This is a genomic window from Acuticoccus sp. MNP-M23 (genome assembly GCF_031195445.1).
Taxonomy (GTDB): Bacteria; Pseudomonadota; Alphaproteobacteria; order Rhizobiales; family Amorphaceae; genus Acuticoccus.
This window is the reverse complement of sequence record NZ_CP133480.1, coordinates 3930899-3987848: the sequence shown is the minus strand read 5'-3', so window position 1 is coordinate 3987848 and position 56950 is coordinate 3930899. Positions and strand designations below refer to the sequence as shown.

The following is a 56950-nucleotide window of genomic DNA, read 5'->3' as shown; positions in this document are numbered from 1 at the left end:
ATATAGGTCCTTGCCGTGGCCGAACGGGTGCTCCGGGCTTGCCGGCCGCTTGGCCTGCCGGAGGCCGAACAGCAGGAGCCCCTGGTTGCCGGTGTCGACGAGGGAGTGGATCGCCTCGGCGAACATGGCCGAAGATCCCGTAATGGCGCTGGCGACGAATTTGGTCACGGCAATGGCCGCATTGGCCCCGAGCGCCGCGTAGATAATCGTCTTGTTGCCTTTTGCTGCCATGTTTTAAAAACCTTTATCGCCGGTGCGGGCCTGATTGCGTTATTTGAGAACGGCTTGGGTGGTTGAGGCGTTCCGTCACAGAGCGGTATCAACCATGCAAGACTCTTGCTGCGGGTCGCATGCCCGATCTTACACGGCCGCATCCCGCAACGGGTTTCCGCGGATGGAGAATGTCATGAAGTTTATACTCCGCATCGTGCGGCCCATCGCGACCGGATTGCTGGCCGTCCTGCCGATCATCATCACCTTCGCGCTGATTGGCTGGATCGCATCCTACATCGCCGCCTATCTGGGGCCGGGGTCCAGTTTCGGCCGCGGGGTCGCAAAGCTCGGCGCTTTCGTGGTTGACGACAATCTGGCCTACGCCATCGGCGTCGCGCTGGTGTGTGCCGCCCTCTACATGATCGGGCTTCTCGTCCAGTCACGCCTGCGCCGGCTGTGGAGCCAGTTCTTCGAGGAAACGCTGGGCCGCGTTCCGCTGGTCGGCACCATCTACAAGACGCTCGTGCGCTTCGTTCAGCTTCTGGAGCGGCGCGACGACGTGGACGTCCAGTCCATGAGCCCGGTGTGGTGCTTCTTTTCCGATGAGCGGCGCACTGCCATCCTCGGTCTGATGCCAACCTCCGAAACCATCACCATCGAGGGATCGCTCTATCATGTGGTGATGGTACCCACCGCGCCGGTGCCCTTTGGCGGCGGCCTCTTCTTTCTGCCGGCCGAATGGGTGCGGGCGGCCGATTTCGGTGTCGAGGGGCTCACCAACATCTATGTTTCCATGGGCGTGACAGCGCCGGACTACATGGGCAAGATCCGCAAGGCGCAAAGCGAGACGCCCACCATGGTCACGCGCAGCGGCGAGGCGAAGACGCCGCCCGACAGCGCCGCGGACGCCATTGCCCCGGTGCCCAAGGGAAAGGTCGGTCCCGCATCGCTGCCGCCTGAAACGCCGACGAACTCCCCCCGGCCGCCCAAGGCACCGCCGAAGTCGTGATGCGGCTGCGCCCGGCGCGGACCGGGCGCAAATTGCTTGCAGTCGGATAATCGCAAAATACCGCTTCCGCGTCAGGCCGCCGACCCGCTAAGCTGCTGCCAAACAACGATAACGATCCGCCGGGAGGGTCGTGCGTCAGTGCAGCGGTGTCACGCCGTGGACACGCACGGGGTGCAAGAGCGCCGCGGGCTCCGGCCAACGGCGCCCCTGGGCCGTGACCGCCCTCCTTGGTGAATCGCCCCAACATGGTGCGCCTGCCAGAAGTGCGCATCCCAAGGAGAGCCCGATGAGCTTGGTCCAGCTCAACAACATCACCAAGCAGTTCGGCGCGATCCACGCGCTGCAGGGCGTCGATCTTACCATCGAGGCTGGCGAGGCAGTCGGCCTGATGGGCGACAACGGCGCCGGCAAGTCGACGCTGATGAAGATCATCGCCGGTAATTTCCCGCCCACCAGCGGCACCATCCGCATCAACGACCGCGACGTGAAAATGGCCCGCCCCATCGATGCGCGCGACCATGGTATCGAGATCGTCTACCAGGACCTTGCCCTGTGCGATAATCTCACGGCCGCCGGCAACGTGTTTCTGGGCCGTGAGATCAAGCGCGGCATCTGGCCGTTCCGCGTCCTCGACCACAAGGCGATGGTGGACAGGTCCGCCGACCTTTTCGAGGAGCTGAAGTCGGAGACCCGGCCGCGCGACCTCGTCAAGCAGATGTCGGGCGGTCAGCGGCAGGCGGTGGCCATTGCCAGAACGCGCCTGTCCGATCCAAAGCTGGTGCTGATGGACGAGCCCACCGCCGCCATCTCGGTGCGGCAGGTCGCCGAAGTGCTCGGCCTCATCCGCCGCCTGAAAGAGACCAACCACGCCGTGGTTCTGGTCTCCCACCGCATGCCGGATGTGTTCGGCGTCTGCGACCGTGTGGCGGTGCTGCGCCGTGGCCGAAAGGTGGCCGACAAGCCCATTGGCCAGTCGAGCCCCGAAGAGGTCACGGGCCTCATCACCGGCGCCATTGAACACGCCTGACCCGGCCTTCCCCCGCTGGAGGGGTCAAAGCCATTTTCAAACGCTGAAACCACAGGACGGCCCATGCCGCAATTTGCCAATTATCCGAGCCTCAAGGGCAAGACCGTGTTCATCACCGGCGGCGCCGGTGGCATCGGCGCCGAAACCGTCGCCGCATTCGCCGCCCAGGGCGCCAGAGTCGGCTTCATCGACATGGATCGCCCCGGCTCCGAGGCGCTGACAACGCGCCTCGAAGGTGACGTCACCTTCGAGATCTGCGATCTGCGCGACATCGACGCCGTGAAGGCCGCCTTTGCGGCACTGGCCGAGCGCCTCGGCCCCGCAACCGTCCTCGTCAACAATGCGGCAAGGGACGACCGGCACGACTGGAAGGACGTGACCGCAGAATATTGGGACGACCGGATTGCGACCAACCTGCGCCACATGTTCTTCGCCATCCAGGCCGTGGCGCCGGGGATGATCGAGGCCGGTGGCGGCTCCATCATCAACCTCGGGTCCAACTCGTGGTGGGAGGCAGGCGGCGGCTTTCCCGTCTACGCCACCGCAAAGGCGGCGGTCCACGGCCTCACCCGCACCATGGCGCGAGACCTTGGCGACCATCGCATCCGCGTCAACACCGTGGTACCCGGCTGGATCATGACCGACCGGCAAAAAGAGCTGTGGGCAACCCCCGAGGCGCTGGAGAAGCACCGCAACCGCCAGTGCCTGCCCGACCTCGTCGAGCCGGTCTATGTCGCGCGGATGGTGGTGTTCCTGGCGTCCGACGACGCTGCCATGTGCAGCGCCAACAACTACATGGTCGAAGCCGGCTCGATCTGAACCGCCGCTCGATCACGACAAGAGGAAAGACGATGAAAAAAACCCGCGTCGGCAAGACCAGCGTCGAAGTGACGGACCTGGCGTTCGGCACCTCCGGCCTCGGCTCCATGCCCGATACTTACGGCTATTCCGTGGATGAGGAGCGCGCCTACGCCACCGTCCATGCGATCTTCGACGGGGCGGCGAACGTCCTCGACACCTCGCGCAACTACGGCGCCGGCCGCAGCGAGGAGCGCGTCGGCCATGTGATCCGCGAGCGCGGCGGTATTCCGGACGGGTTCGTCATCTCCACCAAGATCGACCGGGACATGTCGGACAACCGGCTCGACGCGGCGCGCGTGCGCAAATCCTTCGAGGAGAGCCTGAAGACGCTGGGCGTGGAGCGGATCCAGATCCTCCATTTGCACGACCCCGAATATTGCCGCAGCCTCGACGAGATCACCGAGAAGGGCGGCGCGCTGGATGAGCTGTTCAAGCTGAAGGAAGAGGGGCTCGTCGACGCCGTCGGTCTCGCCATGGGCAACCTCGACATCATGTTCCCGATGCTGAAGAGCCGCCCGTTCGACTGCCTGATCAGCCACAACCGCTTCACCCTCATCAACCGCGCCGCGCAGGAGATGTTCGACTACGCGGCCGCCGAAGGCATGACCGTCCTCAACGCAGCGCCCTTCTCCGGCGGCGTGCTTGCCAAGGGCAGCCAGGACGTGAAGAAGATCGCCTACACCGACGTTGACGACGAAGCCCTCGCCCCGGTCCGCAAGATCGAAGCGATCTGCGCCGAAGCGGGCGTGCCCATGGGCGCCGCTGCGCTGCAATTTTCCATGCGCGACCCGCGGGTCGGCTCCACCATCATCGGCGTGACCAAGCCGGAACGCGTGGCGCAGACGCAGGCTTGGGCGGAACAGTCCATCCCCGCCGATGCGTGGGACAAGCTCCTTGCCCTGCCCTTTACCGTGGACGACCCCGAAGCCAACCGGGACTACAAGCCCGGCTGATCGGCCTCAATGGTGGCCCGGGGCATCAGCGCCGGGCCATCGTTCAGCACCGCTGCGCCAAAGCGCGCCTCGAACGTACGGCGCAGCGCCTGGTCCACCTCCGCCATCGTGACCACCCGGCCAAGGTCCACAAGGCTCGTCACCCCGTGCTCGCGAATGCCGCAGGGGACGATGCCGGTAAAATGGGACAGGTCCGGCTCCACGTTGAGCGAGATGCCGTGCAGCGTCACCCAGCGTTTCACGCGCACGCCAATGGCGGCAATCTTGTCCTCGCGGCCGCCGCCCCGGCGCACCCAGACGCCGACGCGCCCCTCGCGCCGCTCCCCGTCCACGCCGAACGCGGCCAGCGTGTCGATCAGCCATCCTTCAAGGTTCTGAACGTAGGCGCGCACATCGCGCCCGCGGGCGCGCAGGTCCAGCATGGCGTAGGCCACGCGCTGGCCGGGGCCATGGTAGGTGTACTGCCCGCCCCGCCCCGTCCGGAACACCGGGAAGCGATCTGGCGCCACAAGGTCGGCGCCATTGGCGCTGGTGCCTGCGGTGTAACAGGGCGGATGCTCCACAAGCCACACCGCCTCCCCGGCTGTCCCGTCGGCAATGGCGCCGGCCCGCGCATCCATCGCGGCCACCGCGGCCGGGTACGGCACCAGAGTGTCACTGATCTGCCACGAGGCTGGGGACAACTTCATTTGTTTCATCTGATCGGCTTAAACCGGCGACGCGCCGCTTGAAAGGCCTGCAAGAGGCTGCTACTCAGCCGCCATCCGACGCGGTCGTGGCGGAATTGGTAGACGCGCAGCGTTGAGGTCGCTGTGGGGCAACCCGTGGAAGTTCGAGTCTTCTCGACCGCACCATCGGCTCTTACGATGGTATTCGGATCCTCCGAAAAAAATTGAGAGCCCGGTTCAGCGCACATTTCGTGCAACCGGTTCGCTGCGAGCAGGCACCTCAGCCATTCATGCTCCAGCCTCTCGGCCGCATGGTGGCTCGGCTGCCCATGGCGGCACATCGCCAAACCGCTCCATCACAAAATCGGTGAACAACCGCACCTTGGCGGAAAGATGCCGCGCCGGCGGGGAAACCACGGCCAGCGTCAGCGTCGGCGCGGTCCAGCCGGGCAGGATCTCCACAAGCCGCCCGTCGGCCAGCGCCGGACCAACGATGAAGGTGGGCAGCTGGGCAATGCCCCGGCTGGCCAGCGCCGCGTCGCGCAGCACCTCGCCGTTGTTGGAGATCATCATCCGGTTCGGTGCCACGCGCACGGCCCCGTCCGGCCCGTCGAGGCGCCACGGCCGCCCCTCACCCGCAATCACATAGTCGAGGCAAGGCAAGGTGCGCAGCGCCATCGGCCCGGCGGCCAGCGCCGGATCGGCGGCAAGGTCCGGCGATGCGCAGAGGACGAGACGGGACTGGCACACCCGGAAGTCCACAAGGTTGACGTCCTCGCGCGGCGCACCAATGCGCACCGCAAGGTCATACCCGTCGCCGATGAGGTCGATTGCACGGTCGCTGAGGTCCAGCCTGATACGCAAGGCCGGATGCCGTGCCATGAATTCGGCCACCAGGGGACCGATGTGCGCCGTACCGAAGGTGACGGGAGCGCTGATTGCCAGTTCACCGCCGACCTCGGTGTCCTCCGCGCGCACGGCCCGCTCCGCCTCGTCCAGCGCCTCCAGAATTCGCACGGCCCTCGTGTGGAACGCTGCACCGGTGGACGTCGGGTTCACCTTTCGTGTGGAGCGGGTCAGCAACTGTGCGCCGAGCTGGTCCTCCAGCCCCATCACCAGCCGGTTGACGCCGGAGCGCGACAGGCCCAGTGCCCGCGCCGCTGCCGCGAAGCCGCCCTCGTCCACCACCGCAACGAACGCCCGCAATGCCGCAATCCGGTCCATCGTCCGATTGTCCTCATTTCAGCAACAGTGTGGTGCCGGCGGCGACGGTTGTCGATCATCCCGCACCGCAATATCTGAGACCCTCAAGAGCGATCACCTGCGGCTCCACCGCGCCGCTATGGCCTGACCGGACAGGAGGACGTCCCATGAGCTTCACCAGATGCCCGGACCCTGTGCCCGGCTACAGCGCATCGGTCGATGCGGTCGAGACCGTCATCGTCCCCCGTGCGGTGGACCTTGGCGAGATGACAGTGCGGCGCGCGCTCCCCTCGGTGAAGCGGCAGATGGTCGGCCCGTTCATCTTCTTCGACCAGATGGGGCCGGCAGAATTTCTGACCGATCAGGGGATCGACGTGCGCCCCCACCCGCACATCAACCTTGCCACCGTCACGTATCTTCTGGAGGGGCAGATCCTCCACCGCGACAGCCTCGGCTCGAACCAGACCATCGAACCTGGCGACGTGAACTGGATGCGCGCGGGCAAGGGCATCGTCCATTCCGAGCGCACCGCACCGGAGCTGCGCCAGACCGGGCAGCGCCTCTTCGGCCTGCAAACCTGGGTGGCCCTGCCCGAACGCATGGAGGAAAGCGACCCCGCCTTTCTCCACCACACCGCTGCCGAACTCCCGTATGCGCAGGACGGCGCGCTTTCCATGCGGCTGGTCGCAGGGTCCACCCACGGTCTGACTTCGCCGCTGAACACCGCATCCGAAACGCTTTATGCCGATGTGGCGCTCAGCGCCGGCGGCCGGTTCGACATCCAGCCCACCCACGAAGAGCGGGCGCTTTACGTGGTCAGCGGCACCATCGAGATCGGCAATGACACCCACGAGGCGGGCACGCTTCTGGTGCTGCGCACCGGCGCGCCGGTCTGGCTTCGTGCCACCGCCGACGCACGGCTGATGCTGTTCGGCGGCGAGCCGATGGAAGGGCCGCGCTATATCTGGTGGAATTTCGTCTCGTCCCGCCGTGAGCGGATCGAGCAGGCCAAGGAAGAATGGCGCGCCGGGCGTTTCGACACGGTGCCAGGCGACGAGCACGAGTTCATTCCACTTCCCGAACAGATCGGCAAGCCGCGCCGCGCCACGGGCGGCCGCGACTTTGCCGATGGAGCAAATTGATGATCAAGATCCCAGGCATTCACCATGTGACGGCCATCTGCGGCCCGCCGCAAACCAACGTCGATTTTTACGTCGGCACCCTGTCGCAGCGGCTGGTGAAAAAGACCGTCAACTTCGACGATCCGGGCACCTACCACCTTTATTATGGCGACCGCGACGGCAACCCCGGCACCATTCTCACCTTCTTCCCCTTCGCCAATGCAGGCCCCGGCCGTGCCGGAACGGGGCTGGCCGAGGCGGTGTCCTACGGCCTTGGCAAGAGCGCATTCGATGCCACCCGCGAACGGCTGTCCCACACCGGCACCCACTTCGTCGGCCCGGCGGAGCGGTTCGGCGAGGCAGTGATGGTGCTCCACGATCCCGACGGGTTGCCGGTGGAGCTGGTGTGCACCACGCCCGCGATGGAAGGCGCGTTCCACGGCATAACGCTGCGCCTTGCTGATCCAGCCCCCACCATGCGCCTTCTGACCGACCATTTCGGCTACCGTCATGTGGGCGAGGAAAACACCGACGGGCTGGTCCGCCACCGCTTGCAGGCGGACGGCGACGGGCCCGGCGCGGTGATCGACATCCGGCACGAGCCGGGCGGCGAGCGCGGCATTCAGGGCGCCGGCAGCATCCACCACGTGGCGTTTCGCGCCCGCACGAAAGAGGAGCAGCTTGCCTGGCGCGAGCAGCTTTCCAGCGCCGGGTTCCAGGTGACGCCGGTGATCGACCGGCAATATTTCGACGCCATCTATTTTACCGAACCCGGCGGCGTCCTGTTCGAGATTGCCACCGATCCCCCCGGCTTTGCGGTGGACGAAAGCGCAGACAGCCTTGGCGAAGCGCTGAAGCTGCCGCCGCGCTATGAAGAATACCGAGAGCGGATCGAACAGGTGCTCCCGCCGCTGAAAGTGCCGGCATGACTGCAAAGTTGGCGGCGGACCCGCACCGGGGTGGCGCGCTGCTCCGCCTCGGCGCCAGCCGGACCCGCGCGCGGTGTGCGGCGATCCTGCTGCACGGGCGCGGCGGCGACGGTGTCGGCATGGCCGAGTTTCTTGACGGCCTCGGTTTTTCGGATGTTGCCCTGTTTGCGCCGGAAGCCGCCGGTCGCTCTTGGTGGCCCACCAGCTTCCTGGCTCCGGCAGCCACCATGGAGCCCTTCGTCCAATCAGCCATAGGCGCCGTGGACCGGGCCGTCTGGCTTGCGGGCGATGAAGGGTTCGCCCCGGCGCAGACCTTCGTGATCGGCTTCAGCCAGGGCGGCTGCCTTGCGCTGGAACACGCCGCCCGCACGGCAACACCGTTTGCCGGCGTGTTCGGTCTGTCGGCCGCGCTGGTCGGCACCGGCGACGCCGGCGGCCCGCCGCGCGAAGACCTCTACGGCTTTGCCGCCAAGGATTTCGGCTACGCGTCCGATCTTGCCGGGCACAAGGTCCACATCGGCTGCCATGAGCGCGACCCGCACATTCCCATCGCCCGCGTGATGGAAAGTGCGGCGGTGTTCCGCCAGCTTGGCGCCGCCGTCAGCCTTGCCACCGCGCCGGGGGCAAACCACGGGCCGACTGAGGGCGATGTCGATGCGCTGCGCAATGCGCTGGCGGAGGCTGCGGCTCAGTAGTTCGGTTTCAACCGGTCCGGCCGGTCGAGGCCGATGCCGGTGAGGCTGCCGAACAGGGTGTGCAGCGTGCGGACGGTCTCGACGGGCAGCGGCGGAGCGTTGATGGAGCGCACATTGGCCTTCAGGTGATCGACACTGCCGGTGCCGAACAGGACCACATCGGCGCCCTCGGCGTGGCGGGCAAAGCGGTAGGCAGCATCCGTCAGGCTTTCGGCGCCGCCCTCGCCCAGCAAGAACTCCAGCGGCTCGGTCTGTTCGGCAAGCTCTGCCGGAATGGTGCCGGCCGCCGCCAGCTCCCGCAGCGTGTCCCGCAGCTGGTCCGGCCGCGAGAAGATGTTGCGCACCGCAAACATGATCAGTGTGCCGATGCCTTTCTCTTGCGTCACCGGAAAGATCGTCTGCCGCGGCCGCTGGTTCATCATGTGGTAGGCGACCATCAGCACCTCCCACACATCGTCCTTCAAGGCGACGGGCAGCATGGTCTGCCCGTTGTCGCGCGGCGGCGTTTCGGTGATGCCGAGGTGCTTGAACAACCCGGCGTCGCGTGCCTTCAGCAGTGCGGGCACGATTTCTTCGCGCACATAGGGGTAATCGTCCGGCTTTACGGCGTGCACGTGGAAGATCTCCACATGGTCGGTCCGAAGCCGCGCCAGCGAGGCGTGGAGGCTTTCCACCATTTCATCGCCCGTGCGAAGCGTCCCGCCGACAATGTAAAGTGCCTTGGTGGAGATGACCGCACGGTCCCGGCCGGCATCCTCGATGGCCTCGCCCACAATCTCCTCGGTGGCGTAGGCCTCCGCGGTGTCGATGAAGTTGATGCCGGCGTCCAGCGCTTCGCGCACGATGCGCACGCAATCCGCCCGCGGCAGGTCGCGACCAAGGCCGATGCGGCTGTTGCCACCGCAGCCAAGCCCCGCCACGGAGACGGTGAGCCCGGTGCGGCCAAGGGTTGTGGTTTCCATGGGTGGTTCCTCCGGCGGCTTCGAAACGCCGCTGTCCTGTCGATCCCGGCCGGGTGTCGTTCTGGCCGCAGCGTCCGCCAAAGAAGGCGCAGCGTGCCCCAAAAGCAACCCGGCTGCGTCCAGACCCCCGATCCGGCCACAAGCGCGCCCCGCTTCTGCGTCGAAGCTGGCCTTGGCGCCCGCGATCCACGCCAACCTCGCAAAAATTCGGTGCCGGGCGGACGAGCGACGGGTTTTGGGTGGCGCTCAGTGGCCGGGCACATCCACCCAGGCGCCATCGCGCGCGGAGGCGTGGACGCATTCCACCAGCGTCTGCACCCTGTGGCCGGCGGCAAACCCGAATGGCTCGGCACACTTGCCGGCAATCGCATCGAGGTAGCCTGCCACCTCAATGGCCTTCAGCTCGTTGAAGCCAAGCTGATGGCCGGGCGCCGGGCAGAATGCGCCGTAGGGGGCGTGCTCGGGGCCAGCCTCGATGCGGCGGAACCCGCGCCGGCCCGCCGCATCGGCCGTGCTGTAGAAATGCAGCTCATTGAACCGCTCCTGCGAGAAGCACAGCGCCCCCCGGGTGCCGTACACCTCGAAATCATGTTGCATCTTGCGGCCGGTGGCGATCCAGTTTGCCTCGATCGAACCGCTTGCGCCGCTGGCAAAGCGCAGGAACGCGCGGCCCACATCGTCGACCTTCACCGGCCGTTCTGCGCCCGATGCATCCTTGCGGGTGCCGATCACGGTAACACAGTCGCCCATCAGCCGGGTGATGGGGCCGAGAAGCGCCTCGGCGGTGGCCAGCGCATGGCTGCCAATGTCGGCAAAGGCGCCGCCGCCTGCAGGATCGTGGCGGAAGGTGAACGGGCCGGCGGGGTCGGCCATATAGTCTTCGGCATGGACCCCGCGGTAGGTGGTGATGGTGCCAAGCTCGCCATCGGCAATCATCTGGCGCGCGAGATTAACCAGCGGGTTGCAAAGGTAGTTGAAGCCGACCTGCGTGACGACGCCCCTTGCGGCGGCCGCCTCCGCCATTTCCCGCGCTTCTGCGGCAAGCGGTGCCAGCGGCTTCTCGCAGTAGACGTGTTTGCCGGCGGCAATTGCGGCCAGCGCCATCTCCCGGTGCAGCGCGTTGGGGGCCGTGATGTCCACCAAGTCGATCTCCGGGTCCGAGACCATCGCGCGCCAGTCGGTGGTGGCGTGCCGGAAACCGAGCTGCGCGGCGGCAGCGCGTGCGGCCGCCTCGCTCACATCGGCCACCGTGTGCAGCTCGATCCGGTAAGGCAGCGCAAACGCCTTGGCGGCCGCAGCAAAGCCGAATACATGCGCCCGGCCCATGAAGCCGGTGCCAATGAGGCCGATGCGCAGCGGGGGCCGTTCAGCCATCAGCCCCGCCAGTGGCGCGGCGGCCCCTCCAAACGTGGGCGCGCATCAATAGCCTCCGGTGCCGCCGCCAGTCACGCCATCGGCGCGGCCGGACGCTGCAAGGCTGCGAAACGTCTTGATGTTGGCGGCGGCGCCCGCTGCCAACAGCCGCACATCGCTTGAAACCGTCAGCATGTTGAAGCCCCACCCTGCGGCGCGGGCTGCATATTCGGCCGTGCCGCAATGGAGCGCTGCGGCAATGCCCGCCTTGCGGGCTGCCGCCACAATCGCCTTGAGAGCGTCCACCATCTCGTCTTCCTCCCGGTCGAAGCCGGGTGGGAGGCGGCCCTTCGTGAGGCCGAGCGTAAGGTCCGCGGGGCCGACATAAAGCCCGTCCAGCCCCGGCGTTGCGGCAATGGCGTCGACGTTTGCCATCCCGTCCGCGGTCTCGATCATGGCAAAGGCGAGAACGCCCGCATTGGCCTCGCCATAGTAGCCGGCGCCAGCTGCAAAGTTGACACGTGTCGGCCCGAACGAGCGCTGCCCCAGCGGCGGATAGCGCATGTAGCTGACAAACTCGGCAGCCTCGGCAGCACTGTTCACCATGGGGCAGATGATCCCGTAGGCCCCCGCATCCAGCATCTTCATGATGATGCCCGGTTCCAGCCACGGCACGCGCGCCATGGGGACGGTGCCGGACGCGCGCATCGCCTGAAGCATCGGCAGGGCATCGGAGTAGTCCAGCGCGCCATGCTGCACGTCCACCGACACGCTGTCGTAGCCCTGCGCCGCCATGATCTCGGCGGTGAACGGGCTGCCGATGGAGCACCAGCCATTGATGGTCGCTTCACCCGCCGCCCACTTTGCCTTCAACACATCGGTAATCATTGAAAATCCTAAAACGCGACTTGCGCGAGCTTGGTGTCGAGATAGTCGGCAGTCCCCTCGGCGCAGCCCTCGCGGCCCATGCCGGAGAAGCTGGTGCCGCCGAACGGCGCTTCGGACGCCGCCAGTGCAGCGGCTTTCGGCACCGCGCCGATGATTTCTTCGGTGGCGGGGCTCTTCACCGTCATGGTTGCGCCATCGCTGGCACCACACCGTGCGCCATCCATCAGGAGCCCGAAATTCTCGTCCATCACGACACCTCGCTGACGCGGACGAAGCGGCCTTCGGCAGCCGACTTGTAGGCCGCTTCCGCCAGAACCAGAGCCTTGCGCCCGTCCTCAAAGCCCGGCGACGGGGCAATGCCCTGTTCGACGGCATTGACAAACGCGCCGATTTCCGCGTCGAACGCCTCACGGTACCGCTCGATGAAGAAGTTGAGGTACGGGGCCGCCCGCTCGGTATGGGGTTCGGCGTAGTGGTGCATCTCGTGGGGCTTGCGGTTGCCGGACACCACCATGCCCGTGGTGCCCATAAGCTCCACCCGCTGGTCGTAACCATAGACCGCCGTGCGAGAGGTGTTGATATGGCACTGCTTGCCGCTGGCAGTGCGCATCACCACCATCGACGTGTCGAAGTCTTCAAGCTCGTCCATCAGCGCGGGGTCGATCAGCCGGCCGCCGATGGCAAAAACCTCCTCCGGCTCCTCCCCCAGCATGAAGCGGGCAAGGTCGAAGTCGTGAATCACCATGTCGCGGAAGAGGCCGCCCGCGCTCTCGTAATAGGAGCGCGGCGGCATCCCCGGATCGCGCGACGTGATGATAACCTGATGAAGGTCTCCGATGGCGCCGTCCCGGGCTGCCTGCCACGCGGCCCGGTGGCCGGGGTCGAACCGCCGGTTGAAGCCGAGCTGGATGAAGGCGTTCGTGCCCTTCAGGCGCTCGGCGCACGCATTCACCCGTGCCAGCGACAGGTCGATCGGCTTTTCGCACAGCACAGCCTTGCCCGCCCGGACCGCCGCTTCGATGTAGTCGGCATGGGTTTCGGTGACGGTGGCAATCAGCACCGCATCCACGTCGGGCGACGCGAAAACGGCGTCCGCATCCTCGAAAGCGGTCACGCCGTGGGCGCTGGCAACCTCGTTTGCGGAGGGGCGGTGAACATCGGTGACGCCCGCCAGAACGGTGCGCGGATGGCCGGCAATGTTGGCCGCATGCATTCGGCCGATCCGGCCGCACCCGAGCACTGCAAGGCGTAGCATTCATTCCCTCCAATATGTTTTTTGCAACGTTTGTTGCGAGCATCTTGCGCTGTCAATCCACATTCCGCAAGAAAGGGGAAACAGAACATTCGGGGAGGAAGCGATGACGAAGAGGGCCGTCCGCCTGACCATGGCGCAAGCGCTTGTGCGCTATCTCACCTGCCAGTTCACCGAGATCGACGGCGAGGAAGTGCCCTTGTTTGCCGGCGTGTTCGGCATTTTCGGGCACGGTAACGTCACCTGTTTTTCCGAGGCGCTGGAGGCGGTGCAGGACAGGCTGCCGACGTGGCGGGGGCAGAACGAACAGTCGATGGCGCTGGCGGCCATCGGCTTTGCGAAGGCCAAACGCCGGCGGCAGATCATGGTCGCCGCGTCGTCCATCGGCCCCGGCGCCACCAACATGGTGACGGCGGCAGGGGTCGCCCATTCCAACCGCCTGCCGGTGCTGCTTCTCTCCGGTGACACGTTCGCCCACCGCCTTCCGGACCCCGTGCTCCAGCAGGTGGAGCACTTCGGAAATCCCACGGTGACGGTGAACGATGCCTTCAAGGCCGTAACCCGCTACTGGGACCGGATCACCCACCCCGAACAGATCATCTCCTCCCTCCCCCAGGCCGTCGCCACCATGCTGGACCCGGCCGACTGCGGTCCCGCCTTCATCGCCTTGTGCCAGGATACGCAGGAGGTGGCGTTCGATTACCCCGAAGCCTTCTTCGAAAAGCGGATGTGGCGCATCCCCCGCCCCCGCGCCGACCGGGACAGCCTTGCCGACGCCGCCGCGCTTCTGAAGGGCGCGCAACGGCCGCTGATCATTTCGGGTGGCGGCGTGCGCTATTCCGGCGCCGAGGCGGAGCTTGCGGCGTTTGCGGCAAAGCACGCCATTCCGGTGGTCGAGACCATCGCCGGCAAGGGCGCGCTGACCCATGACAATCCGGTCCATGCCGGCCCCATCGGCATCATCGGCTCCACCAGCGCCAATACGCTGGCGGCCGAGGCAGACGTGGTGGTCGCCATCGGCACCAGGCTTCAGGACTTCACCACCGGCTCATGGACGGCATTCGATGCGGATGCAAAGTTCATTGCCATCAACGCCGCCAGATTTGATGCGACCAAGCACCAGGCCCTTTCGGTCGTGGGTGACGCGCGCGAGACGCTGGCGGAACTGACCGGCGCGCTGGGCGATTGGTCCGCCAACCGCCTCGCGCGGGCGCAGGACCTGTTCGGGGCGTGGAATGCGCTGCTGGACGAGCATCAGGCCCCCACCAACCAGCCCGTTCCCACCTATGCGCAGGTGGTTGCGGTGGCCAACAATGCCGCCGGCCCCGACGACACGCTGATTGCCGCAGCCGGCGGCCTCCCCGGCGAGGTGGCGAAAGGCTGGCGGGTGAAGAACCCCAACACGTTCGACTGCGAGTTCGGATTTTCCTGCATGGGCTACGAAATTGCCGCCGGTTGGGGCAACGCCATGGCCCGCCCCGGCACAACGCCCATCGTGATGATCGGCGACGGCAGCTACCTGATGATGAATTCCGACATCTATTCGTCTGTCCTGTCGGGCCACAAGATGATCGTCATCGTCTGCGACAATGGCGGCTTCGCGGTCATCAACCGCCTGCAGAACGCCAAGGGCGTGCCGAGCTTCAACAACCTCATCGCAGATTGCCGCGTGGAAGCGCCCTTTTCGGTGGATTTTGCCCGGCACGCCCAATCCATGGGCGCACTCGCCCGCCACTGCGAAAGCCTCGGCGACCTGCAATCTGCCATGGAGTGGGCCAAGGGGACCGACCGGACCACTGTCATCACCATCAACACCGATGCCTACGCCTGGGTGCCCGGCGATGCGGACTGGGACGTGGGCGTGCCCGAAGTGTCGGACCGCAGCGCCGTGAACGAAGCGCGCGAGGCGCAGCTTGCAATCCGCGCCCGCCAGCGCGTGGGGGTCTGAATGGCGCTCAAGGCCAGGCTCGGCATCGCGCCCATCGCCTGGTGGAACGACGACCTTGCCGAACTCTCCGACGACGTTTCGCTGGAAGAGTGCCTGGCGCAGGCCGCGAAGGCGGGCTTCACCGGCATGGAAACCGGGCGGCGGTTCCCGATGGATGCCGCCGTTCTCTCCCCCATCCTTGCCCGCCACGGCATTTCGGTGTGCGGCGGCTGGTTCTCCGGCCAGCTGCTGAACGGCGAAATTGCAGCGGAAAAGGACCGCATTGCGGCGCAGATGGCATTCTTCAAGGCAGCCGGCGCCCCGTGCATCGTCTACGGCGAAACCGCCCGCTCGATCCAGGGCGACCGCGCGGCACCGCTTTTAACCAAGCCAAAGCTGACGGAGGCGGACATGGCCGCCTATGCGCGCAAGATGACTGCGTTCGGCGAATGGTGCGCCGGGGAAGGCATGCCGCTCGTCTACCACCACCACATGGCGGCCGTGGTGGAGACCGAGCCGGAGCTGGACCTCTTCATGAAGCACTCCGGCGACGCCATTCCCCTCCTCTTTGACGCCGGACACATGGCGTTCGCCGGCGGCGACGTCCTCCGCGTCATCGACAATCACCACGCCCGCATTGCCCACGTCCACACCAAGGACGTGCGCGACGGCGTCATCGCCGCGCTCGACCGCACGAAGGACAGCTTTCTGGATGCCGTGGTGAAAGGCGCATTCACCGTCCCCGGCGACGGCTCGCTCGATTTCGAGACAATCGTGAAGCGGCTCCACGGCCACGGCTACCAAGGCTGGTTCGTGGTGGAGGCGGAGCAGGACCCGAAGGTCAGCCCGCCGCTCGAAATGGCCATCACAGGCCACAGGGAACTTGTCCGCGTGATGAACGCGGCCGGCTATGAAGTGGAGGCTTGAGCCAGAATGAACACTCTTGAAGGCAAGATCTGCGTTGTGACGGGATCGACGCAGGGGCTGGGCGCCGCCATTGCCCGCCGCTTTGCGGCAAGCGGGGCCGCCGGTCTCCTCACCCTTGGCCGCAGCGAGGCCAACGGCAATAAGGTGGCCGAGGCAATCAAGGCGGACACCGGCGTCCCCTGCCACTTCGTCCGTGCCGACCTTGGCGAGGTGGACGACTGCCGCAAGGTGATGGCCGAGGCCGACCGCGTCTACGGCCGGGTCGACGTGCTCGTGAATGCCGGCGCCATCACCGAACGTGGCACCATCCTTTCCACCTCGCCCGAGCTGTTCGACCGGATGTTCGCCATCAACGTGCGCGGCCCGTATTTTCTGATGCAGGAGGCGATCCGCATGATGATCCGCGATGGCGTGGAAGGCGCCATCGTCAACATCGGCTCAACATCGGCGCTGGCGGGGCAGCCCTTCATCAGCGCCTACTGCGCCTCGAAGGCGGCGCTGGCCACGGTGACGCGCAACACCGCGTTTGCGGTGGCGGCCAACCGCATAAGGGTCAACCAGCTCAATATCGGCTGGATGTCGTCCGACAATGAACGCGCTTTGAAGCTGTCGGAAACCGGCGATGCGGACTGGGAGGAAAAGGCCGCCGCCACCTTGCCGTTCGGCCGCCTCCTCGACCCCGACGAGGTGGCGAAGGCCGTCACCTTCATGGCCTCTGACGATGCGGGCATGATGACGGGGACGGTCGCCAACTTCGACCAGTCCGTCTGGGGCGCATACCCGGACGGTCCGCCAGTGCCGGACGGCCCGATGACGCTCTGACCGTCCGGCCGGCCCGGCGCAATGGCACGGCTGCCGGGCTTCGGGCCCGTCAAGGGCGCCACAGGCGGGCGAAGCCGTCACCCTTGACGGGACCGAAGCCCGGCCAAGGCTTGACGCGGGGTTCAGACAAGGCAGACGCAAAGCGGCTGGTTTGCCTGAACCCCTGCCGGTCGGCGAGACGGAGGGAGCGCGAGGGAGGAAATCCCTCGCCTCACAAGTGACAGAATCGGCGCAACGCGCCGTCCGCCCCTCAGGTTTCCCGCGTTACTGTCGGGATCCGCGGTGTTCGCGCGCCATCCTGCAGGCGGGCGGCGAGCGCAATGGTCAGCGCCTGTGCCAGACACATGGGCGCCGCCAGGGAGCGCGAGAAGGTGTACTCATGCTCCGGCACCGCGAAAAGAACGCTTGCGCTCCTGGCAATCGGCGACAGGGATGAATCGGAAATCGCCAGAACAGGCACGCTGCGGGCGGCCGCCTCATCTACCACGTTGACCACTTCGTTGGCATAAAAGCGGAACGACACTGCGACGAGCAGGTCATCTGGCCCCATCGCACGCGCCATGTGGGTGGCAAGCCCGCCCGAGGGGTCCAGCAGCACACAGCGTTTTCCGAGCATGGTCAGGATGTAGCGCATCAGATGCACCACCGGCTCGGAGCGGAGCTGGCCGATGAGATAGATGTTGTCCGCCGCCTCCAGAAGGTCGACGGCTGCAATCAACCTGTCGGGCTCAATTCCGGTGAGGAGGTCTTCCAGCGAGGCGATGTCCCGCACGATGAGGTCGTGCAGGAGGCCATGCTCGGTGCGGCCGCTGAGGGCGCCAAGCTCGCCGGCAAGCGCCGTCTTGCGCGCCTCGAAGCCCGGTGCCGCCGTCGACAGCCGCCGCTGGAACAGCACCTGCAGTTCCTTGAAACCGTTGTACCCGAGCGATTGGGCAAAGCGCACGAAGCTGGACGCGTGGAGCTGCAGCTTCTGGGCGATCGCGTTGACGGAGTTCACCGCAACATCGTTGGGGTTCTGCGTGAGGTAAAGGGCGATCTTCTGGTAGGCCCGGCTCATGGCGTCATAGCGCTCATGGATGACGCGGATCAGCGCCTCATAATCTGCCGGCGGCCCCGTCTCGCCCATGGGAAACCCTCAATGCAACTCATTTTGCAGAATGCCTCCATTCTGCAACGATTGCCAGCAAGGTCCCCGGCCGGCGCCGGCGGACTTTTCCACCGGAGCCGGGGGCGGGTCAGAAGACGAGCCGCTTTTCGGTCGTCGGGATCATCCGCACCGTGTCCTTCGACGGATGCGAGGGTCGGGGCGCCGTCTCGATCGTGACAGGGCGACCCGTGCGGGCCGATTCCTCGACTGCACGGAGGGCCCGCACGTCCGCAAGACCCTCCTCACCGTCCGACTCGGGACGGGTGCCGGACTGGATGCAGTCGGAGAAATACGCAGTCTGCGCGCCAAAATGGTCAACCGGATCAAATTCGTGCTCGGTGACATCGTCGCCGCGGATGACGCGGAATTTCGGCATGGTCTTGAAGGCGTAGCCGGTCGAGACCTCGATCACGCCTTCGGTTCCCACAATCCGGTATTCGTCGAGATCGTGTGCACCGAAGCTGGCGGTGAACGTCGCGATTGCTGCACCCGGGAAGCGGAAGGTCGCCGAGATCACCTCCGGCACCTCGCTGAAGCGCGGGTCTTCGGTGGCGCCATCCATTGCAATCACCTCCACCGGTTCTGCGCTGAAGACATGGCGCATCGCGTTGAGGCAGTAGACGCCGATGTCCTGAAGCGGGCCGCCCCAGTGCTTGGCCTCCAGCCGGTGGTTGCCGAGGTCGGCCTGCATGGTGAAGACCGAGGAGAAGACGCGGGGGGTGCCGATCTGCCCGTCGCGGATGGCATCGAGGATTGCCACCGTCGCAGGCTCGTTGTGCAGCCGGTAAGCCGTCATCAGCAGCGTGCCGGCCTTCTGCGCAGCCGCAATCATCGCCTCGCATTCGGCAACCGTCAGCGCCAGAGGCTTTTCCACCAGCGCGTGGATGCCGGCGTTGGCGGCGCGGATCGCATAGTCGGCGTGCATGGAGTTGGGGAGCGCGATGTAGACGGCATCGCAGACGCCGGACGCCAACATCTCGTCATATTGCTCGTAGCTGTAGATTTTGGGGATGCCGTGGAAATCGGCCAGCTCCTGCGCCCGTTCCGGGTTGCCGGTGACGATTGCCGTCATCTCCGAATTGTCGGTCTGCGCGACCGACGGCATGAACGCGATCTGCGAGATCCAGCCGGAGCCGACGACAGCGTAACGCACCTTGGCCATAAAAAATTCGATCCTCTTGCGTGGGGTGGTTCCCGGCGCGCGTCCGGGAACCGGTTGTCGGGTCAGGAGCCGAGGCAGGTCTTCGCGTTCTCGGCGGTGCACACGTCGAGACCGGTGTAGATCGGATCGGCGACGTCCTTGCCCTCGATGAGTTCCTTCATGATGAACATCGACTTGTAGCCCATCTCGTAGGGGCGCTGGCCGACCTGGCCGTCGGACAGGCCGTCGGCAAGCTGCTCCATCTGCATCGGCAGCGTGTCGGCGACGAGAATGGAGAGCGTGCCGTCTTCCATCTTCGCCTTGTAGGGCTCGACGGCCTGGCGGTAGGCGTTGTCGTACCACTGGGTGAAGGCACCGGTGGAGATGAAGTCCGTCAGGTCCGGGTTGGCGGCGAGGATGTCGGTCATCCCCTGCACGGCCTTGTTGCCGTCATCGTCGGTGATCAGCGGGCAGCCGGCAATCTCGGTCCAGCCGTTCTGGCCGTCGAGCTCGCTGCCGGGAGGGTCGCCGAGCTTTGCGCCGGCCAGCGTCTCACGCACGCCCAGCAGCCGCTCGTTGTGATTGGCCGCCGCAGCGCCGCCGGTCTGCAGGCACAGCGTGCCGCCGTCCGGATGCCGGCCCATGGCGATCTTGGCCAGTTCCACGCCGATGTCGTAGTTTTTGGTGCCGACGTAGGTGGAGCGCATGCCCTGATCTTCGGGCAAAAGGTCCGAATCCCAGGTCATGATGGCAATGCCGGCTTCCTTCGCGCCACGCAGGGCCTTCGCCATGGCGGGCGCGTTGGACGGGGCGACCGCAATGCCGTCGACGCCCTGGCTGATCAGATCCTGCACGATCTGGATCTGCTCCATTTCGGTGTGTTCGCCGGGGCCGATATAGACGCACTCGATGCCGGCATCGTCCTTCTCGGCCTGGGCGCAGCCGTCGCGCGCCAGATCGTAGAAGGGGTTGTTCATGGCCTTGGGTACAAGGGCAAGCTTGAGCTTGTCCTGCGCGGCTGCAGCGCCGGTCATCGCGAACACGGCGAGCATCGCAAGCGATGCAACTGTCCTCATGGTCTTTCCTCCAGTTTTTATTGTTTGGACGACTTGGACGATGCGAGCGATCAGTCACCCCGCCCGCGATTGCGGATCTGTTCCAGAAGAACCGCGAGGATGAGGAACAGACCGACAAAGAATTGCTGCCACAGCGCGTCGATGCCGGCGAGCAGCAGTGAGTTGCGGATGAGCTCCATCAGCGCCGCCCCGATCGGCGCACCCAAGGCGTAGACGACGCCGCCCATGAGGTTCGCCCCGCCGATGACGGTCGCCGCGATGACGTTGAGCTCGTAGGTGAGGCCGAGCGCGTTGGTGACGGAACCGAACCACCCCACCATCAGGAATGCCGCCAGCCCCGCGCAGAGCGACGAGATGACGTAGACCGACACCGTCACATTCTCGACCGGGATGCCGGAAAGCTTGGCCGCCTTGGCATTGCCGCCGATGGCAATCACCCACCGCCCCCACACCGAATAGCGCCACACCCACCAGAACACGGCGGTCAGTATGACGAGGACGATCACCGGGTTGGGGATGCCGTAGATGCTCTCCCCGCCGATCCACTCGAACAGGTCCTGATCGGGCCCGAACTCGTAGATCATCTTGTTGTTGGAGGTGACCATGGCGATGGACCGCGCCATCGCCAGCATGCCGAGTGTCACCACAAATGGCGCCAGTCTCACGTACGCTATGAGAATGCCGTTCACGAGGCCGACCATGGCGGATGCCGCCATGCAGGCGACAAAGCCCCAGAACAGGCCGAACCCCGCCTGCATGACGAGGCCGCAGACGATCCCGGCCAGCCCCATGAGCGAGCCGACCGAAAGGTCGATCCCGCCGGTGCAGATGACCGCCGACATGCCCAGCGCCATGATGCCAAAGAAGGCGAAGTTGCGGGTGATGTTGAAGAGGTTGCGCTCGCTGAGGAACACGTCGGAGACGAAGCTCATGACAAGGCCGATGGCAATGATTGCCACCAACACCCAGAAAGGCTGGGTGCGGACCATTGCCTGAAAGCCGCTCATCTGTGTGCGCGAGGTGACCGACGCGTCGATATCGGCGTGCGAACGGGCCTGGTCGCTCATGCGTACTCGATCGCGCCGGTGATGAGGCCCGTGATCTCTTCGGGGCTCGTGGTGTCGATGTTCTTGTCGGCGACCTTGAGGCCGCGCCGCAGCACCGCCACACGGTCGCAAACGGTGAACACGTCCGGCATCCGATGGGAAACCAGGACCACGGCGTGGTTGGTCTCCTTCAGCCGCTTGATGAGGCCGAGCACCTCGGCCACCTGCCGCACCGAGATGGCGGCGGTGGGCTCGTCCATCAGCACCAGCTTGGGGTCGGACAGGCGTGTTCTGGCGATGGCCACCGCCTGCCGCTGTCCGCCGGACATCTGCTTGACGAGATCGCGCGGCCGGGTCTCCGATTTGAGTTCGGCGAAGAGTTCGCCGGCCTTCACGTACATGGATTTGTAATCGAGATACTTGATCGGGCCGAAGCCCTTCTTCAGCTCGCGGCCGAGGAAGACGTTGGCGGCGGCGGTGAGGTTATCGCACAGGGCAAGGTCCTGGTAGACGATCTCGATGCCGTTGCGCCGCGCGTCGATGGGCTTGGAGAGGTGCACTTCCTTGCCGTCGATCTTCATGCTGCCCCGCGTTGGCGGGAAGTTGCCGGCGATGATCTTCATCAACGTGGACTTGCCGGCGCCATTGTCGCCCATCAGGCCGACGGCTTCGCCGGGCTGGATGGTGAGGTCGACACCCTGCAACGCATGGATCGCGCCAAAACTCTTGGTGATGTTGGTGAGTTCGATGAGGCTCAAGCGGGCCTCCGTGCGCATACTGGCGGGACCGCACATGCCGCGGCCCGAACATTATCGAACTTGACCCCGTGTCTGGCGCACGGGTGCCACCATCCGGTTGTTGCAACCGTAGGCATAGGGCGCATTCCTCCCCAGAAATGCTCTGCAATATTTATTGCGTAATCCTAGTAGCATCAACGAACCGTGCGCAACCACCAGATCATTATTTGAGCAACCATTTTGCGGTGGCTGCGCAGCAGATCAGGTGTTTTCGTCCTATTCGGCGCGAACCATCCCGCTGGCGCCATCCACGCTGAGGGGCGTGCCGGGTGCAATCGTTGCGCGAAGATCGGCGGGGATGTTTGCGATCACCGGAATGAAGGAGAGGATCGCCCCTTGCACCACGGAAGGGTCGGGCATCCCCTCCAGAACGATGGCCGCGGGGTGAGTGCCGGCGCGCTTGAGCTGGTAGAGGAACCGCCATGCGCCGGCCGATCCGCGGGTTGCCCGCAGCACCAGCACCGTACCGGCGACGCTCTGGCCGATGAGGTCGCTTCCCTGCCCCACCACGCGTCCTGTGGCGATGTCGAGATCGCCCAGAAAGGACAGCGGCGTATCGGACAGGAGCGCGGGGCCAGCCGCCGGACCCTTCACGATCCCCCGTCCCTGCCACACCCCGCTCACCGGAACGGCCGCGGCACGAAGCGGCCGGTGACGGCCGATTCCACGGCCCGCGCGCTGGTCGTGACAAGGGTCGGGCACTGGATCATGTCGCGCACATAATGGGCCTGTTTCACCGAATCGACGAGGACGCCGGCAAGCGTTGGCGGCGTGACCCCGAGCGACGGATCCGGCGAACAGGTCCGCGCAAAGTGGCAGGACATGGGGCACGTATCGCTCACCACTCTGGCACCCGCGGCCTCGATGGGCGCCAGGAGCCCTTCCGCCTCGGCGGCGCTGCGCACCGTGCGGTTGGTGGTCACCCAGCAATCGACCCCGTCCGCAATGCGCCGTCCGGCCAGAAGACCGGCATAGACCCGCATTTCGGCAAGAGAGGCATGGGGACAGCCAAGGTGCACAAGGTCGAACCCGTCCACCGCCGCCGTACAGAATTTATCGTAGACCGCCTCGATCGCACCGTCGCCGATAGCCACCTGCGGTACGGACGCTGGCGGTGCAGCATCGCCGGCAAAGCCCGGTGTGACGCCGGGCAGCACGAACATCGCCACCCCGCCGGAGGTTGCCATGCCAACACCCATGGCATCCAGCTCGTCCTCGTCCGGCACCGCGCCAAGCCCGGTGACGAAGGGGATGCCATCGGTCACTTCGGCGCCGATGGCGTAGCCGAGTGCGGTAAAGTCGGTGGTGCCGGACACGGCGGCGCTGATGGCAACATGGTGCGTGGGCACGCGGTTTTCCGGCAGGTGGAGGCCGAAGCGCGGATAGCGGCCGGTCATGCCGGCATAGACGGCAAAGAAGCCGTCGCGGTTGGCAAGCGCACCCAGCACCGAGTTGGCAAAGATCGTGACGCCGCTTTCGATCGAGGCCGCATGCATTCCGGCAGTGGGCCGATGGCCGGCAAAATAGGGCGTGCACGTGAAACAGGTCGCCCCGCCCAGAGCCTTGTGGGCCGCCTCCGCACGCTGCTGGAGCGCGGCCAGCCGTGGGGGCGCGCCGGTCTGCTGCCATCGCGCCATGTCGGCGTTGGCAATGTTGGTGGAGACTACGGTGCGCATGGTCGCCCCTTCGGCCGCCAGCGCGGTGATGAGGTCTACATCGCCGCCATACATCGCCATTCCGGCGTGGATGTGGGCGTAGCCGATGTCTACCATGTCGGAGGCATCGAAGGCTTCGCCCAGTTGCACGAGGCCGTCCATGGCGCGGCGCGCGGGTTCGCCGAACGCACCGTCCAGCATCGCCCTGTCGCGCTCGGAAAGGCGCACCGGCTCAGCTCCCCACGATGAGGCCGCCGGACAGCCGTCGCAGCGCCGCCAGAATGCTGAGCGCCACTACCTGGCTGGTACGGTTGTTCTGCGGTGACGGGAAATTTTGTGACACCATTTCCAGCTCCACCGAATCGGCAATGACGCGGATGGTGTGGCGTGCCCCAGGCAGAGTTCCATCAGCGCGGATGTGGACCGTGGTCCGGTCAAGCCCGATGCCGGCCAGCGACAGCGACACGGCCACGTTGAAGTGCCGCGGAAAATGCCGCGCCGCATCCCGCGCCGAACCGTCGAAGATGGGGACGGGACCGGTCTCGGCCGGGCCAAGGTCGATGCCGTTATCGTGGATATAGGCCTCGTGCTCCAGCGAGGACGGCTTGATGTGCGAGGTCAGCGACACGGACTCCACGGCGCCCTCATTGGCCGCGCGCAGAATATCGAGGCCGGGAAGAGTGCCGCCAGCAATCTGCAACGTGGCGCCGGTGCGGTTTGCAAGGTCGATCAGGTCGAGGTTGGCAGCCAGTGCGCCGACGCTGATGGCAATCACATGACGGCCCGCAGCAAGGCTCGGCTCTACCACATTGCGAAACCCGTCATAGGTTGCGCACTCTACCATCACGCCGGGGTGGTCCGGCGCATCCGCAGCGTCAATGATCGGAACCCGGAGGCCCAGCGCTTCGGCATTCTGGCGTGCCTTCGCCTTGTCGCGTGCGGCAATGGCGGTGATTTGGAGCGAGGCGTCGTCCGCCATGCGCCGGGCAAGCTGCTGGCCCACATTGCCAAATCCGCCGAGCACAACCCTGGTCAGTGTCGTCATTGGCTCCCCTTGCCGCGCGTGATGTTGCGGCTCTCCGATTGACGGCTGTATTCGCAATTGTGTACCGAATGAGCGACATTGCAAGCGCGCCGGCCTTTTCGAAACCGACCGACCCGCTGAACGAAGGGGAACTCGGCGCATGGACCAGAGGGCACCGGTCACCGAAAGTCTGGCCCGCTTCATTGCCGACTTTACAGCCGATGCGCTGCCCGACCCCGTGATGCGCACCGCCGAAGTGCTGGCCTTTGACGGCGTGGGCGTGCTCCTTGCCGCAACCCACCCATCCGTCACCGCCAACAGCGGGATCGGCGCCTACGTGATGGAGAGCGCAGGCCCCGGCGGGGCAACGCTGATCGGCCGCGCCCGCAAGGTGGATCCCGCCAGCGCCGCCCTTGCCAACGGCACCCTCGGCTATGCAGCCGACTTCGAGCCCCACCACCCCGAGGCGATCCTCCATCCCGTCGCGGTGATGATCCCGGTGGCGCTGGCGCTGGCCGAAACGGAAAACCGCTCCGGCGCAGATATTCTGGCCGCCATCGCGCTTGGCTGCGAGGTCACCTACCGCGTTTCCATGGCGATGAACCCGCGCACACTTTACGCGCGGGGCTTTCATCCCTCCGCCGTGGCGGGCAGCTTCGGCGCTGCTGCCGCGGCAGCCTTTCTGTCCGGCCTCGACGCGAAACAGACCCGGTGCGCGCTTGGGCTGGCCGCGCTGCAAACCGGCGGTCTCCTGGCCTGGCAGGACGACCCGCGGGAAGATGCACGGCCGTTCCAGATGGGGCTTGCCGCGCGCAACGGCGTGATGTCCGCCCGGCTTGCCCGCCATGGGTTCGGCGCGCCCGACCGCATCTTCGACGGGGGTCATACAGCGCTCGCCGCCTTCAGCGACACGCCCGATCCCGCCCCGTTGGTGGACGGGCTCGGCACCGCCTGGGACGGGGTGACGGAACTTGCAATCAAGCCCTACCCTTGCGTCTCTTTCCTTCACCCGGCGCTGGATGCGCAGACGAAGCTCCTTGCCGAATACAAGCTGTCGAGCCGGAACATCAGCTCCATCGCGCTGCGCTTTGCCGAAGCCGGCGCGCACTGCGTCGACAACAACCCGCTCAAAGGCCACTCGGCCCAGTACATTTTGCCGGTTCATGCCGCGCGCGGCGGCCTCTCATACCTCGACCTGTTCACCGACCGGCGCGAGAGCGACCCGGAGGTGGCCCGCCTTGCCGCCTCGGCCCGCGTCATCCGCGACACCGGCGAGTTCGACGACAGGTTCCCCGACTTTTATGTCGGCGAAGTCACGCTGACGCTGACAGACGGCACCATCCTCACCGCGCGCAACGATGTTGCCCGCGGCTACCCCGAGAACCCCTTGGGCCGCGACGAGATCGAGGCAAAGTTCGCCAAGGTGACAGGCGAGGTTGCGACGGCCGAGCGCGCTCGCGCTTTGGCCAAGGCCGTCAAAGGCTTGCGCCGCGCGCCGGACACCCGGATGCTGGCCTCACTTCTGGCACCGCCGCCGGATGCCGCACCGGGCGACCAGGCATCACGCAGCCCATCATGAGGAAACGCGCCATGGCTCATGCCCCCGTCGCACGCGACGCACCCGCTGCCCCGGTGTCTTCCTCGCACAGGGCCTACGCCATGATCCGCGAGCGCCTCCTGCGCTTTTCCATTCCGCCCAAACAACGCATCAACGAGGTGAGCCTTGCCGCCGAGCTTGGCGTCAGCCGCACCCCGCTTCGCGAAGCGCTGAACCGATTGTCAGCCGAGGGGCTGATCGTGGACAAGGGCCGCGGTTTTTCCGCGCCGGATCTTCAGGCGGTCGAGGTGGGTCAGCTCTTCGAGGCGCGGCTGGAGGTCGAGCTCTCGCTCGTGCGGCTGGCCTGCGAACGCGGCGGCGACGCTGATTTTGAAGCGATCGACGCCTACCTTGCCGAAAGCGCCGCCGAATCGCCCGATGCTTCGGTGGACCGGCTGGTGGAGCTGGACATCGGCTTTCACGATGCCATTGCGCGCCTGTCGGGCAATGCCGTCCTGCGCGCCATTCTCGCCAACCTCAACGACCGGATCCACCTGGTGCGCTGGATTGCCATGGAAGGCCGCCGCGACCGGACGCAGGCCGAGCACCGCGCCATCCTCGAATGCCTGACGCGGCGTGATGCGGACGGTGCGGCTGCCCTGATGCGCCAGCACATCCTGCACCGCAACGACGATATTCTCGCTGCCATCAAGGCCGCCTACGGCCACATCTACACGCTGGAGAATGGATGAGCTGCACCCTGATCATCGGCGCCGGCTCCGGCATCGGCGCTGCCGTTGCCAAGGCCATCGCCGGCCCCGGCACTGAACTTCTCCTCCACACCGGCCGCAACGCCGAACGGCTTGCCGCAGTGGCGAGCGCCTGCCGCGAAGCGGGCGCAACGGTGGAGACAACGCTTGGCGACACCGGGGCCGCAGACACGTTCGGCCCCATCGAAGGATGGGTCAACGCCCGTCCCGGCGCCCTCACCGGCGTCGTCTTTGCGGCAGGCTACGCAAAGTTCGGCAAGGTGCAGAACACCCCGGTCGAGCCAGTGGAAACCGCATTGCAGGCGATGCCCGCGGCCTTCCATCGCCTTGTTGCCTCGTGCGCCCCCCGGATGCCGGCAAACCGAGGGCGGATTGTCTGCGTCAGCGCGTTTGGGGCGCATGTGGCCAAGGCTTACAGCTATTGCGCCACGGCACCGGCCAAGGCGGCGCTGGAAGCGCAGGTACGGGTCTTTGCCGCCAACCTTGCGCCGAGCGGCATCACGGTGAATGCGGTGGTGCCGGGGTTCATCGCCAAGGACCCCGGCACGCCCTCCTCGCTCACCCCGGCCCAGTGGGCAAAGGTGGAGGCCGAAATTCCCATGGGCCGCGTCGGCCGCCCGGCCGAGGTGGCGGCGCTGATCGCGTTCCTGCTGGGCGAGAGGGCCGGCTACGTCACCGGCCAGGCCATCCACGCCAATGGCGGCCTGACGCTGTAGCCAGGCTCCCGCTTGGACAGATGCTTTGTCGCTCTTTCAACTGCGGGGCGAACGCCTAAACCGGCCCCACCCACGCCGCATCCTGCTGCGATGAGGCAACGCACGCCGCAATGAACCGCATGCCCGAAAGGCCGGCCTCGATCCCAGGCAGGTCCGGGTCCGGCTCGCCCTTGCGAATGGCGGCGGCCGCCGCGGCATAGATGTTGGCAAACCCTTCCAGGTAGCCCTCGGGGTGGCCGGAAGGGATGCGCGAGACGGCATTTGCCGCCTCGTTGGCGCCGGCGCCCATCCGCGTCAGCCGCTGCACCGGCTGGCCGTAGGGGGTGAACCACAACACGTTCGGCTCCTCCTGCGCCCATTCGAGGCCGCCCCGGCTGCCGTGGACCGAAAGGGTCAGCGCATTCTCCTTACCGGCGGCCACCTGGCTGCAGGTGAGCGTGCCCCGCGCCCCGCCCGCAAAGCGCAGCAGAACGTTGGCGCTGTTGTCCAGCGCCCGTCCGGGGCCGAAACTCTGAAGGTCCGCCGCCAGCCGCTCCACCGAAAGCCCGGTGACGAAGCACGCGAGATTGTGCGCGTGGGTGCCGATGTCGCCCACCGCACCGCCGGCGCCGGAGCGTGCGGGATCGGTGCGCCACTCGGCCTGCTTCACGCCCGTGCTTTCCACCGACGTGGTGAGCCAGTCCTGCAGATAGCTGACGTGGACGACCCGGATGTCGCCAAGGTCTCCGGCGGTCACCATCGCCCGCGCCTGCCGTACCATGGGGTAGCCGGTATAATTGTGCGTGAGAATGAACTGCGCGCGGCTCTCCCGTGCCGCGGCGGCCAGCGCTTCGGCGTCCTCCATGGTGGCGGCGAGCGGCTTGTCGCACAGGACGTGGATGCCGCGCTTCAGAAAGGCGATCGCAGGCGCTGCGTGCATGTGGTTGGGCGTGACGATGCTCACGGCCTCGATCCCGTCGGCGCGCGCCGCTTCCGCCTCCGCCATTTCCTCGAAGCTGCCGTAGCAGCGCGCCGGGTCCAGCCCGAGAATTTCGCCGCTTGCCTTCGCCCGGTCCGGCGTGGAGGCCAGGGCGCCCGCCACAAGCTCGTAGTCTCCGTCAAGCCGCGCTGCGATCCGGTGCACCGCGCCAATGAAGGCGCCTGCACCGCCGCCGACCATGCCCAGACGAATTGGCGCCATTGTATCCTGCCCAGAGTTGGCCGCGCACGGCGCAGCGAAAGAACCGGGCGACGGATGGCCGCGCCCGGCAAAAACTCACCAGAGCACGCCTGCCACTGCAACATGTTTCTTGCTCCCGGCGGTCACGCGGCGTTGCGATTGGTCGCGGCGGTCACGGATCCAATCGGGAGCGCGAGCGGTTAGGGTGTGCAGCGACGTCGGCATTTCGCCCGTCCGGGAAGCGAGACCAGATTTTGCGTGAGCCGGCCCACATCAACGCAATCGGCACCGCGGTCCCGCCGCACGAAGTCAATGCGTTCTATCGCCAGTTTGCCGCCTCCCAGTTGCGCCAGAAACCGCGCGAACAGGCGATCTTCCGCAAGCTTGCCGAAAAAGCCGACATCGAACGCCGGTACTCCTGCCTTGCCCCGGCCGCAGACCCCGAGGGCACGGCGCTCGACGCGGGCGGCCTTTTCGCGCGCGGCAACTTTCCCGGCACCGCGACGCGGATGGACCTTTACGAAGCGAACGCGCCGGATCTCGCCATAGCGGCGATCGAGGCAACGGGCGCGGACCTTGCCGCAGTGACCCACCTCATCGTCGCCTCCTGCACCGGGCTTGCAGCACCGGGCCTCGACCTCGAGATCATCGCCCGCACCAACATTGCCGATACCGTGGAGCGCACGCTGGTGGGCTTCATAGGCTGCTACGCCGCCATCAGCGCGTTGAAGCTCGCCCACCACATCGTCCGTTCCGAACCGTCGGCCACGGTGCTGGTGGTCAACCTCGAACTCTGTTCGCTGCACTTCAAGGAAACGGCGGACATCGAGCAGCTTCTCAGCTTCTGCCTCTGGGGCGACGGATGCAGTGCCGCCATCGTCTCAGGACGCCCCTCCGGGATCCGGCTTGAAGGCTTTCATGCTGCGCTTCTCCCCGGCGCGCGCGACCTGATGACATGGAAGGTCCGCAATGACGGGTTCGACATGGTCCTCTCGGGCCGGATTCCCGCCGCAATCCGGCGGACGCTGGAAGGCGACAGTGACGCAATCCTCGGAGGTCGCACCGTCCGTGAGACCGATCTGTGGGCCGTCCACCCCGGCGGCCGCTCCGTGCTGAATGCCGTGGAGCAGGTTCTTGCGCTGCCACCAGACAGTCTTGCACCGTCCCGCAACGTGCTGCGCCAGCAGGGCAACATGTCATCGGCGACCGTGATGTTCGTTCTGAAGGCGATGCTGGCGGATGCCCGTGGCGGCGAAACGGGCTGTGCCATGGCGTTCGGCCCCGGCCTCACGGCCGAAACCTTCACCTTTGCGATGGCCTGAGAGTGCCCTCGCTCGCCGCCCGCCACGTCGAAGCCGAAGTGCTCGACCATCTTGCGCCACAGGACAGCCGCGCCCGCGCCTCGCGCCGCGATCTTTCGCGCATCAACACGCTGATGTTCGCGCCGCGGATACTGGCCCGGCTTCTTTCGCGCCATGCGCCGGAACCGCCCCGCCGGATTCTGGAAATCGGCTGTGGCGACGGGCGCATGTCCCTTGCGCTGGCCGGCCGCCTCGCCCGCCGCTGGCCCGGCGTTGCATTGACCCTGCTGGACCAGCAGGCAGGTCTCGTCACGGACCAAACCCGCGCCGCATTCTCCGCGCTCGGCTGGGAGGTGGACGTGGTTTCAGCCGATGCGTTCGACTATCTGGCCGGTAATCCGCCCCACTTCGACATTGCGCTCGCCAATCTCGTCCTGCACCACTTCGAAGACGAGATGCTGGCGAGGCTTCTCGCCGGGCTCGGCCGTCATGCGGCGCTGGTCGTGGCTGCCGAACCGCTGCGCCGGCCGTTCGCCCTTGCCGCTTCGCGGACGCTTGCCGTCATCGGCGCCAACGACGTGACCCGCCACGATGCGCCGGCCAGCGTCCGCGCAGGCTTTCGCACCGGCGAACTCGGCGCGCTGTGGCCCGCAACCTTCGGCCCCGTGCTGGAGGATCGTGCGTGCGGCCCCTTCAGCCACGTTTTTGCAGCATCCGGCGAAGCAAGGCGCGAACCATGAGCCATGATGCCATCGTGATCGGTGCGGGACCGGCGGGCGCCAGCGCTGCCATCGGCCTTGCCCGGCAGGGTCGACGCGTTGCACTGGTGGAGCGCACCGCCTTCCCGCGCCGCAAGGTGTGCGGCGAATACCTCTCGGCCACCGCCATGCCGGTGCTGCACGCGATTGGCGTTGCCGATGCCTTCCGCGCAAGCGCGGGACCGGAGGTGCGCCGCGTTGCGTGGTATGCCGGGCCGCAGGTCGCCCTCGCCACAATGCCCGAAAGTGCCAACGGCTTCGGCCGTGCCCTCGGCCGCGATGCGCTCGACACGCTTCTCCTGAACGCCGCCCGCCGCCAGGGCGTCGACGTCCTGCAACCGGCCAAGGCGACCGAACTTGCCAGCGACGGCAGCGGCCACCGCGTCACCATCACGCTGGAGGGCGGAACGCGCACGCTGCACGCGCCGGTCGTGATTGCGGCCCACGGAACGTGGGAGCCCGGCGCCTTGCCGACGCATTTGCCCAAAACCCATGCGCAATCGGATTTTCTGGGCTTCAAGGCGCACTTCAACGGCGGCAATCTGCCAGCCGACGTGATGACGATGCTCACCTTTCCCGGCGGTTATGGCGGGCTGGTGTGGGCGGACGGCGGGCGGCTCTCCCTCTCCTGCTGCATCAACCGGCGGACGCTTGGCACCGTGCGGGAGCGCCATGGCGGCACCGCGGCGGAAGCCGTGCTGCAACACCTCATCGTGTCCATGGACGGGCTGAGGGACGCGCTCGGAACCGCACAGACACACGGGGCATGGCTTGCCGCCGGACCGATCCGTCCGGGCTTGCGGGAGGTTTACGCCGGCGACATTTTCCGCGCCGGCAACCTTGCCGGTGAAGCGCATCCGATTGTGGCCGAGGGAATTGCCATGGCGATCCAGTCCGGCTGGCTGCTGGCGCGCGAACTGGGCGGCGTCGATGTCACCAGTCTTCTAGCGCGGCAACAGGCCGGGGCGCGCTATCGCCGGGGATGGCGACGGCAGTTCAGCCTGCGCATTCGGGCCGCGGCGGCCTTTGCAGGCGTCTTCACCCATCCGGCGGCGGCCGTGCCGCTGGCCGCCCTTGCAACCCGGTTTCCCGTTCTTCTGTCGACAGGCGCTCGCTTCAGCGGCAAGACACGCGCCCTGGAAGTTGCCGCGCAGACGCCCGACCGCCAGGCCATACGCGCCGCATGAAGTGGCCGCGCCAGCCCCAGACCACGCGCCGGCGGAGACCTTGAGCCCTGGCCTGCCAATCGCCAAGCAACCCGGTATTCGGCATGCGCCCGGCTTTCGGCAAGGTGCGCGGCCAGGACAGCGGCCTTGTTATCGCCTCGCTTGCAAGCCATCCTCAATCGTCAGCATTGGGCGAACAGGCGGACGATGGAAAAGGATACCCTGCTTGGCGGACCATGCCGCGGGAGGCGGACAACAGGTCGCGCAAGGCCGGCGTGCCGGGATGTAACCGGTGGCAAAGCATCTCGGACGCGGCAATGAACCTCTCCCACAATGAAGGCGAACCGCGCCCCCATCCGCCTGAAACCGGAAGCCGCACCGCACGCCACATTCCGCCAGAAGCGCTGGAAGCCCTTGCCAATCATCCGCAGCTGACCGAGGCGACGGTCAAACTCTTCACGATGATCACCAGCCATCAGGCCGCGCAGGGTCTCCTGCGTTTTGTGGTTGGCGACAGGGGGCGGCGGGCTGCCTTCTGGGGTGCGCTCGCGCTCCATACCGAACGCGAGTTCGGGGATGGGATCGGCCTCACGGTCAACCGGTTCTGCGACCGCCTTCACGAACACGGCGACATGAGCCGCGGCCGAGCCCGGGCCCTTTTCATCTTTATGCGGCATGTGGGCTTTCTGGAACGCTCCGGGGTCGACCGGCCCGGCATCTACGTGCCCTATGTGCCCACCGACCGGATGATGGCGCTTGCCACAGAGCGGTTGTCCCGCGCTCTGGAAGCCCTGTCCATCATCAGCCAGACCGGGACCGACGGCCGCGCCGCGCTGGACGACCCCGATTTCCCGCTGCTTCTTTGCATGAAGATCGGCAGTCTGGTGGGCGAAGGGATCCGGCCGCTGGCGAGCGAACCGTCGCTCAAGGCATTTTCCAGCCGCGATGGCGGCGAGTACATCGCGATGCATCTGTTTCTCGCTCATGCGGCGGCCACCCCACAGGAACAGCGCGACGGGTTTGTCTTTCAACTCACCGCCTGCGCCAAGCAGACCCATGTGTCGCGCCCCCATGTGTCGAACATGATTCGCGATGCGGCCGACGACGGGCTGCTGAAGCGGCGCGGCCGCGAGGAAATCATCCTGACCGACTTGTTTCTGACCTCGGTCAGCAAATCCGTGGTGCTGACGCTGGCCTATCTGGAAAAGATGACCCGCAGCGCGCTGGCCGATTTCAACCGCCGCGCCTAGCCGGTCCCGATACAACGCGCTCCTGCAGAACGTTACGGTCCGGCGCGCTGGAACGCTGCTGCCCCACCAATAAATGACTTCGGTCGATCCCGTATCGGCTCGCTCTGGGTCCAGGGGGGCGACCGGACCCCAGGCCGCGGTGCCTCCACGCTTGTGTCAGCCGGCCTGAAATTGCGGAAAGCTGACGGCGAGTGCCCAGGCCAGGCAGACGCCAAGGCCGATGCCGGCCGTCACCGGGCCGCTTCTCTGCCCCACCCAGCGCCCCATCAGCCCCTGAACGAGAAAGAACAGCAAAAGCACCGGCAAGATGATGAACAGGAACATCAGCCGCTCCGGGTCCAGCATGGCCGCGGCCGCGATCGACGCCAACAGACCGACCCGCGCCACAATCCGCTGCCACCCGCGTCCCTCGCCCGATTCGGTCAGAATACTATCGGCCACCATGAACGGGACGGTGCCGACCGCGAGCGCTGCCATGACGGCAAGCCGCCCGATATTGGGCACGTAGCTTGCCACATAGCGGTCCATCGCCAGGCCGAAGACGGCAATGCCCCAGACCACCAGCAGCAGCATCCCCGCCCACGAAAAGCCAGGCCTGCCCAGCCGCCATACCCGCAAAAGCAGAAGCTGCAACACGCCGTAGGCGGCCAGATGAACCATCAGATAATCCGCAACGAGCACCGGCAGGAACCGGACATAAAGCGCGGTGCAGACCAGAGGCACGGCAATGGCGGGCACCAGCACCGCCAGCCAGAACCGGCCGGCTGAAATGCCGGCAAGTGCTGCCCTGCGGCTTGGCAAAAGGCGCGTCAGCGGCTTCAGCAGCGCCACCACGCCTGCGAGCAGAAGCAGGATCCATCCGCCCGGCTGCAGGATGGGGCCGGTGCCTTGGAAATCGAACACCCGGTCCAGCCACGCCCTTGTCTCGCGCAGCGCCGTGGCGCTGTAAAGGACGCCGACGTGCTCCACCGAAGGCGCGGCGACCGCCCGGCGCACGACCCCGCCGGCGTCTGCGGTCTCCCCCTCCCCGGCGTCGGGATCGACCTGATGGAGCGCATCCAGCGCAGCGGCGCGCAAGGCCCCCTCCCATGCCCCACTGATGGCAAGGAGCGCAGGCGGCTGCGTGGCGGTGATGGCGACCGAAAACATGGAGATGGCCACCACGCCTCGCACCGGCGTGCCGACGGCCGCCTCCTCCAGTGCGGCGCGGATGATGACGTCCGTCGCCATAGAATGGCCAAGGAGCGCCACGCCCCGCAGCGGGTCCGTCATCTGGCGCCCGGCGGCAATCACGCGGCGGGTTTCAGCCACCAGCAGCGCGGTGGTGCCTTCGATGGAATCCACGTTGCCGGACATGGGGACAGGGTTGCGCCCGTGTCCCTCGAAATCGAACGCCAGAACCGTGTAGCCCGATTGCGCAAGGGTCAGCGAATAGGCCTGCATCAGCTGGCGCGACCCGGCAAAACCGTGCGCGACGATGACGAGCGGGCCGTCGGTGGTGCCCTTGCGGTACAAGGTGGCGGGCGTGGTGCCGATCGCCAGTTCGGAAATTTGAACGCCGGCCCGGCCCTCCTCCAGCTTCACCACGGACAGGATGATTGCGGCCAGGGCGACAATCGCGAGGAGCCAGGTGAAGGCGGCACGGACGGGACGCCGCGGCAGGGGTTCGCTCACCGGGTTCTCCACCGTGCGTCTTTCGGGGTGCGCAGGGGGTGCGCCGGAACGCGCGTTTCGTTCGCCCGCTGTTGTCAGTCCTCGACCTTGCCCGGCGCGGGCGGGCTGTGTAAAGCGCGCTCTGCCTGCGGCGCGGGTCTCCGGCGGCGGACCGCGCTGCCGCCCGCAAGCGCCAGCACCGCAACGATGACGACGCCCTGCACCACGTCCTGGGCGCCGGCGGGAAGACCCCAGATCTGCATGGTGGTCACGATGAGGACAAGAAGGACCGCGCCCAGAAGCGTCCCGAGCGCCGTGGAAAAGCCGCCGAAGATGAGCGAACCGCCCAGCACCACCGCACCGACCGACTGGAGCAGGTAGGGCGTCCCCATGTCGAGGAACGCACCGCCGACATTTGCCGAAAGGAGCGCGCCGGCAAGTGCGGCACACACCCCGCTGATGACGAAAGCCGCCGTTGTGGTCCGCCCCGTGCGCACGCCCGCAAGCTGCGCTGCGCGCAAATTCTGCCCGGTGGCCGACAGGGTCTGGCCGAACGCGGTGCGGTTGACGACGAAGGCCGCCAGCGCGGTTGCAGCGCATGCCAGCACCGCAATGACCGGCACATCACCCACCCGGCCCGACGCCAGCCAGTCCAGCGCCGGTGCGGTTTCGAAGCCGCGGACGCTGCGGTTCACCATCAGCGTTGCGGTGGCAAGGACGTAGCCCATCGCAAGGGTCGCGATCATGGCCGCAATGCCGAGCCGCACCACGAGCAGCGCGTTGACGAGCCCCACCGCAGCCCCCATGGCCAGCGCCGCGCCAAGCGCCAGCGGCAGCGTGGCGTTGGACCCATCGGCCAGCGTGACGGTAATGAACGCGCTCAGCGTCACGACGCTTGCGACCGAAAGGTCGATGTTGCCGCGCCCGGTTGCGACCACGAACATCTGGCCGAGCGCCACAATGGCAAGAAAAGACGCCGAGCGCGCAACGCCGCTGATGGAAGCAAGGCTGAAGCGCTCCATGGCGACGTTGAGCGCGACCCACAGGAGCGCAACGCCGAGCGCTGCCCACACCCAGCGGTGCCGCCGGGTGAATTCTGCAAGCGCCCTCACCGCGACCGCTCCACCAGCGCGCGCAGACCCAGAACCAGGATCATCAACAGCCCCTGCACCGCCGCATTGAAATCGGTCGACACCCCCAGCGCACCCAGCAGCGCGCCAATGAGCGAGAGCGTGACAGCCCCCGCCGCAACCCCCACCGGCGAAATGACGCCGCCCAGAAGCCGGCAACCGCCCAGCACCACGGCCGCGACGGCAAGGAGCGTGTAGCCGGACCCGGCGTTGATATCGCTCGCCCCGTTCATGGCGGTGATCGCAAGGCCGCCCGCGCCCGCGAAGGCCCCGGCCACAACGTAGCGGACGATGGACCATGTGAGCGGCGACCAGCCGGACCGCTCCAGCGCCATCGGGCTTGCACCGAACCCGCGCAGAACCGTTCCCATGCGCGAGCGATGCAGGATGAGCGCAACCACCGTGGCGGCGACCACCAGCACCAGCGGCGTCGGGATGCCGGGGATCGACCACTGGGTGGTGGCGCGCAACCAGTCGGGCGCCGCGCCCCCCGGTGCAGGCTGCACCGAATAGCCGACCCCGTACCAGATGAACGAGGCCCCCAGCGTGACCACAATGGCCGGCACGGCGCGCAGCCGGACAATGGCCGCCATCAGCGCATACCCCGCAAGACCGGCCAGAATGGCCGCGCCGCCCAGCAGCGGCGCACTCACCAGAAGCGTCGCCGACAACACGTTGACGAGCCCCGCGAAGGCGCCGACGCCAAGGTCGATCTCGCTGCCGCCCACCACAAACATCTGCGCCAGCGCAATGAGTGTGAGCGCCACCGCCGGCCCCATCAGAAGCTCGATGCCGAAGGTGGACGCCACCATGGGGTTCAGCGAGGCAAGCGCGCCGCAGACTGCCACGAGCCCGACGATTGCTGCGTTGCGCAGGACTGCGCGCGCTGCCCGCAGCGCGAGACCCGGACCGTCGGCTGCGCAAGTGCCCCCCTCACGCGCCGCAAAAGCGGTGGCAAGCACCCGCTCCTCACTGAGGTCATCGCCCGACAATATTGCGGCCACACTGCCGGATGCCATCACCAGAACGCGGTCGCACTCGGCAAATTCGGCATCCTCGGTGGAATGCCACACCACCAGCTTGCCGCTTTCGGCCGCCTCCCGCGCCACCTTGTAGAAGAGGCGCTTGGTGCCGATATCGACGCCGCGGGTGGGATCTTCCAGAATGAGGATCTCGGCGTCGGTGCCGAGCGCTCTGGCGGCCAGCGCCTTCTGCTGGTTGCCGCCGGAAAGCTCCAGAATGTTGGAGGCGAACCGCGCGGGATCGAGGTCGAGCCGCCTTGCCTCCGGCTCCACTGCCGCGCGTTCCCGCGCCGCCGACACGAGCGACCAGCCAGAGCGCCGGGCAATGCGCCCGATGGCAATGTTCTGCGACACCGGCCACAACGCAAAGACACCCTCGCGCGCCCGGTCGCCGGACACATAGGCCGCCTTACCGGCCCGCGTGGCACCGTTGCCGCTCCCGGCAAACAGCGCCTCCAGCAGCGTCTTCTGACCATCGCCCTCAAGACCCGCGACGCCGACGATCTCGCCGGCGTGAAGCGCCAGCGCGTGCCCGAGCCGGGCCGTCAGCGGGCGGTCGAGGCGCGCCAGCACCTTTCCCGTGGTTGCCGCGCTGGTTCGCGCGTTTCGCGCCTCGGCGCCGCCGCCCATGGCATCCACCAGCTGCGATGCGTTCACACTCTCAGCCGGCGCATCCAGAACGGCGCGGCCATTGCGCATGACGAAGACGCGGGTCGCCACGTCGAGCACTTCGCCGAGCTTGTGGCTGATGAAGATGACCGACAGCCCCTCCCTCGCCCTTGCCTGCACGAAGGCCCGCAACTGCCCGCTGCGCACCGCATCCAGCGACGATGTCGGCTCATCGAGAATGAGAAGGCGCAGGCCGGGAGCCGTGGCAGCTCTTGCAATCTCCACCATCTGGCGCTGCCCGATGGGGAGATCCTCCACCGCGCGGCCCACCGCAATGCCAGCGTCCGGAAACACCGCGTCGAGGCTTTCTCTTGCAATCCGCGCATAGGGCGCCCGCCAGAACAGCGGCGAACGGCCGGCAAGCGGCCGTTCCACGAACATGTTTTCCGCAACGGTGAGGTTGGCGCAGAGCGAAAGCTCCTGCCACACGATCCGCACGCCCATGCCATGGGCCGCACCCGGACCGAACGCGGCAAAGTTCACCGGCGTGCCGTCGATTGCGACCGTGCCGGCGTCCGGCGTGGCCGCTCCCGCCAGAACGCGCATCAGCGTGGATTTGCCGGCCCCGTTGGCGCCCACCAGCCCGATCACCTCCCCCGCGCCAACGGTGATGGACAGATCGTCGACGGCGACGGTGGGGCCGTAGGTCACGCGCACACCGCTGACGGCGACACGCGGCGGCACGGCCGCGGGAGAAACCGTCTCCCGCGGCAGGACAGGACGTTCGTTCATTGCAGGTCAGCAGCGATCAGTTTGCCGCAGGGCCGGACAGGAGGTGCTCTGCCACCCATGCCCGCGAGTAGCTGGGGCTGACGATGCGGCCCTGGGGCATATCCTTGTATTCGCCCAGATTGTCGGGCTCGACCACGGCAACGGGCATCACCATCTCCTGCGGCACGTCATCACCCTCGGCCAGCGCCAGCGCCACCCAGAATGCGGCCCCGCCAATGCCCGGCGTGGTGTTCATGGAGGTGGTGGCGTAATCGCCCTTCTCCATCCGGCCGGCCCACCATCGGATGAAATCGGCACTGCCGCCGCCCTCGATCACCGGCATGGCGTCGGCATAGTCCCCGCCGTACTGCTCGAAGGCCTGGGCAATGCCGTAGTCGTCGCTGCCGCCCTGGCCGAGCACGGCGTCGATCTTCGGCAGGCTGGGCAGGACGTTGGCGATGGCGGACTGGGCGACCGGCGCCGTGGCCTGGCCGTAGACCTCGGCAGCCACCTTCACGTCCGGATTGGCCTCCAGCACCTTCATCTGGGCGGCGTACATCTGCGCATCCGGCGCCGAGCCCTTCACCCCGCGCACGACGATGACGTTGCCCTTGCGGCCGATCAGATCCAGCGTCGCCTCCGCCTGGTCGGTCTTGTACTGGGTGAAGTCGAAACCCAGCGTGTGAGCGCAATCTTCCGACAGGATGGAATCGAAAGCGATGATGGCAATGCCCGCCGAGCACGCCTTGCCGACAATGTTGTTGAGCGCGGTTTCGGACGCGGCGTTGATGGCGATGGCGTCGACACCGCGCAAGATGAGGTCGGCAAGCTGGCTTTGCTGCTGCGGCACCGAACCGTCCCCGTTGAGGACGATGAAGTCTCCGATCAGCCCTTCGGCCTTGGCGCTTTCGGCAGCTTCGGTGAAGGAATCCACCATCTGCCGGCGCCAGTCGTTGCCGTAAAAGGAGTTGGACAGCGCAATTGTGGGCTTGTCCTGCGCGGCGGCAGGGGCGATTGCCGCACCAAGACCGGTCGCGGTCAGACAGACGGCGAGTGCCGTGACGGAGAACTTCATAGTTTACCTCCCGATGTTATTTTTTAGGGTACGGTATCGTCCGCATCCGGGGCCGCGCGCCATGCGTCGACGCGACCCTGACAACAGATTATACCAGTACACCATAAGCGGTCAATTTTATCGACCGTCTGTAGCCGGCGATCAGACATCATGATGGACTCCGCCCCAATCTCCCGACGGAAGCTGTCGGACGAAGTGTTCGACCGGGTGCTCGAAACCATCAAGGACGGGACATTGCAGCCGGGTGACCTGATGCCGTCGGAACGGGCGCTGATGGAGACCCTTGGCGTGGGAAGGCCGGCAGTGCGCGAGGCGTTGCAGTCGCTGGCGCGGATGGGGCTGATAGAGATCCGTCACGGCGGGCGGGCGCGGGTCGCCGAACCCTCGTTCGGCCACATGTTCGACCAGCTTGGCGAAACGATGCGCCACCTCCTCATCCACTCGCCCACCAACCTCGAACACCTGAAGGATGCGCGCGCCACGCTGGAGCGCGAAGTCGCCAGAATGGCAGCAAAGCGGCGCGCCGACAGTGACGTTCGGCGGCTATGGGGCGTTCTGGACGACCAGGCTGCCGCCGTCGACGACACGGCGAAGTTCCGCGCGCTCGACGGCCGGTTTCACCGCGAGATCGCCGCGATCAGCGGCAACCCCATCTGGCCTGTGGTGTCCGAAGCCGTGTTCTCGTGGCTCAATAATTTCCACGTCGATCTTGTGGCCGTGCCGGGGCTGGAGCAGCTCACGCTGACCGAACACCGGCAGATCGCCGAAGCCATCGAACAGCGCGATCCCGATGCCGCCGCGCAGGCCATGGGTGACCACCTCTACCGCGCCAACGAGCTTTACCGCCGCGCGAACCTCGCCTGATACCCGCAACGCCGAAGCCTTCGCGCCTGGCAACAAAAGTTGCTGCGGACGATTGCGCACCGCGCCCCAACTGGTATGATGAGTATATAAAAATGAGCGCAGCCGTCGATCTGCGCCACATGCTCGGTGGCAATACGCTGCCCCCAGGGAGAAGCGCGGATGGAGTTGGCCCAATCTGGTCAAACAGAAGAGGTCCGGAACGCGATCGCGCGCTATGGCACCGCGCAACGCACCGCGCCGCCGGTTGCGCTGACGGCCGGGCCGCTGCGGCTCCTTGTCGAAAGCGGCGTGGTCCGCCGGATCATGATTGCCAGCCACGAAATCATCCGCGGTATCGACATGCCGGTACGCGATGCCGACTGGGTCACCCACCCCACCAGAACACTCGGCGAGACCGCCACGCAGGAAGGCCAATCCTTCAGCTACCGCCGAAAATTCGAGGTGGCGGACGGGCTCTTCAACGGCACCTTCACGCTCGCAGGATCCGCCGAACCGCTGACGCTCACGGCGACGCTGGAACTTGTCGCAACGCGCGACGCAGCGGTTAACCGGGCCGGCTTTGTTGTGCTTCACCCGCTGAAGGGGGTCGCCGGAACGCCGGTTGAGCGCACCCGGCCGGACGGCCAGACCGATCGTCTGCAATTTCCCGCCGCCATCTCGCCAGCCCAGCCCGTGTTCGACATTGCCGCCCTCTCCCACGAGGTGAACGGCGTTACCGTCTCGATCAGTTTCGATGGCGACGTCTTCGAGATGGAAGACCAGCGCAACTGGACCGACGCATCCTTCAAGACCTATTGCCGCCCGCTCGGCCTGCCGCGCCCCTACACTGTGGCGGCCGGCGAGCGGATCACCCAGCGCATCGCGATGGCCTTTGCCGTCGCGCCGTCCGCCGGCACCGCGGCCGCCACCAGCACCCCGGAGGCTGCACGGGCGCCGGACATGGAGGTCGCACTTGATGAGAGCATCGCATCCCTGTCGCCCCAACAGGCCGCAGCCCTGACGCGCATCCCCTTCGTGGGTGCGCAGGTCCGCCTCTCCCCGGAAACGGCGGCGTCAGCACTGGAGGCAGCAGAACCGCTCGGCCTGCCGCTTGCCCTCGACATCGTGATCCCGGACGGCACGGAGCCCGGCAAAAGCCTTGCGAAGGTTGCCGACGCGGCAGCGGGCATGAACGTGGAGCGGGTTCTGGCGTTGCCAGAAGCCTACCTCGCCAGCCACCAGCCAGCGGGGCCATGGCCGGACGGCGCTGCGCCGGCTGATGCGGTGGCAGCAGCACGCCGCGCATTCGCAAACACCGAAATTGCCGCCGGAATGCTCACCAATTTCACCGAATTCAACCGGTGCCCGCCGGTTGGCGACACGGACTCGGTCTCCTTTGGCACCACCGCCATCGTCCACGCCGCAGACGACACCTCGGTCCTGGAAACGCTGGAAGCATTGCCGGCGGTTTTCGACAGTGCGCGCGCCCATGCCGGCGACCGCCCGATCCGCCTTGGCCTCACCACCATCGGCATGCGCTCCAACCCCTACGGCGCCGCAGTGGCGCACAACCCGGAGCGCAGCCGGACACCGATGGCCATGGACGACCCGCGGCACGGCGCCCTCTTTGCCGCAGCCTTTGCCGTCGGCGTGGCGGTCCACGCCGCGCGCGCAGGCATCGTCAGCCTTGCGCCCGCCATGGCAAGCGGGCCGCTCGGCCTGGTATCGGACGATGGCTCCCGCGCCCTGCCGCTGTTCCATGCGGTGCGGGCGCTGGCCCTCCTGTCAGGCGCTGCGGTCGAGGTGACGGCGGATGCGCCCGGCGGTCTTGCAGGGCTGATGGCGGACCGGCCCGGCCTCACGGGCATTGTCGCCAACCTCGGCGAAGCGCCTGCGCAGCTGACCCATGGCCGCGCGGTGCTCCTGTCGGTGGAAAGCGCGGAGGCTGCCGCCGACCCGGACTGGCTCGGCACCGCCCCCCGCATGGCCGCACCGCTGACCCTTGCGCCGCTCGACGTGGCGTTCCTGTTTGGCAATGGAGACGAACTTTGAGCGATCCCTACCGCGGTGTCCTGATCGGCTGCGGCTTCTTCGCGCGCAACCACATGCATGGCTGGGCGGACGCCAACGGCGCTGCAATTGTCGCCGTGTGCGACCGGGAACGCGCCAAGGCCGAAGCGTTTGCCGCCGACTTCGGCATTGCCCGCTTCTACACCGACGCTGCCGAGATGCTCGCCGCCGAAACACCCGATTTTGCCGACGTTGCAACCACGGTCGAAACCCATCGCCCTTTGGTGGAGCTTTGCCTCGGCCATGGTGCGGCAACCGTCTGCCAGAAGCCGTTTGCCGAAACCCACGCCGACGGCAAGGCCATGGTGGACGCCGCCGAAGCTGCCGGCAAACCGCTGATCATCCACGAAAATTTCCGCTGGCAGCGGCCGTTCATGGCGTTGAAGGAACGCCTTGAAGCCGGTGACATCGGCGCGCCCACCTTTGCCCGCCTCGCCTTCCGGCATGGCTACGACGTCTATGCCAACCAGCCCTACCTCGCCAAGACGGAACGGTTCGCAATCATGGATGTGGGCCTTCATCTGTTCGACGTTGACCGCTTTCTGCTGGGCGATGTGGTGGACATTCACTGCCGCACCCAGTCCATCAAGCCCGGCATTGCAGGCGAGGACGCATTCATCGCGACCGTCCGCCACGAAAGCGGCGTGGTTGCATCCATCGAATGCTCCTTCGCGTCGAAGATTGCGCCGGACCCGTTTCCGCAGACCCTCGTGTGGCTGGAAGGCACCGAGGGTACGCTGGAAGTCACGGGCGACTACCGCCTCCGCCTTCACAGGAACGGCACCGTGCAGGAGCGCGATGTCGAGCCGGACGTGCCGGCGTGGGGCGCGGCGCCGTGGCATGCGGTGCAGGCCTCGGTTGCCGCCTTCGAGGCCCATGTGGTGGACGTTCTTGCCGGACGGGCAGCGCCGCAACCCTCCGGTGCGCACAACCTCACCACCCTTGCCATGGCGCTCGCCGCATATCGCTCTGCGGAAACCGGCAGCGCCGTCAACATCAACGAATTTGTGGCGGGAGGCGCACTGTGAGTGACCGGATCGAGGCCGATTACCTGATCGAGACCGCCATTGGGCCGGACGAAGCTGCCGCGGCCATGGCGGGCGAGCAGTCGTCCGGCACCTTCGTCCCCGTCCCTGGCGAAACGCCGGAGCTGAAGGCCCGGTCCGCCGCGCAGGTCGTGGCGCTGGAGGATCTCGGGCCGGTGGACGGGCCATCGCTGCCAGGCGCGGCGAGGCCCGACCAGCCGCACCGGCGCGCCCGCGTCACCCTCTCCTGGCCGCTGCACAACACCGGACCGTCGCTTCCCAACCTGATGGCGACAGTGGCGGGCAACCTTTTCGAGCTGAAGCAATTTTCCGGCCTGAAGCTGACGGCGCTGCGCCTCCCCCGTGCCTTCGGCGACGCCTATATGGGGCCAGCCTTCGGCGTTGAGGGCACGAGGAGGCTCAGCGGCGTCGAAGGGCGGCCGCTGATCGGCACGATCATCAAACCCTCCATCGGCTTCAACCCCGCAGAAACGGCCGACCTCACCCGCGTCCTGTGCGACGCCGGTATCGACTTCGTGAAGGATGACGAGCTGCAGGCGGACGGGCCGAGCTGCCCGTTCGAGGAACGCGCACACGCCGTGATGCGGGTGGTCAACGACCACGCCGACCGGACCGGCCGCAAGGTGATGTTCGCCTTCAACATCACCGGCGAGATGGACGAGATGCGCCGCCGGCACGACCTTGTGGTGGCGCTTGGCGGCACTTGCGTGATGGCCAGCCTCAACTCGGTGGGCCTTGTGGGCATGGCAGCGCTCCGCCGCCACACCGCATTGCCGATCCACGCCCACCGCAACGGCTGGGGGATTTACGACCGGCACCCGATGCTCGGCATCTCCTACACCGCGTGGCAGGTGTTCTGGCGCCTCATCGGCTGCGACCACATGCACGTCAACGGCATCGCCAACAAGTTCTGCGAGGCGGACGACAGTGTCATCGCCTCCGCCCGCGCGTGCCTGACACCGCTGTGGGACGACAAGCCCTGCATCGCCATGCCGGTGTTCTCGTCCGGCCAGTCGGCCCGCCAGCCCCCCGCCACGTACAAGGCACTCGGCTCGCCGGACCTCATATATGCCGCTGGCGGCGGGATCATGGGGCATCCTCAGGGCGTTGCGGCCGGCGTTTCCAGCCTGCGCGAAGCGTGGGAGGCCGCGATGGAAGGCGTGCCGCTGGAAGACCACGCGAAGGCGCATCCGGCCCTTGCCGCTGCGCTCGGGGGCGCCCGGTGAACCTTCCCGCCGGCCCTCTCATTGCCTGGTACGGCGACGACTTTACCGGCGCATCGGCGGTCATGGAGGTGCTGACCTTCGCCGGCTTCCCCTCGGTTCTGTTTTTCGATCCGCCGGACGCTGCGCGGCTGGCACGGTTCGGCACCCTGCGCGCCATCGGGATTGCGGGGGATGCCCGCACCCGTGACCCGGCGTGGATGGAGGCCAACCTGCCGCCCGTTTATGCCGCGCTGCGCGCGACCGGGGCGCCGGTCACACACTACAAGGTCTGCTCCACGTTCGATTCCGCGCCCGATGTCGGCTCCATCGGCAAGGCGGCTGATCTCGGAATTGCGGCTGATGGCTGGGCGCCGCTGGTGGTTGGCGCACCCGAGATCGGCCGCTGGCAGGCTTTCGGCACCCTCTTTGCTGCCGCCGGCGACACCGTTCACCGGCTGGACAGGCACCCCACCATGGCCGTCCACCCGGTCACGCCGATGGACGAGGCTGACGTGTGCCGCCACCTCGGCCGGCAGACAGAGCGCCGCGTGGGCCTCGTCGATCTGGTCGCGCTCAAGGCCGGCCGCGGCGCCGATGCGCTGAAAGCGGCGCGTGCCGGGGGCAACACCATCGTCGCGTTCGATGTGGTCGACGACGAGACGCTTGCCGCAGCCGGTGCGCTGATCTGGGCGCAAGCGATGGACGCGCCGCTGTTTGCCCTCGGCTCGCAAGGGGTGGAGTACGCGCTCGTTGCGGCCTGGCGCGCAGCGGGTGTCGCGCCGCCCCCGGCGCCGCCGCAGACGGTTGCCCCGGTGCACCGCCTCGCCATCGTCTCCGGCTCGTGCTCGCCGATTACCGCAGGACAGATCGCCCACGCCGAGGCGGACGGGTTCGCCATCGTCCCCCTCGACCCTGCCGCCGCGGTGGACGAAGCGGCATGGGGGCGCGCAAAAGACGCCGCCGCAGAGAACGCGCTTGCTCTTCTCGGGCAAGGGCGCAACCCGCTGGTGTGCACCGCGCGGGGGCCTGACGACCGGTCCATCTCCGCGTTCCGCGAAGCTGTTGCGCAGTCCGGCACCGGCCTTGCCACTGCCAATACGCGCATTGGCGAAGGGCTCGGCGAGATCCTCAACCGCATCGTGCGAGACGCCGGCCTCACACGCGCAGCAATTGCAGGCGGCGACACCTCCAGCGCGGCGGCACGGGGGCTCGGCATCTATGCCGTCACCGCCGAGGCACCGCTGGTACCGGGCGCAGCGCTCCTGAAAGCGCACGGCGACGACCCGGCCACCGACGGCGTCCAGATCGCACTCAAGGGCGGCCAGATGGGGCCGCCGGATTTCTTCTCGCGCATGCGGGCGGGCAGCCCTTGCGCACAATGACGGGCCACCGGCCTGAACACGAAAGAGGACGCACATGACCAGAATCGCTCTGCTCGGCGCCGGCGGAAAAATGGGCGTCAGGCTCGCCACGAACCTGATGGATACCAAGTTCACGGTGTCGCCGGTGGAACCGTCCGAAGCCGGGCGGGACAGGCTGGTCGCCGCCACCGGCCTCCAATGCACGGACAAGAACAACGCCATCCGCGACGCGGATGTGGTGCTGATGGCAACCCCGGACCGGCTGATCGGCAAGATCGCCCACGAAATCATTGCCGACGTGAAGCCTGGCGCCGCGATCATCATGCTCGACGCCGCCGCCCCCCACGCCGGAGAGCTGCCGGAGCGCAACGACGTCACCTATTTCGTCACCCACCCCTGCCATCCGCCCATCTTCAACGATGAGGAAGGCGACACGCGGCTCGACTTTTTCGGCGGCGTCGGCGCCAAGCAGCACATTGTCTGCGCGCTGATGCAGGGGCCGGACGAGCATTACGCCATGTGCGAGGAAGTGGCGCGGGAGATCTACAAGCCGGTGATGCGCTCGCACCGGGTGACGGTGGAGCAGATGGCCATTCTGGAGCCTGCCCTGTCCGAGACCGTTGGCGCCACCTTCGCGCTGGCGCTGCGCAAGGCGACCGACGAGGCGGTCAAGCGCGGCGTGCCGGAACAGGCCGCACACGACTTCATCCTCGGGCACCTCAACATCGAGCTTGCCATCGCATTCGGCATCTTCCCCGAGGGCAAGTTCTCCGACGGTGCCCTCCACGCCATCCGGGAGGCCGAGCCGCAGATCTTCCGCGATGGCTGGCTGGACCGCGTGTTCGCACCCGAAGCCGTGCTCCAGTCCGTCAAGGACATCTGCCAGCCCGACGAGGCGGCCTGATCCCTTCCGGCCGGCAACCAGCCGGCCGGCACTCCGGCCCACGAGGCCGCAACACCAATCAATAATCCTGAGGAAACCCCATGAAGATTCTTATTGCGGCAGGCACCCTTGCAGCCGTTGCAGCCATCGCAACGCCGGCATCGGCCGCCAATATCTGCTTCGCCTTCCAGGACCTTGAGACCGAGTTCTGGGTGGCAGGCCATCAGGCCATCACCGCCACGCTGGAGGAGAAGGGCCACACCGTCATCGAGCGGAACGCCAACGAGGACGCAAACCGCCAGCTGGAACAGGTGCGCGACTGCATCGCCCAGGGCGTTGACGGGATCATCATCATTCCGCAGGACGGCGAGAGTGCCGTCACCATCGTGAAGGAAGCGCAGGAAAACGACGTGCCGATCGCGGTGTTCAACCGCCCGCCGTCAGACCTTTCGCGCGGCATTGTCGTGGTGGCGGACAACGCCAGCATCGCCAGCCAGGCCGTCGACTTTCTGGCCGAGAAGGCGCTGGAAAACGCGGGCGACGCACCGCTTCAGCCGCTCATTTTGGTGGGTGACCTTGGCGACCCCAACGCCGTCGGCCGCAAGGAGGGCTTTTACACTGCCATTGAGAAGCACGGCGACAAGTTCGCCGCGCCCATCGAAGTGGCGACCGAATGGGATGCGGCGACCGCCCTTGCCAATCTCGAAGCTGCGGTGACCGCCAACCCCGATATCGACCTCGTCTTCACCTCGTCGGACTTCCTCTTTCCCACCATCCGGTCGGTTTTCGAGCCGCGCGGCATGTGGAAGAAGGCCGGTGAAGACGGGCATGTGGTCATGGGCGGCCTCGACGGGGACGCCACCGCCTGCCAGCTCATCAAGGACACCTACGTCGACGCAACCGGCGTGCAGGATCTTTACTTCGAGGCCGACCAGGCGCTGAACGCCATCCTCAAAGCCATCGAAGACGGCGAATATGCACCTAACGAGGTGATTGCGGACCCGGGCTTTGCGCTCACCTCCGCCAATATCGGCGAGCGCGAGAAGGACATGTGGGGCTGCGTGCTCCTGGCAGACGGCTTCCTCGACAAGTGAGCGAGCCGCATCGCACAGAAGGCAGCGTCCTCCCGGCCAGCGGGCCGGGGGGGCGTCCCGCCGCACAAGACGCCGACCGCCCCCTGGATGCAGCGGACACCAGAAGTGTGGCGCGCCCCGGCAGCGTCACGCGCCTGGGGCGCCGGCTGGGGGACCTGTTCCTGTCGGACTATTTCGTCCTTTACCTCACGCTCGCCTACGTTCTGGTCCTCGTGCCGTTCCTGCCGACGCTGTCGAACCCGGCGAACGTGTCCAACATCCTGTCCAACATGTGGCCGCTTCTGGTGGTTGCCGTGGGGCAGACCTTCGTTCTCACCATCGCCGGCATCGACCTCAGCCAGGGCGCAGTCATCGGCCTTGCGAGCGTCGTCGGCGGCGCGCTGCTTGCGGTCGGCGGCTCCGGCGCGGTGCTGGAGAACGCGCCGCTCTGGGGCACCATCCTCACCGAGGAAGGCGGGCCGCTGGCGGGCGTGCCCCTTGGCCTTGCACTCGGCATTGGAGCGATGCTCCTCACCGGCGCGCTGATCGGCGCTGCCAACGGCATTTCGATCGCCTACCTCAACATGCCGCCCTTCATGGTGACGCTGGTCGGCCTCATCGGCATCGGCGCCTTCGCCATCTGGCTCACCCAGTCGGAAAACATCCGGCCGCTGCCGGAAAGCTTCATCGAGCTTGGGAAGGGCGACATCGTTTCGGTCTATCTGGGGGCGCAGGACGAACCGCGCATTCCGCGCCGTCAGATTTTCTCGTTCATCACCTACCCGGCGGTGATTGCCATCGCCATTGCCATTGCCGCGCACATCCTCCTGTCGCGCACCGTGTTCGGACGTTACGTCTATGCCATCGGCGCCAACCGGCGGGCTGCCGAGATTTCCGGCGTTCCGGTGAAACGGATCGTCGTTGCGGTCTTCGTCATATCGGCGGTGTGCGCGGCGGCGGGGTCGATCCTCTACTCCGCGCGGCTGGAGGCGGGCCGGCCTACCCTTGGCGACGGCGCCTTCCTGCTGGACGTGATCGGCGCGGTGGTCATCGGCGGCACCAGCCTTTTCGGCGGCAAGGGCAAGGTGCTTTGGACGGTGTTCGGCGTCCTGTTCTTCGTCGTCCTGTCCAACACGCTCAACCTCATGAACCTGTCGTCCTTCCATATCGACATGGTGAAGGGCGCCGTCATCCTCGCCGCCGCCCTGCTCGATGTTCTGCGAACGCGGCTGATGCGCGAGAGAGCGGCATGAGCGCGCTCCTGCGCCTTGAGGCGCTCTCCAAGGCCTATTACGGCGTGCCGGCGGTGGAAGACGTGACGCTGGATGTGGCGCAGGGCGCCGTGCTCGGCCTGATCGGCGAAAACGGCGCCGGCAAATCCACCTTGATGAACATGGTGGGCGGCGTGCTCGCCCCCTCCTCCGGCCAGATGTTCTGGCGCGGCGAACCCTATGCGCCTGCCGGGGCGGCTGCGGCGGCCGCACGCGGTGTCGCCTTCATCCACCAGGAGCTGAACCTCTTCCTCAACCTGTCGGTTGCCGAAAACCTCTTCGTGGACGGTTTTCCGAAAAAGCTCGGCCTGATCGACCGGCGCGCCATCCGCGAACGGGCCGCCGAACTTCTGGCAGCCCTCGACCTCCATGTCTCGCCGGATGCCGCGGTGGGCGATCTTTCGCCCGGCGAGCGGCAGCTGGTGGAAATTGCCAAGGCGCTCCACCGCGATGCTGCGCTGATCATTTTCGACGAGCCGACCACGTCGCTCACCCCGCGCGAGACCACGCGGCTGTTCGAGGTGATCGAACGACTGCGCGATCAGGGCAAGACGATCATCTACATCAGCCACGTTCTGGGCGATGTTGCGCGGCTGTGCGATACGGTCGCGGTCCTGCGCGATGGGCGGCTGATCGAAAGCGGCAAGGTGGCCGACTTCGACATTCCACGGATGATCCACGCGATGATCGGGCGCGCCCTGTCCGGCCTCTTCCCCGAACGGACGGCAAGGCCCGAAGCGGACATTGCGCTGAAGGTGAGCGGCCTTGGCCAGCCTGGCGTACTGGAAAATGTTTCGTTCGACCTTCGGCGCGGCGAAATTCTCGGCCTCTTCGGGCTGATGGGGTCAGGGCGGACGGAGCTTGCCCGCGTCCTGTTCGGCCTCGATCCCGCCGAACAGGGCGAGATCGTCCTTGCCGGCACACCGCTCACAGGCAGCCCCAGGGCGCGGATCGAGGCGGGCCTTGCCTTCGTCACCGAAGACCGCCGGGCCGAGGGGCTGATGATGGAAAGCCCCATCGAGGACAATCTTGCCCTCGTCTCCATCAGCCGGTTCGGCCGCGCCCCGGCAGCGCTGATCGACGCCGAGGCGCTGGCCGAAGAGGCGCTCGAAACGGCAGGCCGCGTCCAGTTGAAGGCCGGCAAGATTGACCGCCAGCCGGCGAAATCGCTCTCCGGCGGCAACCAGCAGAAGGTCGTCATCGGCAAGTGGCTGATGAGCGGCCCCCGCGTCTTCATCCTCGACGAGCCGACCAGAGGCGTCGACGTCGGTGCCAAGTACGAGATCTACACACTGGCCGACCAGCTCGCCGCAGCCGGCGGCGCGGTGCTTTTCATCTCGTCCGAAATCGACGAGCTGATGGGGGTCTGCGACCGCATTCTCGTCATGAGCCGCGGGGAGATTGTCGGCGGCTTCGATGCGCCGCCGTTCGAGCAGTCCGCAATCCTGTCCATGGCCTTCAGGGAGACGGCATGACCCTCAAAGAGCGCGCAACCCGCCTTCTCCTGCGCAACGCCACAATCCCGATCTTCGCGGTCGTTCTGGTCTTCTTCGGCTTCCAGTCAGACGCATTTCTGACGCCGGAGAACGTTGCCAACATCATCAAACAATCCTCCTTCATCGGCATTGCCGCGGTCGGGATGAGCTTCGTCCTTCTCACGCGGGGGATCGACCTTTCCGTTGGATCGGTGATGTATCTGGGGCCGCTTCTGGCGGGCATCGCCATGCGGGAGTTGCCCATCGGCGTTGCCGGCGGGCTCCTGACCGCAGTGCTGGCGGGCCTCGCCATGGGCGCCATCAACGCGCTTTTCATCGTGCGGCTGAACATCGCCCCCTTCATCGTCACGCTCGCCACGCTCTTCTTCTTCCGCGGCGCCGGCACCTGGATCACGTCGTCGCGCCAGTTCGACTTCGACCGGTCGATGCTCGACTTCGGCCTCTCCTCCGTGTTCGGCGTGCCGCTTCCGGTGATTGTCTTCGTGCTGGTGGCGCTGGCGGCATGGATCGTCCTGTCACGCACTTCGTTCGGGCGGCAGATCTATGCGGTGGGCGCGGACCCGGAGGTTGCCCGCAAGGCCGGCATCCGGGCCGACTGGGTGCGGGCGAGGGTCTACCTCATCTCGTCGGCCTGCGCGGCGACGGCGGGCTTCATCCTGATTGCACAGATCGGCCGGCTCGACGTTGCATTCGGCGAAGGGCGTGAGTTCGACGTGATTGCAGCCGCGGTGCTGGGCGGCGTCAGCCTCTTTGGCGGGGTGGGCACGGCCTTCGGCGCTGCCATCGGCGCGGTGCTGATCCAGACGGTGCGGACGGGGCTCGTCTTCACCGCCGTGAACCTTTACCTGCAGCCCATCGTGCTGGCGGCGATCATCTTTGCCGCCGTGCTGATCGACGGGCAACGGGACCTCAGGCTACGCCGGTCTCGCCGCCGCGCCATCCGACCGCTCACCGGCTGACCGCGTTGCAGCCATCCCGGCGGGATCAGCGGCGACGCGGCTTGGAGGTCCGGAAACGACAGGATGGGTCGACCCCATCGCTTCAGGTCGAAGGGGTGCCCCCGCGGCGCTGGGCGTGAAATGCCTCAAGCGTTGCGTCATTGGGGGGATAGGTGCCGATCAGCGGCGCACCCTTGCGGATGCGTTCGCGGCAAAAAGCTTCGAGGTCGGCCTGACTTGCGCCGGTCCCTGCAACATCGTCGGCCAGCGCTCTCGGAACGACAACCACCCCGTCGGCGTCGCCCACCAGCACGTCGCCCGGAAACACGGGCAGCCCGCCACAGGCAATCGACTCGTTGACCGCCACCACATGAAGGTGCGCCTGACTGCCGGCGGGCGACGCGCCGGCGCAATAGGCGGGCAGGCCGGTGTCCCCAATGCCGGCAACATCACGCAGGCCCCCGTCGGTCACCACAGCGCCCACGCCGCGCACCGCAAGGCTGAGCGCAAGAATGTCGCCCATGAACCCGGCGCGCCGCTCGCCGCGCGCATCCACGCACAACACCTCCCCCGCCGCCACTTCGGTGACGGCAATGCGTTGGAGGTTGCGCGGCAGACGCATCATGAAATCCGCCGTGCCGATGTCGGGACGCATGGGAATTGTGCGCACGGTGTAGGCCGGCCCCGCAAAGGGCCGCACATTGCCCTGAAGCGGCGCAACTCCTTGCATCACTGTGTCCCGAAGCCCGCGCTTGAACAGCTCCGACGCGATGCCGGCAACGCCCACTTTGCGCAGCGCCTCCAGCGTGCCGGGACCGAGGGCGGCCAGCGGCTCACCTGTCAGAACATCGTTTGCGGGTATTGGCATGTGAGCCTCCGGTGGTCGAAACGGGTTGGGACTGGAGCGGCAACGCGATGGCGCCGCCCGTCTGCCTGCATGCAAGCGCCGTGACGGTCGTTGCCAGCGTGCAAACCGGAGCGGCGGCAGCCCGGTCGGCACCCGCGCCCGTTCGTCTCTCACCGACCGGCGGGTCGCCACTCACTTGCTTTGTGCCACAAGTCTCCGCCAATCATTGACGCTTGGGCAAGCGCCGGAGATCCTCCGGGTGCAGGGCCTGGGGTGAAGCGGGATGGATGCAGCATCGCGGCAGACGGTGCCGGGACATCCGCAGGACAAGGGTTGGCCAGGGCAAATGACGATGACGAAACCAAACCCGCCAACGCAGTCCTACCCCGCGCCATCGGCGGTGCTCGAACTGTTGAAGCCGATCACGTGGTTTCCGCCCATGTGGGCGTTTGCGTGCGGGGTGGTATCGTCCGGCATCCCCATCGCGGCCAACTGGACCATTGCGCTCCTCGGCGTTCTTCTGGCCGGGCCGCTGGTCTGTGCCATGAGCCAGGCCATCAACGACTGGTATGACCGCGAGGTCGACGCCATCAACGAACCCCAGCGGCCCATCCCGTCGGGGCGGGTTCCGGGGCTGTGGGGCCTGTATATTGCGGGCATCTGGTCGGTGCTGTCGCTGATGGTGGCGGCCCTGCTTGGCACATGGGTGCTGGTGGCCACCGTGGTGGCGCTGGTGCTGGCCTGGGCCTACAGCGCGCCGCCCTTCCGGCTGAAGCGCAACGGCTGGTGGGGCAACGCGGCCTGCGGGTTTTCCTACGAGGGGATCGCGTGGGTCACCGGCGCTGCGGCCATGCTCGGCGGCAACCTGCCGCGCATTGAGGTGCTGGCGATTGCGGGGCTCTACAGCATCGGCGCCCACGGCATCATGACGCTGAACGACTTCAAGGCCATCAAGGGCGATTCGGAAATGGGCATCCGCTCGCTTCCGGTGTCCCTCGGCGCAGACCGTGCGGCGCTGGTGGCCTGCATCATCATGATCGCCCCCCAGCTCGTTGTCATCGCGCTCCTCCTCAGCTGGAACGCGATCATTCCCGCGGCCATTGTGGTGGTGTTCGTGATCGGACAGCTGGCACTGATGCGCCGGTTTCTGCGTGCCCCGATCGAAAAGGCAATCTGGTACAGCGGTTTCGGCGTCCCGCTCTTCGTCTTCGGCATGATGGCCTGTGCCTTTGCGCTGCGCGGTCTTCCCGGCAGCTAGGGCGTGGTCGTGCAGCAGGCCGGGACAAGGCTGCAAAGAATTCCGCCAATTGCCGCCCGGCCTCTCCGGGAGAAGCAATGTCGGCAGAAAGCTGGGTAAACCCGTGGGCCAGCGTCAGCGCCGGAATTCTGCCTGTGCTTTACCTTTGGCGGCTTGCAACCTCTGGCCGCCGGGTTGTGCGGCAGCGCAATCCCCCGTTTGATTGACAGCCGCCCCCCGGCAGCTGGCAGACTGACGGGCCTTCACGGGGCCGCTGGCGTCCGCCCGGACGCAGGCCGATAACCAGACAAGAACGAAAGCCGGCATTCCGGCAAACGACACCAGGGAGAATTTATGCGCGTATTGTTCACAGGCGGCAGCGGCAAGGCTGGCAAGCACGTGGTTGCCTATCTCGTCGACCAGGGCCACGAGGTTCTCAACGTCGACCTGACGCCGCTGGATCTGCCGGGCGTCAACAACCTCATCGCCGACGTTTCCGACGCCGGTGAAGCCTACGGCGCCATGAACTCCTACATGAGCATCGAAGATGCCCGTGAGGCCACCGGCCCGGCCCACTTCGACGCGGTGGTCCACTTCGCGGCGATCCCGCGCATCCAGATCAAGCCCGACAACGAGACCTTCCGCATCAACACGATGAGCACGTACAACGTGATCGAAGCGGCGGTGAAATGCGGCATCAAGAAGATCATCTTCGCGTCGTCGGAAACCACCTACGGCGTCTGCTTTGCCAACGGTGAGCGCAAGCCCGAATATATTCCGGTCGACGAGGAGCACCCCACCGTCCCCGAGGATTCCTACGCGATGTCCAAGGTCGCCAACGAGGTGACGGGAAAGTCCTTCCAGCGGCGGAGCGGCGCGGACATCTACGCGCTGCGGATCAACAACGTGATGGAGCCGCACGAGTACGAGACGCTCTGGCCCGAGTTCTTCGAGAACCCCAGCGTACGGCGCGTCAACCTGTTTGCCTACATCGACGCGCGCGATCTCGGCCAGATCGTCGACCGCTGCCTGAAGACCGACGGCCTTGGCTATCAGGTCTTCAACGCCTCCAACGACACCCATTCGGTCGACGTCACGACCGACAAGCTGATTGCCGAATATTACGCCGACGTGCCGAAGAAGGCGGAGATGGGCGAGCACGAAACATTCTTCTCCAACAAGAAGATCCGCGACGTGCTCGGCTTTGTGGAGGACCACGACTGGCGCAAATACATCAAACCGAAGGGCTGATGTAGAGCTGCCCTGCCGGGACGCGACCGCCCCCGAGGCGTTGCGCCCCGGCGCCTTATCGCAGCTGGCCTCCCGGCACCACGGGCATGCCGTCTCCTGCCGGGTCCGAGGCGGCGAGCCTCTCGATGATGGGGCAGCCGGGCCGTTCGTCGCCGCTGCAATTTTCGGCCAGATGCTTGAGCTGGTCGGCCATGGCCTGCAATTCGCTGATTCTGGCTTCCAGCTGCGCAACGTGTGCCAGCGCCATGGACTTCACGTCCGCGCTCGCCCGGTCCCGGTCCCGCCACAGCGCCAGCAGCGACGCGATCTTCTCGATGGAAAAGCCGAAATCCCGCGCCTGCCGGATAAAGTGCAAGGTGTGAACGTCGGACGCCTCGTAGCTGCGATAGCCCGCGGCGGAACGCTCCACCTTCCGGGTAAGGCCGACCTCTTCATAGTAGCGGATCATCTTCGAACTGACGCCGGATTCTCTGGAAGCCTGTCCGATATTCATGGTCCTCACCCTTTCGCCGGTTGCGCGGCCGGAACGCCGGTCGGACGGGCCGCAGCACCGCCGCCCGGCGGCTGGAAACGCCGCAACCGCAGCGCGTTGACCACCACGAAGACGCTGGACAGCGCCATGGCGCCTGCCGCCAGAACCGGCGAGAGGAGAACGCCGAACGCCGGGTAGAATACCCCCGCCGCCAGCGGGATCAGAAGCGCGTTGTAGGCAAAAGCCCAGAAAAGGTTCTGCGAAATGTTGCGCATCGTCGCGCGGGAAAGCGCAATGGCGCTGCTGACGCCCCTGAGATCGCCCGCCATCAGCACAATGTCCGCCGCCTCGATGGCAACGTCTGTGCCGGACCCGATGGCGATGCCCACGTCAGCCTCGGCGAGCGCCGGCGCATCGTTGATCCCGTCGCCCACAAACGCCACCCGGCCCCGCGCCCGCAGCGCCTTGACCGCACTCACCTTCCCGTCCGGCAGCACCTCCGCCACCACCTCGTCGATGCCGAGATCGGCGGCAATGGCGTCTGCCGTCTGCCGGTTGTCGCCGGTGATCATCGCCACCGACAAGCCCATCGCCTTGAGTGCGGCAATCGCTTGCCCCGAGGTCTCCTTCACCGGGTCAGCCACGGCGATGATGGCGGCAAGCTCGCCATCCACCGCGGCATAAAGGGGCGACTTGCCTGCGCGCCCGAGCCGGTCCGCCTCGGCTGCAAAGGGCGACAGGTCAAGCCCGAGGCGGACCATCGCACGATCGGCCCCCACGTCGACCCGGCGGCCCGCCACGGTGGCCGACACGCCAAAGCCCGGAACCGCGTCAAAGCCGGCAGCCTCACCGACCGGGAGGTTCCGAAGCCGCGCCGCCTCCACTATGGCCGCGCCGATGGGGTGCTCCGACTTCATCTCGACAGCGGCAACAAGCGCCAGCACGTCGTCTTCGGCGAAACCATCCGCGGTGACGAGATCGGTGAGTTCCGGGCGGCCCCTGGTGAGGGTGCCGGTCTTGTCGAGGGCGACGATCCGGACGTCGCGCAAGGTCTGGAGCGCCTCGCCCTTGCGCATGAGGACGCCCATTTCCGCCCCGCGCCCGGTGCCGACCATGATGGACGTCGGCGTTGCAAGCCCCATAGCGCACGGGCAGGCGATGATGAGGACGGCAACCGCGTTGACCAGCGCAAAGCTCAGCGCAGGCTCGGGTCCGAAGACGAGCCAGACCCCGAATGTCAGCGCCGCAACCGCCAGCACCGCAGGCACGAACACATAGGTCACGCGGTCCACCAGACCCTGGATCGGGAGCTTGGCGCCCTGCGCGGTTTCCACCATGCGGATG

Annotated in this window: 53 protein-coding genes and 1 tRNA gene (2 of these 54 cut by a window edge); 30 read left to right on the top strand and 24 right to left on the bottom strand. The window is 66.7% G+C overall.

The genetic code is table 11. The annotated features are described in order from the left end of the window. Positions 1–231, bottom strand: the 5' portion of a protein-coding gene (locus RDV64_RS18395) for a cation diffusion facilitator family transporter (RefSeq protein WP_309196417.1). 717 nt of this gene lie to the left of the window's left edge; 231 of the gene's 948 nt are visible here — the first part of the coding sequence; it begins with the start codon at positions 229–231; its stop codon lies off the left edge, out of view. A 175-nt stretch (positions 232–406) separates the two neighbouring features. Between RDV64_RS18395 and RDV64_RS18390 the strand changes: the two genes are divergently transcribed. From RDV64_RS18390 to RDV64_RS18375, 4 genes are all read left to right on the top strand, one after another. Then, a complete protein-coding gene (locus tag RDV64_RS18390) occupies positions 407–1222 on the top strand; it encodes a DUF502 domain-containing protein (RefSeq protein WP_309196416.1) in 816 nt (271 codons plus the stop codon). 286 nt (positions 1223–1508) lie between these two features. After that, a complete protein-coding gene (locus RDV64_RS18385) occupies positions 1509–2249 on the top strand; it encodes an ATP-binding cassette domain-containing protein (RefSeq protein WP_309196415.1) in 741 nt (246 codons plus the stop codon). A 63-nt stretch (positions 2250–2312) separates the two neighbouring features. After that, positions 2313–3068, top strand: coding sequence for an SDR family oxidoreductase (locus RDV64_RS18380; RefSeq protein WP_309196414.1), 756 nt, complete (start codon positions 2313–2315; stop codon positions 3066–3068). 32 nt (positions 3069–3100) lie between these two features. After that, positions 3101–4063, top strand: a complete 963-nt coding sequence (locus RDV64_RS18375; protein ID WP_309196413.1) for an aldo/keto reductase — start codon at positions 3101–3103, stop codon at positions 4061–4063. Here the strand turns inward: RDV64_RS18375 and lipB are convergent. Continuing rightward, entirely contained in the window at positions 4048–4752 is a 705-nt protein-coding gene (gene lipB, locus RDV64_RS18370) for a lipoyl(octanoyl) transferase LipB (RefSeq protein WP_309196412.1), read from the bottom strand. The genes RDV64_RS18375 and lipB overlap by 16 nt on opposite strands. An 80-nt stretch (positions 4753–4832) precedes the next feature. Here lipB and RDV64_RS18365 point away from each other — a divergent pair. After that, a tRNA-Leu gene (locus tag RDV64_RS18365) sits at positions 4833–4917 on the top strand. Between the two features lie 102 nt (positions 4918–5019). Here the strand turns inward: RDV64_RS18365 and RDV64_RS18360 are convergent. Continuing rightward, entirely contained in the window at positions 5020–5955 is a 936-nt protein-coding gene (locus tag RDV64_RS18360) for a LysR substrate-binding domain-containing protein (protein WP_309196411.1), read from the bottom strand. Between the two features lie 146 nt (positions 5956–6101). Here RDV64_RS18360 and RDV64_RS18355 point away from each other — a divergent pair, with 146 nt between their 5' ends. The 3 genes from RDV64_RS18355 to RDV64_RS18345 are packed head-to-tail and all read left to right on the top strand — an operon-like array spanning position 6102 to position 8679. Next, positions 6102–7076, top strand: a complete 975-nt coding sequence (locus tag RDV64_RS18355; protein ID WP_309196410.1) for a pirin family protein — start codon at positions 6102–6104, stop codon at positions 7074–7076. After that, on the top strand, positions 7076–7984 hold the full coding sequence (locus RDV64_RS18350; protein WP_309196409.1) for a ring-cleaving dioxygenase: 909 nt from the start codon (positions 7076–7078) through the stop codon (positions 7982–7984). The genes RDV64_RS18355 and RDV64_RS18350 overlap by 1 nt, the downstream gene beginning before the upstream one ends. After that, the gene (locus RDV64_RS18345; RefSeq protein ID WP_309196408.1) at positions 7981–8679 is read left to right on the top strand and encodes a phospholipase; all 699 of its coding nucleotides are present in this window, start codon (positions 7981–7983) and stop codon (positions 8677–8679) included. Before RDV64_RS18350 ends, RDV64_RS18345 begins: the two co-directional genes overlap by 4 nt. Here RDV64_RS18345 and RDV64_RS18340 read toward each other — a convergent pair. From RDV64_RS18340 to iolG, 5 genes are all read right to left on the bottom strand, one after another. Then, a complete protein-coding gene (locus RDV64_RS18340; protein ID WP_309196407.1) occupies positions 8673–9641 on the bottom strand; it encodes an aldo/keto reductase in 969 nt (322 codons plus the stop codon). The genes RDV64_RS18345 and RDV64_RS18340 overlap by 7 nt on opposite strands. A 246-nt stretch (positions 9642–9887) precedes the next feature. Then, on the bottom strand, positions 9888–11015 hold the full coding sequence (locus tag RDV64_RS18335) for a Gfo/Idh/MocA family oxidoreductase (RefSeq protein ID WP_309196406.1): 1128 nt from the start codon (positions 11013–11015) through the stop codon (positions 9888–9890). A 45-nt stretch (positions 11016–11060) separates the two neighbouring features. Continuing rightward, positions 11061–11882, bottom strand: a complete 822-nt coding sequence (locus tag RDV64_RS18330) for an aldolase/citrate lyase family protein (protein WP_309196405.1) — start codon at positions 11880–11882, stop codon at positions 11061–11063. An 8-nt stretch (positions 11883–11890) separates the two neighbouring features. Further along, positions 11891–12130, bottom strand: a complete 240-nt coding sequence (locus tag RDV64_RS18325) for a hypothetical protein (RefSeq protein ID WP_309196404.1) — start codon at positions 12128–12130, stop codon at positions 11891–11893. After that, positions 12130–13137 (bottom strand): inositol 2-dehydrogenase, encoded by a 1008-nt coding sequence (gene iolG / locus RDV64_RS18320; RefSeq protein WP_309196403.1) that lies wholly within the window; start codon positions 13135–13137, stop codon positions 12130–12132. Before iolG ends, RDV64_RS18325 begins: the two co-directional genes overlap by 1 nt. Positions 13138–13240: 103 nt before the next feature. Between iolG and iolD the strand changes: the two genes are divergently transcribed. The 3 genes from iolD to RDV64_RS18305 are packed head-to-tail and all read left to right on the top strand — an operon-like array spanning position 13241 to position 16810. Next, positions 13241–15082 carry a 3D-(3,5/4)-trihydroxycyclohexane-1,2-dione acylhydrolase (decyclizing) gene (iolD, locus tag RDV64_RS18315; protein ID WP_309196402.1) on the top strand — a complete coding sequence of 614 codons (1842 nt, stop codon included), beginning with the start codon at positions 13241–13243 and terminating at the stop codon, positions 15080–15082. Beyond that, positions 15083–15988, top strand: a complete 906-nt coding sequence (gene iolE / locus RDV64_RS18310; protein ID WP_309196401.1) for a myo-inosose-2 dehydratase — start codon at positions 15083–15085, stop codon at positions 15986–15988. 6 nt (positions 15989–15994) lie between these two features. After that, positions 15995–16810 carry an SDR family oxidoreductase gene (locus tag RDV64_RS18305; protein ID WP_309196400.1) on the top strand — a complete coding sequence of 272 codons (816 nt, stop codon included), beginning with the start codon at positions 15995–15997 and terminating at the stop codon, positions 16808–16810. Between the two features lie 250 nt (positions 16811–17060). On the opposite strand, the gene RDV64_RS18300 is transcribed toward RDV64_RS18305, so the two are convergent. From RDV64_RS18300 to RDV64_RS18265, 8 genes are all read right to left on the bottom strand, one after another. Beyond that, the gene (locus tag RDV64_RS18300) at positions 17061–17936 is read right to left on the bottom strand and encodes a MurR/RpiR family transcriptional regulator (protein ID WP_309196399.1); all 876 of its coding nucleotides are present in this window, start codon (positions 17934–17936) and stop codon (positions 17061–17063) included. A 109-nt stretch (positions 17937–18045) separates the two neighbouring features. Next, entirely contained in the window at positions 18046–19119 is a 1074-nt protein-coding gene (locus RDV64_RS18295) for a Gfo/Idh/MocA family oxidoreductase (protein ID WP_309196398.1), read from the bottom strand. 62 nt (positions 19120–19181) lie between these two features. Continuing rightward, a complete protein-coding gene (locus tag RDV64_RS18290; RefSeq protein ID WP_309196397.1) occupies positions 19182–20174 on the bottom strand; it encodes a sugar-binding protein in 993 nt (330 codons plus the stop codon). Between the two features lie 50 nt (positions 20175–20224). Beyond that, a complete protein-coding gene (locus RDV64_RS18285) occupies positions 20225–21241 on the bottom strand; it encodes an ABC transporter permease (protein WP_309196396.1) in 1017 nt (338 codons plus the stop codon). Then, positions 21238–21978, bottom strand: a complete 741-nt coding sequence (locus tag RDV64_RS18280) for an ATP-binding cassette domain-containing protein (protein ID WP_309196395.1) — start codon at positions 21976–21978, stop codon at positions 21238–21240. The genes RDV64_RS18285 and RDV64_RS18280 overlap by 4 nt, the downstream gene beginning before the upstream one ends. Before the next feature lie 255 nt (positions 21979–22233). Next, entirely contained in the window at positions 22234–22611 is a 378-nt protein-coding gene (locus RDV64_RS18275) for an aconitase X swivel domain-containing protein (RefSeq protein ID WP_309196394.1), read from the bottom strand. Between the two features lie 26 nt (positions 22612–22637). Then, positions 22638–23900: an aconitase X catalytic domain-containing protein gene (locus RDV64_RS18270; protein WP_309196393.1), complete on the bottom strand. Its 1263-nt coding sequence runs from the start codon at positions 23898–23900 to the stop codon at positions 22638–22640. A 4-nt stretch (positions 23901–23904) separates the two neighbouring features. Then, positions 23905–24717 carry an aspartate dehydrogenase domain-containing protein gene (locus tag RDV64_RS18265; RefSeq protein ID WP_309196392.1) on the bottom strand — a complete coding sequence of 271 codons (813 nt, stop codon included), beginning with the start codon at positions 24715–24717 and terminating at the stop codon, positions 23905–23907. 139 nt (positions 24718–24856) lie between these two features. Here RDV64_RS18265 and RDV64_RS18260 point away from each other — a divergent pair, with 139 nt between their 5' ends. From RDV64_RS18260 to RDV64_RS18250, 3 genes are read left to right on the top strand one after another with little or no spacing between them, the layout of a single operon-like run. Beyond that, entirely contained in the window at positions 24857–26275 is a 1419-nt protein-coding gene (locus RDV64_RS18260; RefSeq protein ID WP_309196391.1) for an MmgE/PrpD family protein, read from the top strand. Positions 26276–26286: 11 nt separating this feature from the next. After that, entirely contained in the window at positions 26287–26985 is a 699-nt protein-coding gene (locus tag RDV64_RS18255; RefSeq protein WP_309196390.1) for a GntR family transcriptional regulator, read from the top strand. After that, the gene (locus RDV64_RS18250) at positions 26982–27719 is read left to right on the top strand and encodes an SDR family oxidoreductase (protein ID WP_309196389.1); all 738 of its coding nucleotides are present in this window, start codon (positions 26982–26984) and stop codon (positions 27717–27719) included. The genes RDV64_RS18255 and RDV64_RS18250 overlap by 4 nt, the downstream gene beginning before the upstream one ends. 55 nt (positions 27720–27774) lie before the next feature. On the opposite strand, the gene RDV64_RS18245 is transcribed toward RDV64_RS18250, so the two are convergent. Then, a complete protein-coding gene (locus RDV64_RS18245; protein WP_309196388.1) occupies positions 27775–28899 on the bottom strand; it encodes a Gfo/Idh/MocA family oxidoreductase in 1125 nt (374 codons plus the stop codon). On the opposite strand from RDV64_RS18245, the gene RDV64_RS18240 reads away from it, so the two are divergent. From RDV64_RS18240 to RDV64_RS18225, 4 genes are all read left to right on the top strand, one after another. Beyond that, positions 28890–30200 (top strand): type III polyketide synthase, encoded by a 1311-nt coding sequence (locus tag RDV64_RS18240; protein ID WP_309196387.1) that lies wholly within the window; start codon positions 28890–28892, stop codon positions 30198–30200. The genes RDV64_RS18245 and RDV64_RS18240 overlap by 10 nt on opposite strands. Positions 30201–30202: 2 nt before the next feature. Beyond that, positions 30203–30919, top strand: a complete 717-nt coding sequence (locus RDV64_RS18235) for a class I SAM-dependent methyltransferase (RefSeq protein WP_309196386.1) — start codon at positions 30203–30205, stop codon at positions 30917–30919. Continuing rightward, positions 30916–32124: an FAD-dependent monooxygenase gene (locus tag RDV64_RS18230; RefSeq protein ID WP_309196385.1), complete on the top strand. Its 1209-nt coding sequence runs from the start codon at positions 30916–30918 to the stop codon at positions 32122–32124. The genes RDV64_RS18235 and RDV64_RS18230 overlap by 4 nt, the downstream gene beginning before the upstream one ends. A gap of 83 nt (positions 32125–32207) precedes the next feature. Then, a complete protein-coding gene (locus RDV64_RS18225; RefSeq protein ID WP_309196384.1) occupies positions 32208–33353 on the top strand; it encodes a hypothetical protein in 1146 nt (381 codons plus the stop codon). A gap of 156 nt (positions 33354–33509) precedes the next feature. Here RDV64_RS18225 and RDV64_RS18220 read toward each other — a convergent pair whose 3' ends face one another. The 4 genes from RDV64_RS18220 to RDV64_RS18205 all read right to left on the bottom strand — a co-directional run bounded on the left by RDV64_RS18220 (position 33510) and on the right by RDV64_RS18205 (position 39613). Beyond that, entirely contained in the window at positions 33510–35027 is a 1518-nt protein-coding gene (locus tag RDV64_RS18220) for an alpha/beta fold hydrolase (RefSeq protein WP_309196383.1), read from the bottom strand. Between the two features lie 74 nt (positions 35028–35101). Next, positions 35102–36118, bottom strand: coding sequence for an ABC transporter permease (locus RDV64_RS18215; RefSeq protein ID WP_309196382.1), 1017 nt, complete (start codon positions 36116–36118; stop codon positions 35102–35104). Then, positions 36115–38559 (bottom strand): ATP-binding cassette domain-containing protein, encoded by a 2445-nt coding sequence (locus tag RDV64_RS18210; protein ID WP_309196381.1) that lies wholly within the window; start codon positions 38557–38559, stop codon positions 36115–36117. Before RDV64_RS18210 ends, RDV64_RS18215 begins: the two co-directional genes overlap by 4 nt. Positions 38560–38575: 16 nt before the next feature. Continuing rightward, positions 38576–39613 (bottom strand): ABC transporter substrate-binding protein, encoded by a 1038-nt coding sequence (locus RDV64_RS18205; RefSeq protein WP_309196380.1) that lies wholly within the window; start codon positions 39611–39613, stop codon positions 38576–38578. A gap of 150 nt (positions 39614–39763) precedes the next feature. Between RDV64_RS18205 and nanR the strand changes: the two genes are divergently transcribed. From nanR to RDV64_RS18155, 10 genes are all read left to right on the top strand, one after another. After that, complete coding sequence (gene nanR, locus RDV64_RS18200; RefSeq protein ID WP_309196379.1) at positions 39764–40477, top strand: transcriptional regulator NanR; 714 nt, start codon at positions 39764–39766, stop codon at positions 40475–40477. A 159-nt stretch (positions 40478–40636) separates the two neighbouring features. After that, positions 40637–42508, top strand: coding sequence for a hypothetical protein (locus RDV64_RS18195; RefSeq protein WP_309196378.1), 1872 nt, complete (start codon positions 40637–40639; stop codon positions 42506–42508). Further along, positions 42505–43554 (top strand): Gfo/Idh/MocA family oxidoreductase, encoded by a 1050-nt coding sequence (locus RDV64_RS18190; protein ID WP_309196377.1) that lies wholly within the window; start codon positions 42505–42507, stop codon positions 43552–43554. The genes RDV64_RS18195 and RDV64_RS18190 overlap by 4 nt, the downstream gene beginning before the upstream one ends. Continuing rightward, entirely contained in the window at positions 43551–44798 is a 1248-nt protein-coding gene (locus RDV64_RS18185) for a ribulose-bisphosphate carboxylase large subunit family protein (protein WP_309196376.1), read from the top strand. Before RDV64_RS18190 ends, RDV64_RS18185 begins: the two co-directional genes overlap by 4 nt. Next, positions 44795–46159: a four-carbon acid sugar kinase family protein gene (locus RDV64_RS18180; protein ID WP_309196375.1), complete on the top strand. Its 1365-nt coding sequence runs from the start codon at positions 44795–44797 to the stop codon at positions 46157–46159. The genes RDV64_RS18185 and RDV64_RS18180 overlap by 4 nt, the downstream gene beginning before the upstream one ends. Positions 46160–46193: 34 nt before the next feature. Continuing rightward, positions 46194–47042, top strand: a complete 849-nt coding sequence (locus tag RDV64_RS18175; protein WP_309196374.1) for a phosphogluconate dehydrogenase C-terminal domain-containing protein — start codon at positions 46194–46196, stop codon at positions 47040–47042. 80 nt (positions 47043–47122) lie between these two features. After that, positions 47123–48115, top strand: a complete 993-nt coding sequence (locus RDV64_RS18170) for a sugar ABC transporter substrate-binding protein (RefSeq protein ID WP_309196373.1) — start codon at positions 47123–47125, stop codon at positions 48113–48115. A 107-nt stretch (positions 48116–48222) separates the two neighbouring features. Next, the gene (locus RDV64_RS18165) at positions 48223–49347 is read left to right on the top strand and encodes an ABC transporter permease (protein ID WP_309196372.1); all 1125 of its coding nucleotides are present in this window, start codon (positions 48223–48225) and stop codon (positions 49345–49347) included. Beyond that, complete coding sequence (locus tag RDV64_RS18160; protein ID WP_309196371.1) at positions 49344–50840, top strand: sugar ABC transporter ATP-binding protein; 1497 nt, start codon at positions 49344–49346, stop codon at positions 50838–50840. The genes RDV64_RS18165 and RDV64_RS18160 overlap by 4 nt, the downstream gene beginning before the upstream one ends. Next, positions 50837–51820 carry an ABC transporter permease gene (locus RDV64_RS18155; protein ID WP_309196370.1) on the top strand — a complete coding sequence of 328 codons (984 nt, stop codon included), beginning with the start codon at positions 50837–50839 and terminating at the stop codon, positions 51818–51820. The genes RDV64_RS18160 and RDV64_RS18155 overlap by 4 nt, the downstream gene beginning before the upstream one ends. An 82-nt stretch (positions 51821–51902) precedes the next feature. On the opposite strand, the gene RDV64_RS18150 is transcribed toward RDV64_RS18155, so the two are convergent. Beyond that, the gene (locus RDV64_RS18150) at positions 51903–52667 is read right to left on the bottom strand and encodes a ribonuclease activity regulator RraA (protein WP_309196369.1); all 765 of its coding nucleotides are present in this window, start codon (positions 52665–52667) and stop codon (positions 51903–51905) included. A gap of 325 nt (positions 52668–52992) precedes the next feature. Here RDV64_RS18150 and chlG point away from each other — a divergent pair, with 325 nt between their 5' ends. Both chlG and RDV64_RS18140 read left to right on the top strand, forming a co-directional pair. After that, on the top strand, positions 52993–53904 hold the full coding sequence (chlG, locus tag RDV64_RS18145) for a chlorophyll synthase ChlG (protein WP_375143765.1): 912 nt from the start codon (positions 52993–52995) through the stop codon (positions 53902–53904). Between the two features lie 333 nt (positions 53905–54237). Beyond that, complete coding sequence (locus RDV64_RS18140; protein WP_309196367.1) at positions 54238–55134, top strand: NAD(P)-dependent oxidoreductase; 897 nt, start codon at positions 54238–54240, stop codon at positions 55132–55134. 55 nt (positions 55135–55189) lie between these two features. Here the strand turns inward: RDV64_RS18140 and cueR are convergent, their stop codons facing one another. Together cueR and RDV64_RS18130 are read right to left on the bottom strand one after the other, a co-directional pair. Beyond that, positions 55190–55627 carry a Cu(I)-responsive transcriptional regulator gene (gene cueR, locus RDV64_RS18135; RefSeq protein WP_309196366.1) on the bottom strand — a complete coding sequence of 146 codons (438 nt, stop codon included), beginning with the start codon at positions 55625–55627 and terminating at the stop codon, positions 55190–55192. Between the two features lie 5 nt (positions 55628–55632). Beyond that, a protein-coding gene (locus tag RDV64_RS18130) for a heavy metal translocating P-type ATPase (protein WP_309196365.1) crosses the window boundary here: on the bottom strand, positions 55633–56950 show its 3' portion. 1226 nt of this gene lie beyond the right edge of the window; the window shows 1318 of its 2544 coding nt (coding positions 1227–2544); its start codon lies beyond the right edge, outside the window; its stop codon occupies positions 55633–55635.

Bases quoted from the DNA above. Each gene is read 5' to 3' on its own strand.
- chlG (WP_375143765.1), top strand. From the start codon at position 52,993: ATGACGATGACGAAACCAAACCCGCCAACGCAGTCCTACCCCGCGCCA.
- RDV64_RS18290 (WP_309196397.1), bottom strand. From the start codon at position 20,174: ATGAGGACAGTTGCATCGCTTGCGATGCTCGCCGTGTTCGCGATGACC.
- RDV64_RS18285 (WP_309196396.1), bottom strand. From the start codon at position 21,241: ATGAGCGACCAGGCCCGTTCGCACGCCGATATCGACGCGTCGGTCACC.
- RDV64_RS18245 (WP_309196388.1), bottom strand. From the start codon at position 28,899: ATGGCGCCAATTCGTCTGGGCATGGTCGGCGGCGGTGCAGGCGCCTTC.
- RDV64_RS18305 (WP_309196400.1), top strand. From the start codon at position 15,995: ATGAACACTCTTGAAGGCAAGATCTGCGTTGTGACGGGATCGACGCAG.
- RDV64_RS18230 (WP_309196385.1), top strand. From the start codon at position 30,916: ATGAGCCATGATGCCATCGTGATCGGTGCGGGACCGGCGGGCGCCAGC.
- RDV64_RS18390 (WP_309196416.1), top strand. From the start codon at position 407: ATGAAGTTTATACTCCGCATCGTGCGGCCCATCGCGACCGGATTGCTG.
- RDV64_RS18360 (WP_309196411.1), bottom strand. From the start codon at position 5,955: ATGGACCGGATTGCGGCATTGCGGGCGTTCGTTGCGGTGGTGGACGAG.
- RDV64_RS18265 (WP_309196392.1), bottom strand. From the start codon at position 24,717: ATGACGACACTGACCAGGGTTGTGCTCGGCGGATTTGGCAATGTGGGC.
- iolG (WP_309196403.1), bottom strand. From the start codon at position 13,137: ATGCTACGCCTTGCAGTGCTCGGGTGCGGCCGGATCGGCCGAATGCAT.
- RDV64_RS18140 (WP_309196367.1), top strand. From the start codon at position 54,238: ATGCGCGTATTGTTCACAGGCGGCAGCGGCAAGGCTGGCAAGCACGTG.
- RDV64_RS18155 (WP_309196370.1), top strand. From the start codon at position 50,837: ATGACCCTCAAAGAGCGCGCAACCCGCCTTCTCCTGCGCAACGCCACA.
- cueR (WP_309196366.1), bottom strand. From the start codon at position 55,627: ATGAATATCGGACAGGCTTCCAGAGAATCCGGCGTCAGTTCGAAGATG.
- RDV64_RS18210 (WP_309196381.1), bottom strand. From the start codon at position 38,559: ATGAACGAACGTCCTGTCCTGCCGCGGGAGACGGTTTCTCCCGCGGCC.
- RDV64_RS18175 (WP_309196374.1), top strand. From the start codon at position 46,194: ATGACCAGAATCGCTCTGCTCGGCGCCGGCGGAAAAATGGGCGTCAGG.
- RDV64_RS18295 (WP_309196398.1), bottom strand. From the start codon at position 19,119: ATGGCCAAGGTGCGTTACGCTGTCGTCGGCTCCGGCTGGATCTCGCAG.
- RDV64_RS18255 (WP_309196390.1), top strand. From the start codon at position 26,287: ATGGCTCATGCCCCCGTCGCACGCGACGCACCCGCTGCCCCGGTGTCT.
- RDV64_RS18325 (WP_309196404.1), bottom strand. From the start codon at position 12,130: ATGGACGAGAATTTCGGGCTCCTGATGGATGGCGCACGGTGTGGTGCC.
- RDV64_RS18300 (WP_309196399.1), bottom strand. From the start codon at position 17,936: ATGGGCGAGACGGGGCCGCCGGCAGATTATGAGGCGCTGATCCGCGTC.
- RDV64_RS18340 (WP_309196407.1), bottom strand. From the start codon at position 9,641: ATGGAAACCACAACCCTTGGCCGCACCGGGCTCACCGTCTCCGTGGCG.
- RDV64_RS18150 (WP_309196369.1), bottom strand. From the start codon at position 52,667: ATGCCAATACCCGCAAACGATGTTCTGACAGGTGAGCCGCTGGCCGCC.
- RDV64_RS18345 (WP_309196408.1), top strand. From the start codon at position 7,981: ATGACTGCAAAGTTGGCGGCGGACCCGCACCGGGGTGGCGCGCTGCTC.
- RDV64_RS18375 (WP_309196413.1), top strand. From the start codon at position 3,101: ATGAAAAAAACCCGCGTCGGCAAGACCAGCGTCGAAGTGACGGACCTG.
- RDV64_RS18170 (WP_309196373.1), top strand. From the start codon at position 47,123: ATGAAGATTCTTATTGCGGCAGGCACCCTTGCAGCCGTTGCAGCCATC.
- RDV64_RS18250 (WP_309196389.1), top strand. From the start codon at position 26,982: ATGAGCTGCACCCTGATCATCGGCGCCGGCTCCGGCATCGGCGCTGCC.
- RDV64_RS18355 (WP_309196410.1), top strand. From the start codon at position 6,102: ATGAGCTTCACCAGATGCCCGGACCCTGTGCCCGGCTACAGCGCATCG.
- RDV64_RS18160 (WP_309196371.1), top strand. From the start codon at position 49,344: ATGAGCGCGCTCCTGCGCCTTGAGGCGCTCTCCAAGGCCTATTACGGC.
- RDV64_RS18380 (WP_309196414.1), top strand. From the start codon at position 2,313: ATGCCGCAATTTGCCAATTATCCGAGCCTCAAGGGCAAGACCGTGTTC.
- RDV64_RS18385 (WP_309196415.1), top strand. From the start codon at position 1,509: ATGAGCTTGGTCCAGCTCAACAACATCACCAAGCAGTTCGGCGCGATC.
- RDV64_RS18225 (WP_309196384.1), top strand. From the start codon at position 32,208: ATGCGCCCGGCTTTCGGCAAGGTGCGCGGCCAGGACAGCGGCCTTGTT.
- RDV64_RS18260 (WP_309196391.1), top strand. From the start codon at position 24,857: ATGGACCAGAGGGCACCGGTCACCGAAAGTCTGGCCCGCTTCATTGCC.
- RDV64_RS18205 (WP_309196380.1), bottom strand. From the start codon at position 39,613: ATGAAGTTCTCCGTCACGGCACTCGCCGTCTGTCTGACCGCGACCGGT.
- RDV64_RS18335 (WP_309196406.1), bottom strand. From the start codon at position 11,015: ATGGCTGAACGGCCCCCGCTGCGCATCGGCCTCATTGGCACCGGCTTC.
- RDV64_RS18195 (WP_309196378.1), top strand. From the start codon at position 40,637: ATGGAGTTGGCCCAATCTGGTCAAACAGAAGAGGTCCGGAACGCGATC.
- lipB (WP_309196412.1), bottom strand. From the start codon at position 4,752: ATGAAGTTGTCCCCAGCCTCGTGGCAGATCAGTGACACTCTGGTGCCG.
- iolE (WP_309196401.1), top strand. From the start codon at position 15,083: ATGGCGCTCAAGGCCAGGCTCGGCATCGCGCCCATCGCCTGGTGGAAC.
- RDV64_RS18350 (WP_309196409.1), top strand. From the start codon at position 7,076: ATGATCAAGATCCCAGGCATTCACCATGTGACGGCCATCTGCGGCCCG.
- nanR (WP_309196379.1), top strand. From the start codon at position 39,764: ATGATGGACTCCGCCCCAATCTCCCGACGGAAGCTGTCGGACGAAGTG.
- iolD (WP_309196402.1), top strand. From the start codon at position 13,241: ATGACGAAGAGGGCCGTCCGCCTGACCATGGCGCAAGCGCTTGTGCGC.
- RDV64_RS18330 (WP_309196405.1), bottom strand. From the start codon at position 11,882: ATGATTACCGATGTGTTGAAGGCAAAGTGGGCGGCGGGTGAAGCGACC.